The sequence below is a fragment of the Streptomyces sp. NPDC004065 genome, assembly GCF_044903565.1.
Classification (GTDB): Bacteria; Actinomycetota; Actinomycetes; order Streptomycetales; family Streptomycetaceae; genus Streptomyces.
Window position 1 is genome coordinate 1 of the sequence record NZ_JBJDQT010000025.1, and the last position, 57671, is coordinate 57671.

Genomic DNA, 57671 nt, shown 5'->3' on the forward strand with positions numbered 1-57671 from the left:
GCAAGACGCTCGGCTGGGATACCCCAGCCGAGCGTCTACGTGATCTACTCACCACCTGAAACCAAGTGGTGTTGCGACGACCCCTTGAACCCAAGCACCGCTTGCGGGGGCCCTTCCGGGCCGTGGCGGGATGAGGGTCGGCAACCGTTTCAACAGAGTATCTGTGGGCAATGCGGACAGGGCACGGCGCCGACCGGAGAGCTACGCCGCCGCTCGGGGCCCGTCGCGGATCGTCAAGCACGCCTGTGCATCGGTGCCGTCCCCGTCGTCGATGCCACAAAAAGGGCCAGGGACCGCTGACGCTCGTTTGACGATCCGGCTACCCAGAGATCACTCCGAGCGGCCTGAAATCTTGACAGGGCATCACCTGGCTGGTCGCGCGGCTTATGCCAGGTTGAGGGCCGCACCCCCGCAGGCTGTCACATTTCGGCGGGCCGGACGGTTGGCGGAGCGGGCGTTCAGTAGGTGGGGCCGTAGGGGCTCCAGTGACCGAGAAAGGGTTTCAGGTCGTCGGCCCGTGGGTTGGGAATGTCGGGCGGCCGGGGCGGTGTGTTCAGTGGGTCGAGGCGCTCCACGGTGGCTGCTGCCCAGCTGATCCATGTTTCGGCTTCGGTTCGGGTCTGCCCTGGTGGCATGGCCTCGACTCGTGCGCGTACCGCGCTCACGTACTCGGTCAGTCGAGTGGCGTGTCGCCATGCCGCTTCCTGGGCTTCGAGGTGCCTGACGCGGTACGCCTCGGCGTACCGGATGCGGGCTTGTTCCATGGCGGCCTCCCAGCGGATGCGCTTCTGGCGTGCCGCTTCGGCCTCGTCCTGGCGTCTGCGTTCGGCGGCTTCGCCGCGAAGCGTGACCTCCTGTGCGATCTCGGCGAGCTGCTCTTCAAGGGGGCGGCCGGGAGCGTCGGCCCATTCGCCCGCCCGGTGCGGCTGGCCGCCGCTGACGATGAAGCGGAGGCGTTCGGACGGGGTGTAGTCGAAGCGCGGGATCCTTACCCAGGAGTGCTTCTTGGCATCGGCTAGTTCCTTCTCGGTGGCGACGTGCTCGGTCCGGTCCTGCTCCTGGAGCATGAGAAACCCTACGGTCTGGCCCTGTGCGGTGATGGTGAAGTGAGGGTGCGCCCTGCGGCGGCGATGAGACGGGGGTGCGAAGCCGGTCTGCCCCGCCGAGCAGGTGTGTCCTTCGGCCTCGGCGGCGGTGATCAGTGCCTGGATGAGGCGGAGAGCGCGTCCTTGGACGGGCTTGGTCAGGCCGAGCGGCTGCCGTTCGTTCTGCATGGCTCGGACAACGGCGTGTGGCCGAGTGAGCCGCGAGGGCACGGCGACGGGGTCGAGGACAGCAAGACGCCAGGCGGGGATGTCGACGAGCTTGATCTCGTACCCGTCACGGCACCAGCTTCCGTACAGCTCCTTCGTCTCCGGAATCCTTCCGGATCTGCGTGCGGCGGCGACGCGGGACGGCCACTTCTCCAAGTCGCGACCGCTGCCGCTCTTGACGATCCTGCCGCCGGCCTCCGCGAGCTCCTGTAACAGCTGCTCCGTGAGCGTCACACGAGGATGTGAGGGAGGGCTTGGCTTCCGCTCGGTGGCCGGAGTTTCCCGCGCCCGGGTGGACTTAGGTCGTGGACCGGCGGCCTGGGTCTTCCGCGGGCGTGATCCGCGGGGAGGGTACGTGCCGTGTGCCAGGTAGTGCCGACCGGCGCTTGTCAGGGCGACGCTCCACTGCCCGCTCTTCCGGGAGACCGTCACCAGGCCACGGTTGTGGAGTGCCTGGCAGGTGGTCTTGTAGGAGCTGGTGTTCCATACGCCTGCGGGGCACCCGCCTCCCACCCACTGCAACACCGAGAGCTGCCGCTCATTGACCTGCCGTTCCAATGGTCCGCCTTCGCCATGAAGTTGACGTACAACGGCGGCATGTTGCCAGCTGAGTTGGTAGGCGACCGGTGCTTCGAGCTAATTCGTCCGAACGAGCGGGGTGACGTGGCTGCAAGCCGATTGGACGGAGAACAGTAGGTGGACACTGTCCTGCGGCGGGGTCTGACTCGTGAGATCTATGACCGAAGTGTCCAGTCACGGACCTGTCGACTGCCGTTGCGGGATGCTGCCTGCCACCGAGCCACAGGGCGTGTCCCTATAGGGGCCTTGCCGAGTTCAGGCGCCATCACGGTTCAGACCGCCCCAAGCAGGCCGGTGCCATCACCCAGTACGTCAGCATGTGGGAGGCACACCATCATGACGACCCGACAGCGCAGCACCTCATCGAGCGCGGATCCGCCCGTTCGGCGCGAGGTCGTCCTGGGCGTGGACACGCACGGCGAGGTGCATGTTGCCGCCGTGATCTCCCCGCTCGGGAAGATCCTGGGAACGGAGTCCTTTCCCGCGACGGCGGCCGGCTACCGACAGTTGCTCGTGTGGGCCCGCAAGCGGGGGGCGGTGCGCCGGGCCGGTGTGGAGGGCACCGGCACCTTCGGCGCGGGCCTGTCCCGCTACCTGCTGGCCCAGCACGTTGAGGTGTACGAGGTGAACCGGCCCGACCGCTCGGCCCGCCGGCTGCTGGGTAAGTCGGACCCGCTCGATGCGCAGGCCGCCGCGCGGGCCGTGCTCAGTGGCCGCGCCCGGGCCCGGGCCAAGTCCGGCGACGGTCCGGTGCACAGCGCCCGGATCTTCAAGCTCGCCAAGGACTCCGCGGTCAAGGCCCGTACCCAGGCGATCAACCAGCTCAAAGCCGTCCTGGTCATCGCCGACCCCGCCCTGCGGGAACGACTGTCCAGCCTGGGCAACCGCGAGCTGTTCCGCACCTGCGCACGCCTCGGGCCAGACGACGGCGAGGACGGCGAGAACGCGGTGGCCCAGGCCACCCATATGACTCTGAGAATGCTCGCCGAGCGCATCGAACAGCTCACCGGACAGATCAATGAGCTGAACCAACGCCTGACCCAGCTCGTCGAACACCACGCCCCGCAGCTGCTCGTGCCGGTGGGTATCGGTCCGGACAGCGCCGTCACTCTCCTGATCACCATGGGGGACAATCCCGAGCGGCTGAACACCGAGGGGTCCTTTGCTGCCCTTTGCGGAGTCAGTCCCGTCGAGTACTCCTCCGGCCGACGGCGCACGCGCCGGCTCAACCGTGGCGGCGACCGCCAGGCCAATGCCGCCCTGCACCGCATCGTCTTCACCCGGCTGCGTCGCGACCCGCGCACCCGGGCGTACTACGAACGCCGCACCCAGGAGGGCAAGACCCGCCGCGAGATCATCCGATGCCTCAAGCGATATGCGGCCCGCGAGGTCTTCAACCTGGTCAGGCCGGTTTTCCACACCCCTGCGTTATAGGGGCGTCCGTGAGAGCGGGCGAGCCGCGAAGCTCCACCGGGAGCCATCGCGACGGGGGCTCTTCCCGGAGTCGTGGGACGACGAAGCCTCACCGGAGCGATCCGGTGAGGCTTCGTCGTGTAGTCATCTGCGTCGGCGTGCACGATGCGGTTGGCGCGTCATGCAGTCCGTGTTTCTGCGACGCTTTCGCTGGCACGCTTGTTTGCAATCGCACACATTGGGTGGGGTCCGTAATCCAGAAGCCTGATCAGAACGTCCTGTATGGCCACTCCGCGGAGAGAAGCGCGGTGGGGCGCCCGAAAAAGCCTGACGGGCCTCTGTGCTCTGGAAGTCCGTGACAGATGAGGCCCCCGTCGGATGGTTCCGGCGGGGCCCCTGTCTTCTGTACTGGCCTGCAGGGCGGTGGATGGCGGGGCTTACTCCGTCCCTGTTTGCAGTTCTGTGCTGGCAAGCAATCGTGGCAATAGCTGAAGGTCAAGGGGCCTCTTCGGTGTGGATGCACCCTGGCTCGCTCCTTGTGAGCGGCGCGGCGTGGCCGCCTGAGCGTGAGGGCGTGGCGAGCTGAACGGCCGGTGGTTCGACGCGGCGGCCTGATGTCGGACGAACGGCGTGCAGGTGCTGAACGCTGACGCTTGTGACCGGACCGATGCCGGTAGGGCGCCGTACTCCTGGAAGGGCGAGGCGCAGTGCGGTGCTCGGGTATTTGTTCGAAAAGATTGCCAGTAAGGGCGCAGAGTTTGTGATGTATCTAGCTCTCACCTGCTGATTTCTTCCCCGAGGCCGTCGTGGCATGTGCTGCCGCTTACCGAGCCGGCCTCCGTTGTCAGTGGTGGCCTCTACGGTTCCTAATGGCCGACGCGAAATGCCCGTGTCGGCTTGCGCGAGCGTGGGCGCCGACAGAGCCTGCGGATTCGCTGAGGGCGGGGGATGCCGTCATCCGCCGGGGTCGTGAGAGAGCAGGACGCATGGAATTGGACTACGACCGGTTGGTTGCGTTGCGCAAGCAGAGCGCAGCGTGGCGGCTGCTGACGGCCAACAATGCGGCGTTGATGCTGAGCTTCCTCAACAAGGTGTTCGTCGAGCAGGGGGCGCGCTCGGTTGCTGGTGTGGAACTTGTCGAGCGGCTGGATGACGAGTTGTTCGCGCTCAATGAGCGGCTGGGGCACGGGACGTTTCCGCAGTCCGCCAAGGCGTATCTGGACGACTGGGCGGCGCCGGGGAACGGCTGGCTGCGCAAGTATTACCCGCCGGATTCGGACGAGCCGCACTATGACGCCACGGCCGCGGTCGAGAAGGCCATCTCGTGGATCAGGTCACTTGAGGAGCGTTCGTTCGTCGGTACGGAGTCGCGCCTGAATACGATCTTCGATCTCTTGCGGCAGATGACGTTCGGGACGGAAACCGATCCGGAGGCGCGGCTGGCTGAACTCGCGCGGCGCCGTCACGAAATCGACCTGGAGATCGAGCGAGTTGAGGCCGGAGAGGTGGACGTTCTGGACAGCGCGGCGCTGCGGGACCGATATCAGCAGGTGACCGATACGGCGCATGGGCTTCTGGCCGACTTCCGTGAGGTCGAGGCGAATTTCCGGGATCTGGACCGCGATCTGCGCAGCAAGATCGCGGCTTGGGACGGGGCCAAGGGCGAACTGCTGGATGAGGTGCTGGGCAGCCGCGAGAGCATCGCGGAGTCGGACCAGGGCCGGACCTTCCAGGCGTTCTACGACTTCCTGCTCGCGCCGAGCCGTCAGGACGAGCTCAAGACGCTGCTTGCCGAGGTCGAGGCGATGGAGGCCATCGACGAACCCGATCCGCGCATGCGACGCATGCCCCGGGACTGGCTGGAGGCCGCCGAGCGCACCCAGGCCACCGTGCGACAGCTGTCGGATCAGCTACGACGATTCCTCGATGACCAGGTGCGCTCGGAAGACCGCCGTGTCCTGGAGCTGGTACGCGCGATCGAGACCCACGCACTGGCGCTGCGAGACGTGCCGGGCGTGGATCTGGTCGCCGAGATCGACGCAGCGACCCCGGCCATCGCTCTGCCGATGGAACGGCCGCTGTATACGCCGCTGGTCAAGACACCGATCGACAGCACCAGCATCGAAGCGGGGGACGAGGAGTTCGCCGCCGACGCGCTGTTCGAGGCGGTCTACGTCGATCCCGCCCGGCTTACGGCAGCCGTCCACGACGCCCTCGGCGCGCGCACGCAGGTGTCCTTGGCCGAGACTCTGCGTGAGCACCCCCTGGAGCAGGGGCTCGCCGAACTGGTCGCCTACTTCGCGCTGCCCGACGACGGGTTCGCCACGGTCTTCGACGACCACCGCCAAGAAGAGATCACGTGGATCGGCGAGGACGACGTCCAGCAGGTCGCCACCGTGCCCGTCGTTACCTTCGCCCGCATCAACCCCGGCATCGCCTGGGCCACCGACCAGAAGAAGGAGGGGCGATGACGACGCCTTCCACTTCCGCCCCACAGCCGTACACCCTCTCCTTGCCGGTCAACCAGCTGCTGAAGGGTCCGGTCTTCCGTGACCAGCACGAGCGGGCCTGGGACGCGCTGGTGCACCTGAGTGCTCGGGTGAAGGACTACGTCGAGGTCATGGGGCTGCGCGTGGTGATCGACGAAATGGAGGGCTACGCCTTCCTGCAGTCGATGCCCGACGACGAGGACGCTGTCCGGGACCCTCGCATGGCGCCGCCGCGGTTGATTCCGCGCCGTTCACTGTCCTACCCCGTCAGCCTGCTGATCGTGCTGCTGCGCAAGCGGCTCGCGGAGTTCGACGCCGGCGCCGACGGCACCCGTCTCATGATCACCCGGGACGAGATCGTCGAGATGATCCGCACGTTCCTCCCGGCCGGCAGTAACGAGGCGCGCCTGGTCGACCAGATCGATGGCCACATCAACAAGATGGTGGAACTGCAGTTCCTGCGCCGCGCCCGAGGACAGGAGCAGTTGTTCGAGGTGCAGCGGATCATCAAAGCCTTCGTCGACGGACAGTGGCTCGCCGACTTCGAGACCAACCTGGCCCAGTACGCAGCCTCCCACATCGTTCAGGAGAAGACGCAGTGATCCCCGTTCAGTCTGGCCCTGCCGACCCGCCCATTCCCGCCACCTTCGCCGCGGCCGGGTTTCGGCTGGAGCGCATGGAGGTCTACAACTGGGGCACGTTCGACAAGCACGTGTGGTCGTTCGGCCTCGCCGGCGCCAACGCGCTGCTGACCGGGGACATCGGTTCCGGCAAGTCCACCTTGGTGGACGCGATCACCACCTTGTTCATGCCCGCCCGCAAGATCGCCTACAACCGGGCTGCCGGAGCGGAGAGCGGCGAGCGCAGCCTGCGTTCCTATGTGCTGGGCCACTACAAGTCCGAACGCAACGAAGAGACCGGAGCCACCAAGCCGGTGGCGCTGCGCAAGCCCGGCAGCTACTCGGTCATCCTGGGCGTGTTCCACAACGCCGCGCTGGAATTGACCGTCACGGTGGGCCAGGTGTTCTGGCTGCCCGACGCCAACGCCACCAGCCCCGAACGGCTGTTCCTGGTCGCGGATCGGGCCCTGTCCGTGGCCGGTGACTTCGCGGACTTCGGCACCGAAGTGCGAGCCCTGAAGAAGCGCCTCGAAGCTAGCGATGTCCGTGTCCACAAGTCGTTCCCGCCCTACAGCAAGGACCTACGGCGCCGGATGGGCATCGAGTCCGAGCAGGCCCTGGAGCTCTTCCACCAGACGGTGTCGATGAAGTCGGTGGGCAGCCTGGACGACTTCGTACGCAGCCACATGCTCGAGCCGTTCGATGCGGCCGCGATGACCGACAACATCGTCAGCCACTTCGACGCCCTGACCACCACCTACAACTCCGTGCAGCGGGCCCGAGCCCAGATCGAAGCCCTCACCCCGCTGCTCGCGGACTGCGACACCTACGAGGGCCTGGCCGCCCGGATCGAGGAAGCCGATGCCGAGCAGGCTGCGCTGCGGTACTTCATGGCCGCGCGTACGGCGGTTCTCCACGACGCAGAACGCGCCGAGCTGGAACGGTCGCTGATGCGTCTGGAGGGTGAGAAGAAGGCTGCCCATGAGGAGCTGGAGCGGCTGCGCGGCCAGGAACGCCGGTGGGAACTTGAGCGTGAGGGCCTGGGCGGCGGGCGCCTTGGCGAACTGGAACGCCAGATCGAGGAGGCGGAGCGGCTGCGCATCGCGCGCGAAAGGCTCGCCCGCCACCACGCCCACCTGCTGGAACAGGCCGGACTGGCTCCGGCCAGTGATCAGGCCCAGTTCACCGACCGCCTTGAGGAGATCTCCCGGGCCCAATACGACGTCGCCGCGGACAAGAAGGAGACGCGAGCGGCCCTGGAGAAGCTCGCCGTTCAGGCCGATCGCCTTCACCAGCAGGCCCAGGACATCAATGAGGACCTGGTCAGCCTGCGTTCCCGCCGCAGCAACATCCCCCGCAAACAGCTTCAGGTTCGCACCCTCCTGTGCCAGGAACTCGGCATCGAAGAGAGCACGCTGCCCTTCGTCGGCGAACTCATCCAGGTCCGCGACGAAGAACAGACCTGGGCGGGCGCCGCCGAGCGGCTGCTGCGCGGCTTCGCACTGTCCCTCGTCGTCCCCCAAGGCCAGTACGCCCGCGTCTCCGAGTGGATCAACGACCACCACCTGGGCACGAAGCTGGTGTACTTCCGCGTCCCCAACCACACCCCGGCCCGGCGCACCCAGCCGGCCCCTTCGACCGCGTTGTTCACCAAGCTCGAAATCCGCGGCGACTCGCCCTTCGCCGAGTGGCTGGCCGGCGAACTCGAACGCCGGGCCTCGCACACCTGCGTGGCCACCATGGACGACTTCCGGCAGGCCGAACTCGCCATGACTGCACAGGGATTGATCAAGGGGACGCGGGGCCGCCACGAGAAGAACGACACCACCCGCATAGACGACCGCAGCACCTACGTGCTCGGCTGGACGAACCAGGCAAAGATCGACGCCCTCCTGGACCAAGCCAGCAAAGTCCATGCAGCCCAGTGCGAGACGGCCGACACGAAACGCAGCCTGGAAGCCGCCCACGAGGATGCCATCAGCCGCGACAAGGTCCTCGACCGGCTGGCGGCCATGGGGGAGTTCAGCGAGATCGACTGGCCTTCCGTCGTGCGGCACATTGCCGAGCTGACCGAGGAGAAGCAGCGCCTGCAGGCCGACTCCAAGGACCTGAACGAACTCACCCGCCAACTGGACAAGATCGCCGCTGAGATCAAGCAGCAGGAAGCGGCATACGCGAGCGCGACCGAGAGCTGGGGCCGCATCGACGGGGAACGGGACGCCGCCGAACGCGCCTGCGACGAAGCGCGCGTCATCCTCGCCGAGCCGGCCGCCACCGACGCCCAGGCCCACTTCCCCGCCCTCGAACAACGCCTGAACGAAGCCCGACTCACCTGCGCCACCGCCAAGGAGTGCGCCCGCGTCGAGACCCGGCTGCGTGAGGAGGGGACGGCGCGAAAGAACCGGTGGAGCAAGGAGCAGACCCGCCTCGCCCAGGCGATCGCCTCCCAGATGCGCACCTTCCGCACCGACTACCCGGCCGAGACCAACGAGCTCGACGACTCCGTCGCCTCCGCCGCCGGCTACCGCGCCCTGCACCGCCAGCTCGTCGCCGACGACCTGCCGCGCTTCGAAGAGCAGTTCCGCACCTACCTGAAGACCAACGTCATCCGCGAAATCGCTGGATTCCACGCGCAGTTGAATAACTGGGCCGATGAGATCGGCGAACGGATCACCACCATCAACGAGTCGCTGGCCGACATCGACTACAACCCGGGCCGCTACATCATGCTCCAGCCCGAGAAGACCCCCAACACCGAGATCCGCGACTTCACCGCCGAACTGCGCGCCTGCACCGACGACGTCCTCTCGGATGACGACTCCGACCTGTACTCGGAAGAGAAGTTCCACCAGGTCCAGCGCCTGATCGAACGCTTCAAGGGCCGCGAAGGCCACACGGATGCCGACCGAGCCTGGACCAGGCGCGTCACCGACGTGCGCTACTGGTTCGTCTTCAGCGCCAGCGAACGCCGCCGCGAGGACGACAGTGAGTACGAGGTGTACTCCGACTCCGGCGGCAAGTCCGGCGGGCAGAAGGAGAAACTCGCCTACACCATCCTGGCAGCCTCCCTCGCCTACCAGTTCAAGCTCGACACCACCGCCAACAGGAGCCGCACCTTCCGTTTCGTGGTCATCGACGAAGCCTTCGGCCGCGGCTCCGAGGAATCCGCCCGCTTCGCCCTGGACCTCTTCAAGCGCCTGGGCCTGCAGCTCCTCATCGTCACCCCGCTGCAGAAGATCCACGTCATCGAGCCGTACGTGTCCGCCGTCGGCTTCGTCGACAACCCCACTGGACACCACTCCCGCCTGCGCACCCTGACCATCGCCCAGTACCGCCGAGAACGCCTCGCCCACGCCCTGGCCGCCGGACAGCCCGCCACCGGACAGGACCACTGACATGGCGGCCACCTCCACCCCCACCTGGACCACGCCCCGCGACGTCGCCGCCCGCCTGCGCAAACGCTGGGAGCGCGGCGAGTTCCTCAGCCAGCTCGCCGACGGTACGGACTTCGACCCACTCGCCATCCCCCTGCGCGGTCCGAAGGCCGGCGACATCACCCAGCACTACGACGACGTCCTCGCATGGGCCACCTCATGGGCCCCCGACAAACACCGGCACCTGCGCATCGAGTACCGGAAGCTCGGCGGACGCCTAGCCGGCGTGAACAACGCCCCCGCCCGGGCCTGGATCGACCACCGCGACGACCTGTTCCAACTCCTCGGCGTCACCAACACAGTCACCCGCTACACGTCCCTCCTGGCCGCCGCCCGCGAGAGCCTGCCCCCGCTGGCCGCGTGGATGGCCGAGCACCCGATGAAGGTCGTCCAGCGGGATGCCGACTGGCCCCGCCTCCAGGCCACGGTCCGGTGGATCACCGACTACCGCGGCCCGGCCGTCTACCTGCGCCAGCTCGACGTGCCCGGCGTTGACACCAAGTTCATCGAACACCACCGTGCCATCCTGACGACCCTGCTGGAGCACTGCCTGCCCGAGAACCGCATCAACTCCGAGGTCGTGCGCACCGACTTCGCCGCCCGCTTCCGCTTCCTGCGCAAGCCCGTCTACCTGCGGTTTCGGCTCCTCGACGGCGCGTCAGTGGCCGGCTTTCGCGAGCTCACGGTCCGCGCGGACGAGTTCACCGCGTCACCGCCCGGCATCACGACTGTGTACGTCGTCGAGAACGAGACCACCTACCTCGCTTTCCCTGACCAACCTCACAGCATGGTGATCCACGGCGGAGGCTACGCCGTCACCCAACTAGCTGCTCTGACTTGGCTGCACGGCACACGCCTCGTCTACTGGGGCGACCTGGACACCCACGGCTTCGCCATCCTCGACCGGCTGCGCCGGGCCTTCCCGCACACACGGTCCATCCTGATGAATCGGGATGTTCTCCTGGAGCACCGAGGTCAGTGGGTGAAGGAGGACACCCCCACCCACCAGCACCTCGGCACGCTCTCACCGGACGAAGCCGATGCCTACGACATCCTGGTGTCCGGAGAGTTCGGCTCCAAGGTGCGACTCGAACAAGAACGCGTGCGGTTTCACCTACTCGAAGAAGCCCTCAACGAGCTCCGCTGAGGACTGCGCACAACACAGTTGGCCAGCCGGTGCTGGCGAAGGGCACTTGCAACGAGCCTTGGTGAGCAACTCCTGGTGCCTGACGAGCGCCGTAGCGCGAAGGAGGTCACGGAACGAGTCGGCCACCTTGCCACGGGTCTTCAGCGCGTGACAGTTCGGGCACAGAGCGATCATGGCCCTGGGAAGGTCGTCGCCACCCTTGGCGTGATCGTCTATGTGATCCACTTCCAGCAGGTAGGAGCCGTTGCGACCGAGGGCCGAGGTGTAGCGGGGATCAGGACATCGCGGGTTCTCGCAAGCCCCCTGGCTCCGCTCGAGCACCGCATGGCGGGAGGCTGCGATGCGGCTTAGCCGCTGACCACCTTGGGACCTGGGACGGTGGCTCTTACCGTCCCGCACGGCGCGCTCCGCCCGGGCATTCAGCTCCGCGTAGCGGAGGGCCGGATCTGCCATACGGCGCAGTAGAGCAGCAGTCATTCGGCATCGGGAGAGCGCGTCGGCAGCCGATTCCTCGACCGGTAGCGCGAAGTGTCCCTCCGCCGCATCCCAGTCGTTGTCGAACTCACCGTGGCGCAGGCGTGCACACTCCCAGCGGCTGCGCTCCAACTGCGCAAGAGTGTCCGCCGTGCCCGGCCACAGCGCCCCGTGGGGGAGCCCATCCCCGAGCCAGGCGTACTCCAGCGCCGCGTAGATCGCGGCGTACTGGAGGCTGCGTCCGTAGATGACGACGCGCTTGCCTTGGATCCGCCGCAGCAGCGTGTCAGCCACCTCGCGGAAACGGGGCGCGGATTCGAGTACCGCGAGGCCGCCCTTGTCGAGTCGGAGCCGCTCCAGGTAAGTCGTATCCCAGCCAGGGTTGATGAATTGATGCCATCTCTTGCGGCCGCTCGTCGAGGTGAGTGCTATCTCGTAGGGCACTGCCCGCTCCAGAGGCGGGGTGGCCGGAGCAGGTGAACCGATGGCGCTGACTGCCAGAATGACCGTGCTGGGGTCGTCGAGGACATCTTGTGCCCAACGGATCGCCTCACGGCGCACTGCTTGGGCTTCGTCGGCGTTAGGGTGCGCCGAGAACGGCACGGCCGTGTCTGCGCGGTAGACAGGCGACGGCGGGTACACGGTCTCGTCCCATCCCGGCGTCGTACGCCCGGTGCCCGTAAGCACCCCCGGGACGGCAACCAGTTGTGGGGGCCCGAGCACGTAGGCGTCAGGACGGAACAGGTTCGACGGGCGCAGCCCTGCAGCCTTGAGCTCGTCGGCCGCCTTCAGCTCTTTCGGCAACCGCGGGTACCGTTCAAGCAGCCTCCGGGAGACGTCGCTCGGCTGTCTCTCGGGGCCGTCGACGTAGACGGGTGCGCCGAACCCCGCGGGAGTGGAACCGCATACCACGTGCTGATCACCCGCCGGACTGAACGGGACGGCATCGAACTCTACGAACATAGGTGACTGCTGACTCCATGCGACTGACGAGGGCTAACGACATCGTCACGATAAGATTGATGCTTCCCGGCAGATGCATTCATGCTGGTCACAACCTGGCTGCTTGACAGCAGGATCCGTCGGCGTGCACGAGGTTGTTAGGGCTGCTGCTGAGCTGCTTCGGGAGCGGCGTTCTGCTCAGCATCGAGCACAACCGCAGCTTGGAGCAGCTCGTATGCGTACCGTTCTGCCGCACTCTGTAGCCGCCCGGGCGACGGAAGAAGCCACCACATCACGAAACATCCCCCAGTGGCGACTAGGGCGAGGATGTTCACCGGAGTGAGTGCAGGTTGGTGGTCAATTCTGGCGAGCCACAGCATGTACGCGAGGACGCCGAGTCCCACTCCGAACGCGATGGCTCGTGCAACCCACCGGATGCCGTAGACGTTCCGCTGGAAGCCGTAGCTTCGGTTCTCGGCGTGTATGAGAGGGAATTTCTCGGCATTTCGCGTCAGGTTGCGCAGTTGACCGACGGCGACCTCGAACGCCTCGTCGGCCCTCACTGGGTTTCCGTTCTCGCTACGGAGCGACGGGAGGGCGACACCCGTCACAGATGACACGGCCTTCCGCCAGATCTCGCGTTGCAGCGTGTTCTGCCCTTCTTCCCGCAGGCGGAGTTTCTGGATGGTCGGCGAGCCGCCCCAAGCCGCCCAGAGCGTCTCCTGAGCCTTGCGTCCTTGGTGACGCACGACTTCCGCCAGGGCGACGGGACCGCCGGCCAGTGAGAGCGCCGTAACGACGGATACAACCACCGGCGCCTTGCTGAGCCCTAGTACTGCCAAAGCTACATTGATTGACAGCAGCGCAAGGAGGCCGGGCGCAAGACGCGCCCGGCGCTCGTAGTCATCGAGCCAGAGCACGTTACGCGTCCCCGCTGTCTTCCACGGATGTGTGAAGCGGCTCGGGAATGGATGTGCTGTACCCCGAACGTTCAGGCGCGTTCAAGAAGGAGCACTTCGACACCCCCTGTGTCAGATGGACAGGGTAACCCCTCCGGAGGAAGGCGTTCGTCGTCTTCTTGGATGGGTGCTTGTGCTCCGGGTTCTTCATGGGGACGGATGCGAAGGCTGTCCCCACCTTCGCGGACTGCCCCTTGGGCCCAAGAAGTCGGTTGAGGACCGACGGACTGACGTTGCGACGGCTGCCGTGGTGAGGCACCTGAACGAACCTCAGATCACCAGGCTGGAAGCCGTCGGCTTCTAGCACATCGAGAGCTTGGCCGAGGGCCGGAATCCCTGCGTCTCCCGTGAACAGCAGCTTCTTGCCGTCGACCTCCAGGAGGCAGATGGCGCTGGTGTTGTTCTTGGCGGTCGTCTCGGCGTTCTCCGCCAGCGTCTCGATGTCCAGGTCTTCATAGACCGTCCCAGCAAGCAGCTTCCGGAGCGTCTCTTCCCAGCTTGACTTGGCCGCCAGAGAGGCGCTCGCCTCGACGATCTCTGCCAGCAGCTCACGGTAGTAGTCCTCGGTGGGGCCGAGGATACGCAGTACGCCGTCGTCGCTTGTCCAGCCGAGGAACGGTTCCTCGATGGGCACGCCCTGCGCCTTGGCGATTTCTTCGAGGTCGGTCGCACCCTGAAGTGAATCCCTCAGCTCCGTACGCAGTGATCGTGCGTTGTAGGACAGGAGCATCTTGGCCCGCGCCATGTCACCTGAATGGCTCCAAGGTAGGTGCATCAGGAGCTTATTGACGGTCATCTGCTCCAAGACGACCCGCAGCCCATTGATGTGATCACGGTCCGGGTGCGTTGAAACGACAAGATCAACGACACCCGTCTTGTAGTAGTCGCGGATGTGCTGGACGAGCGCTTCACCGTCGTCGAGGTAGCCGCCGTCGATCACCATCACAGTCTGCTGCTCGCGCGGACCGTGGAGGTTGCCATAACGAAGAGCGATGGCGTCGCCACCGCTCGACTCATCCCCTACGGGGAGGAAATCTATCTCGTAGCCCATAGAGGACCTACCTGTCACACGTCGATGTGTTACTGACAGATTCTGCCACTCGGGTATGACAACGTGATGAGTGAGTAACTTATGTCCGATGCACGCACTTTGCCGCTTTTCGTTTGAATGGTCGATCGCGTACGCAAGAGCGCCCGATCTCCAGATGCAGGATCGAGCGCTCTGATCAGAGGTTACCTAAGTGTTCTCCGAGAAGATCAGCACCCGCGTACGCGTCCGCGCTTGCCCTCGCCCGCCAGATCAGGGCCCAGGCCCCGCACTGCCGGGTCATCTTCACCGTGTGCGAGATGAAGCGCCTGGGCCGCGACGCCGCCGAACTCACCGCACTCGCCGACCACCTCACTGCCCACGGCCTGGTCCTGGAGATGCTCGCCGGACCGCTGCCCGGGATGTACGACCCCAGCGGTCCAGGCCGGCTGCTCTTCGCGTTCTTCGCGGCGATGGCGGAGACCGAACGGGAGAACATCCGGGAGTCGACCCTCGAAGGACTCGACGCGGCGGCCCGCAAGGGGAGCACGGCGGCCGGCCACCGGTCATCACCGACGACATGCTCCACACCGTGCTGCGGCGCCGCGCGGGCGGTGAGTCCGTCGCGCAGATTCAGGCCGACCTGATCATCCCCACCGGCAAACGCAAGGGGCAGAATCCCTCCGTCGCCAGCATCTACGGCGACGACGGAAGGGGTTCGGTGACGGCGGCATTGTGTCAGCCGCTACCACCAATTCCCGTTCCGGTACTCCCTAAGGGCCTACTATGAACGCCGCAGCAAGGAAGGCAAAACCCGGCGCGACATAGTCCGCAGCCTCAAGCGCTACGCGGCCCGGGGTCTTCCGCCTCGTCAGACCTATGCAGTCACACCCCTCATAGGGACAGTGTGATAGCTGGTGATACAGCCAAGCCCCGTCGGCAACCATTGCGACGGGGCGCCTGCACGGAGCGGGCTACGACAGAGCGCGACATCCAGCGCAGGCACTGGCGTGGTCGGAATCCCCGATTCTGGGGCGCCGGGAGCAAGGAAACGGGGCGTGGTAACGCCGCCGACTCCACGGCACGACGTTCGCTCAGCTCCCGGCAGTGCTATGCCTCAGCGCATAGGGGAGTCTCTCGGCTAGTCAGTGCGCGAGCGGGGTAACGTGAGAGCACGCACGAGACGACGAAGCCCCGCCGAAGCCTGGCGGAACCTCGTCGAAGCTGGCTTAGGGCGTCGGGCGGCATCCGGCGCGGGCATCGTTATACTCCGGATCTCCGCTTTCGAGGACCCGGAGTAGGGACGCCGTGACAACACGCGTCTGACGGCCGATGCGTAGCACACGGCACGGGAACTGCCCGTTGCGGATCAGGTCGTATCCCTTGGCCCGTGAGAATCCAAGCGCCCTTGAGGCGTCCTCCACGCTCCCCGTTCCGTCCCAGGTGGCGCGGATGCAAGCGGGGCTGTAGCGAGGGCCCAGAGTCTTTTCGATCTGCGTGTGCATGCTGATTTCTTTCGTCTTGGCGTGTAGCCCGTGGCGGGCCTACGGACGTCGCATGCGCCCGTCATCGCGGTGACCTCAATACTCCGCTCTATCGCCGGTTTGGCTAACCGGCGATCTGGGGCTATGTTGCCTCGCTTGCCGTAGAGGGGCCCGCTCTGACGTCATGAGGCATTATGCGGAGAGGTGTCGTTAGCGCGGATGCAGCACACATGAGCTCGAGAAACCCCGTGATCACCTGAGAACTAGGAAGCGGTGTTTTCGCAATCCGGGAGGGACGCAGGCAGCGTTTCCTGAGGTCACAGACCGCTCAGCATCCGACGGCTGGGAGACGCGAGCGCTCACCGGGTGGACTATACGTAAGCACTACCTTCACGCCTCTGGTGACCTTTCACGGAAATATCCCCGCACCTCATCGGCGTTGGTGATCTCCGAGCCGAGGAGGGGAAGGTGTCGGGCCTGAAACTGTTCCGCACGGATACGACGGGTAGCGGCATGACCGAGGTCGCGCCGCGTCTTGCTGAGGTCGAGGCAGATGTACAGGGTCTCGTCGAGGCGCACATGGAGACGCTGCTAGGCGTCCGTTTCCTGGCGAGCGAGTACGGCACCGGGCCTGTCCACAAGGGCCGGATCGATTCGCTCGGGCTGGACGAGAACGGATCGCCGGTCATCGTCGAGTACAAGCGCGGCATCGACGTCGGCGTCATCAATCAGGGCCTGTTCTACCTGGCGTGGCTAATGGACCACCGTGCCGAGTTCGAGCACCTGGTCCTCGACCGGCTCGGGATAAGGGCCGCGTCCCAGGTCTTGTGGAGCAGCCCTCGCCTGATCTGTATCGCCGGCGACTTCACGCGTTACGACGTGCATGCCGTGCACGAGCACCGTCGGTCGATCGATCTGGTTCGCTACCGACTGTTCGGGAGCGACCTGCTCGGGCTTGAGACCGTGGCGTCCGGGAGCGGCGGCATGCAGGTGGCACGCCGAGCCCGCCGCCAGGCGGTTGGCCGGGCGACAGCCGGCACCCAGGACGCGTCGATGGTTGAGCTGGCGAGCGCGGTCGATGAGGCATTGCTCGGGCTCGGGGACGGTGTGAACCGCGTCGAGCGCAAAACGTACCGGGCGTACCAGCGGCTGCGGAACTTCGCCTGCCTCTGTCCGCCGCAGCGGAGCAAGCTGCTGGTCTACCTGAAGGTTGACCCGAAGGACGTCGACCTTGTCCCGGGATTCACCCGGGATGTCTCCGGTCTCGGTCACCATGGGACGGGTGATCTGGAGGTGCAGTTGCGTACGCCGAGGGATGTGGAGCGGGCGCAAAACCTATTTTTGGCGAGCTACGCGGCAGCGTGATCGCTGGCGGGTTCCTCGGTCGTGCCTGCTCGTGTGGGCGGTCCGGGCTCGTCGGGTGATGCCTTTCGACGTAGGGACAGGACGTGGCGGTGGACTATCAATGATGTGCGGGATTGTCGGTTTGGCTAACCGGCGACCCCGCGCTATGTTGCGCCGCCCAACGCTCACACGCTGCGCTGAACGTCTTGGCTCACCGCGCAAATGGCTCAGCGGCGGAGAGTCCTCGTGCCGTGCGTCGGTCCGGCGAGCGCTGCTGGCAGCCGAAGGCTCCTGTCTGCGCCGACCGCTGGGCTGGCGCGCTGCTTCGTCGCGATGACGTAGACGCTGCCCCACTGGCGCTTCGGGTTGGCCATGGTGGAGTCGAACGTCCAGGGTTCGACGGCGGTGAAGCCGGCCTCGGTGAAGAGCTGGACAAGCTTGTCGTGGTCGTAGGCCCACAGGTGCGGGGTGTACGTGGGGTCGTCGTCCTGGTCTCGGAAGACGAGATTGACGAGGTCGAGGCGGGTGTTGATGTCGCTGAGGCCGTCGCGCTTGGCATACCAGCGCCGGATCACTCGTCGGAGTCTTCCAAGGCGCCGGGGTACTGGCAGGGCGAAGGCGACGTCGGGGACGCCAGTGACGATACGGCCGCCCTGTAAAAGGACTCGGTGTGCCTCTCGGACATAGTGCTTCGTGGAGCGAGCGTCATCGAGCCAAGAAGGACCTCAGCCGCCCGAAAATTCGCCTGTCCGCCGGGTTGTTCAGGTGCCCCATTCCATCCGTACGGGCTCGCGGGCTGCGGCGAGGGCGCCGTCGAAGTCGGCGAGGCGTTCGGCGAGGGTGGTGGTGGCGATGCGGGGCGGGAGGGCCGCCGAGAACTTGAGGCCGCGGACTGCCCGCGGGTCAACGGTGGGCAGGGTGAGGGAGTCGGGGAGTTCGGCGCGGGCGGTTTTCCAGTCGGTGGGGGAGAGGTCCTGGCGGAGCCGGACATGGGTGTCGGTGGGGCGCTGGACGGGGTCGGCGAGGTTGCCGAGGGAGGCGGTGAGGGTGGCGTTGGCGCGGTATCCGGCCCAGGTCCACCAGCGGGTGGCGTCGGCGTCGCGGACCAGCAGGGTGCCCGCCGGGTGTACTTCGTGGGATGCGCGGTCCATGCGGAGTTCAGCAAGGGCCGCGACGGCGCGGCGGGTGAGGCGGACGTCGGGATCCGTGCCGAGCAGGACGTCGCGCATGGCGCGGGTGAGGATGTAGGACAGCCCGCGGGCTTCGCTGCCCTGCCATTTGGCGATGCCGCCGTCCTCGACGGGTTCCACAAAGGCACGGCGTCGGGCCCAGTCGATGAACGTGACCTGCCAGCTGCGGCCAGCCAGCAGCAGGCGGCGCGGGCCCGGTCGTTCTTCGGTGAGGACGGTGGGGTCGGTGGTGCCGATCTCGGTGCGTCCAGCGAGCACCGTGAACTCGGGGGGTGCGGTGAAGGAGGCGGTCAGCTCCATGAAGTGCCGGCGGCCGAAGTGCTTCTCGGCTTCGGGGCCGATGAACAGCATGCCGCCGTCGTTGTCGAGGAAGCCGTCTGTGACCAGGTGCGACAGGAGGGGCGCGGCGGACTGGTCGAAGGGAGCCAGGCCGTTCCACTGCTCGGGCCACAGCCGGTCGCCGACGCGGTGTTCCTGCAGGGTGACGGCGAGGAGCTGCTGGGCGACGAGATGGCGGGGCGAGGGCGGCGGGGTGACGGGTTCCACCCAGCCACGGGCCCACAGAGTGAGCAGGCCGGCGGCTTGGAGCAGGGTGTCGGGTCGGGTGGCGAGGAACAGGCAGTTGCGGGATGTGCCGGCGCGACGCCCGGTGCGGCCGATGCGCTGCAGGAACGAGGCCACTGTGCTGGGTGAGTCGATCTGGATGACACGGTCGAGGTCGCCGACGTCGATGCCGAGTTCCAGGGTGGAGGTGGAGACGATGACGCAGTCGCGGGCTTCGGCGAATGCCTGCTCGGAGCGTGCGCGTTCGTCGGTGGACAGCGAGGCGTGTGAGAGGAACACGGTGACGTCGCGGGCGCGCAGTGCCGCACCGAGTTCTTCCACCTGCTTGCGGGAGTCGCAGAAGACGAGCCGTTTTTCTCCCCGGTGCAGGGCGGAGATCACCTTGGCGGCGTTGGCGAGCGATCCGACGTAGTCGAGCTCCACCTCCCCTGCGGGGCGTGGGTGTTCGGTGGTGCTGGTTGTGGCGGGCAGAGTCACGCCGGGGGCGACGACCAGGCCGGGGCGATCGGCGGGGCGTGCGCCCTGGAGCCAGGTGAGCAGGGCGTCGGGGTTGCCGACTGTGGCGGACAGCCCGATGCGCTGGATGCGGTGGCCGGCGAGCCGTTCCAGGCGTTCGAGCACGGCGAGCAGGTGCCAGCCGCGGTCGTCCCCAGCGAAGGCGTGCACCTCATCAACGACGACGGCACGCACCCGGCCCAGCATGTGTGCGTGGTCGGTCTTGACACTGATGAGCATCGCTTCGAGCGACTCGGGTGTGGTGAGCAGGAAGTCGGGGGATTCGGTGCGGATGCGACGGCGTACGGACTCGGGGGTGTCGCCGTGCCAGAGGGCGGCTCGGCGCCCCAGCCACTGGGCGTAGCTGTCGACCCGGTGCACCAGGTTGTTCAGGAGCGCCTTGAGCGGGGCCAGGTAGAGGACTGAGGTGCCGGTCCAGCGCTGCTCTCGCATGGCGGACAGCAGGGGGAAGGTGGCGGCCTCCGTCTTCCCGCCCGCCGTCGGCGCGAGCAGGACCGCGTCCTCGCCGTTCATCAGCGGGTGCACGGACGCCTTCTGCAGCGGGCGCAGATCGGGCCACCCGAGCGTGTTGACGATGTGGTGCAGGACTACCGGGTCAAGGCGCTCCAGCGGGTCGGTGCCGCGCGGCTGCTCCTGCACGTCTGCAACTCCAGGGCTGTTCGTCAGAGTTCGGCACTTCGGGACTAGGTCGTCAGATGTCGAGGTCGAGGTCGTCAGCCGAGGCGGCCGGTGCGGGCGCGGCGAAGTTCCGTTCGGTGGCGGTGAGCTCACTGCTGCCCACGGTCAGCTTGTAGTGCCTGCGCGGGTCGAAGTCGGGGAACTGGTCGATCCGGTCGAGTACGTCGCCAACCAGCTTCTTCAGGTACAGCCGTGGTGCGACTCCGACCTTCCCGCCCAGTGCCCCGCCCACAGCCCGGGCCAGGTCGGTGAGGTAGGCGTCGTCGGCAAGCTGCTTGATCCGGTCGGGGGACTGTGAGCCTTCGGTATACAGGTCGCGGATGGTGGCGCCCAGGCCGGTCAGTGATGCCTCGGTGAATCCGGGCAGCCGGATCTGGACGGCCCGCGGGTTGTCGAAGCGGGGGTCGGTGGTGAAGTCGGTGGCGAGGCGCTGGGCGAGCGGTGCGAGTCGCTGGACGCCCTGCTGCCCGTCGTAGAAGGCGGGCGTGCCGGTGATGATGAGATACAGGCCGGGGAAGCGGCCGGAGTGGACCTCGTCGATGAGCTGCCGCAGCGCGTTGAGTGCCTTGTCGCGGGCGTCGGAGCGGACCCGTTGCAGGGTTTCTACTTCGTCCAGGACGAGGACGAGGCCGGCGTGCCCGGCGTCTCTCAGCACGGTGAGCAGGCCCTGAAGGAAGCCGAAGGCACCGAAGTGGTCGAGGTCGCCGCGGACGCCTGCACTGCGCCGGGCGGCTGCGGCGACGTGCGGCTGGCCGCCGAGCCAGGCCATCACCGCAGCGGCGGTGGCCTCGTCGCCGGCATCCAGGGACTGCTTGTATCCGCGCAGGGCGGTGGCGAACGCGGGGGCGTGTCGGGACACCTCGGCCAGACGGGCAGTGAGCAGCCGGTCCACGGCCTGTGGCAGCTCGCTCTCGCTTGCGCCGTCGGCGAGTGCATCCTCCTCGAGTGCGTAGAACCAGGCGTCTACGACCGGCCGCAGGGCGCTGGGCGGGAAGCTGGCGGTGGCCAGGCGCTCAGTGAGTCGCCGGTAGACCGTCTCCAGCTTGTGTAGTGGGGTCTCGGTCTCTGACACCTGCACCTCGGCCACGGCAAAGGTGCGCCGTTTGGCGCGCTCGCTGAGCCAGCGAGTGAAGAAGGTCTTGCCGGATCCGTACTCGCCGCGCACGGCCTTGAACACCGAACCGCCTGCGGCGGCAGTGTCCAGTTCCTCATCGACGGCCCGCTCGAAGCGGTCTAGTCCGGTGGCGAGCAGGTCGAGGCCGCTCTCGGGGACGGCGCCGCGCCGCAGCGCGTCCACGACAGCACGCCGCCGCACCGCGCTGACCGGGGTGGTAGCCCCGGATGCTGAAGATCCAAACGCGTTCACCCGAATAGTCTCCCATCCGGCTGGCCACCTGGCCGGACACCCGGCCGTGCACCGCGCCGCCGGTGCTCGGAGCGGCCGGGCGGGCCGACTGCACCGCCCGGCATGGCCGCAGCCCCCCGGTTCACAACCCGAACTGCTCGATCATCTGGCCCCGGTGCAGGCGCAGGGTGCGGTTGTCGGGGAGAATTTCCAGGATCTGGGCGCCGTCATAGTTGAGGAGCTGGGCCAGGGTCGCGGCGAGGCCAGGGGCTCGGGTGGCGGGCTGGCTGGCGCGTTCGGCCAGGGCGGTCATGGGCAGGGTGCCCGCTTCGACCAGCGCGGCCAGAGCCTTCGGCAGGACCGCCTTGTCGCGTGGCACACGGGCGAGCAGTGCCAGCTGTTCCTGGTACAGCTCGGTGGCCATGAGGCGATTCACCAGTGCGGTGGCAGGGTCCTCTGTTTGATCGGAGACGGGTACGGCCGTGGGCTTCACTACAGGGGCGACAGGTTCCTGTGGTGCGGAGGGTGCGACCTCGTCCTCGCCGAAGAGACTGATAGCGCCCTCTGTCACGGGCGGGGCTGACTTCTTGGCCTGCTTGCGGCTTGGGCGTGCAGCGGTGGCCTCGGGTGCTGCGATGGCATCGGCTCCGGCCTTCGTCTCGGCCTCGAGTGCGGTGGTGGCGTCGTTGTCCTGCTCCCACCATGCGGGCGTAAGGTCGCCCAGTTCCCGCCACCCCGTAGGTGGCTCCGCGCCGAACGGCAGTAGGGCGAGGAGGGGGATGGTGAACTCGGCGAGGGTTGCCCCGCCGTGGTAGCCCGCCTTCAGCGCGGTGTACCGCGCGTCGTGGTCCCGCAGCGCGACGATCCGCGATCCGGGCTCCGGCCAGACCACCCGCGGTCCGGACAGCTCAATTTCGGCCGGTGCGACGGGTCCGCCGGGGGCGCGGTGACGGGCCGACCCTATGGCGCCGGTGGCCGTGTCGATCTTGCTGCCGCGTCGCTCGACCACATGGCCGTGGTCGGAGGTGAGGAGCACGGTCATGTCGTTGGCGCGGGCGGCCCGCAGCAGCGGTTCCAGGCCGCCGATCTCCTTGATCTCCCAAGCGCCGTCGCCGAGCTTCTGCTCCTTGGCGAGCCGGTCGTCGACGGTGTTGAGGACGACCGCAACATGGGTGCGCTCGTCGGCGAGCGCTTCAGTCAGGGCGGTGGAGAAGGGCGAGCCGGTGTCGGGGCTGCGCAGATCGTCCTTGTGGAAGACAGCCGCAGGGGCCCCCTTCCAGCACGGGTGCTGGGGGAAGAGCCGCTTCTCGTCGTTCTGGTCGCCCTTCATCAGGGTGCCGGCGAACAGCGAGGTGCGGGAAACGGTGGTGAGGGTGGGCAGCGCAGCGGCCACGGCACGCCTCACCGGTGCTCCGATCGCGCCCTGCAGCGGGTCGAACTCGGACCAGTGTGCGTGCAGTTCCTCACCCAGTTCGACTGCGATCGCCGCACTCATTCCGTCGATGAGGAGGAGCAGGACCCGTCGGCCGGGACAGTCCACGACGGGCGCGACGACCCGGTCCAGGAAGCTTTCGACGGTGAGCATGGCGCCGGGGGCGGTGCCATCTGCGGTCCACACCGCGAGCCGCTCGGAGAACGCGCGGTCCAGCTCACGACGTTTGCTGCGCACCTGCTCGCCGATCCGGCTGTAGGCGTTGGCGAGTGCGTCATCTGCGTCGCCGCCCGCGTCCAGGTGTTCCAAGGCTCGGTCTACCCAGCCGAGTTCGCGGATCTGGCGGTCGGCGCCGTCTGCCACCGAGGCGATGTCGACTTCAGGCCGGGACGCCAGCCACCGCCGCAGCCGCCCTGCCATCCGTACCCGTTCGATACGGGCCTGGGTGGCGCCGTCGACGGCCAGGGCGTGTTCGGCCAGCGCGGTGATGGCAGCCGCGACCGTCTCGGGACCGCCGTCGGCGAGGGCGCGGCCCGCGGCGGTGAAGCGGGCATCGAGTCCGGCGGCGAGCAGCGGACTGGCAGCGGCGGCGGTCTGCGCCCCGAACTGTGTGACGAGCTGTGCGGCCCTGCTCAGGACCGGGTCGGCGAGCCGGTGTTCGCCCCGGTCGACGAGGCCGCGGACGTACGCCTCACCGCTTTGCCCGAAGGAGGTAAGGAGCCGGTCGAGGTCGTCGCCCTGGGCGGGGGGCTGGTCACCGAGCCATCGCTCGGCGCGCCCGCGCGCCCGGTACAGGTCGTGGTCGGCCTCCGCGTGCCCCCACAGAGCCGCGCAGACGACCGCGTAGGCGGCTGCGTCCGCCCCGTGGTCGGCGTCTACCAGGGCGGTAATGATCTTTCCGGTGGAGCCGGCCTGTTCGGGTTCGGCGAGGAAGCGGGCCAGGCCGGCCCGTTCCGGTCCGCGCAGGTCGCGCAGGAGGTTGGGGCCGCCGGGGATGTGGGTCCACCGGAACAGGGTGATGGGGTCGATGCGGTCCCCGTCGTCGTGTGCGGCCGGCCCGCCCAACGCGTCCGTGTCACGGCGGCCGAGCCGGAGCCGACGCCGGGCCAGCCGGGTGAGGGCCTCGTCTCGGGAAAGCAGTCCCTTGCCGAGCGAGGGCCAACCGCGGCTGGCCGCCGCGTCAAGGAGCGCTTCGGCCGCCCAGGTCTCCCTCCGCAGCCGCCCGTCGAGACCGCGCGCGTCGAACGCCTCCTGCACGACCTCCCAATTGTCGACGGACCGGATCCTTCCGCCGTAGACGCGGGCGAGCAGCCCGGGGTCCAGGTCGGTGTCCTCGCGGTCGGTGAGGACGACCAGGACTTTGGGGTCGGGAGGAGTCGGCGCGTCGAGGTGGCCCAGGATCTGCTCGTGCACGGCCAGCACCGAGGGCGCGACGACCACCCGCGCCTGCAGCCCGCTCGCCGTACGCTGCACGGCGGGCCCGTCCCAGACGGGAGCGGCCCGCAGCAGCAGTACGCGGACCGTGCCGTCACCGAGCCGACTGCGGGCGGCGAGGTACTGACGGACGGTTCCTGCCGACAGCCGGGCGGGGCCGGCGGTCGCGGGGGCTGTGGTGACCGTGTCGGACATCAGTCGACGACCTTCCAGGTGACCTCGACGGTGGCGTTCGGGTGCTCGGCCGCGAGCGCCGCGATCTCCGCCTGCAGTTCGGCGGCGGCCCGGGCGGCGGTAGTCCGCCCGCCGCCGGAGCGGGCCACGGACCGGGACGGTGTGCGCGGCCCCGGCTGCTGCGGCGGCTCCGGCAGCACCTGCGGGTGGGCGGAGCCGCCGTTCAGGTCCACGCTGTCGGAACTCGGCGGAGGAGTGGGCGACGGCTGGGGGCGCTCGGCCGTGCTCTGGCGAGACCTCAGCAGGGACAGCACTTCCCGGCCGCTGGCGTGCAGCACGCCCGGCAGATCGGGGTAATCCCCCGGGTCGCCAGCGGCGGCATCCCGCACCCGCTCCAGGACGGCCGCACCGTCCACGCCGAGGGTGTCGGCCAGGCCCAGCTGGTCCCAGCTGGTGTTCTGCAGCGCGCTGGCTACCTTCCCGGCACTCTTCAACGACATGCCGTACCGGTGTGCGGAAAAGTCGCCGAGAGGGAAGCGGGCGAGCCGGTCCACGACGGTCTTCGCCTCGATGCCCCCTTCCGTCACCTCCTTGACCAGCTCCTGCGCCCGCCGGGCAAGAACGAGGCGGGGGGAGTCGTCGTTCAACTGGAGGAAGGCACGGTGCTTCTCCAACTCCCCGACGAGCCGTCCGGCGTCCTGGCCGAGTGAGGCGGCGGCGTGCTTGATCTGTGCGGCGAACTGGTTGACGATCCGGCCGCGCCGCAGTTGCGGCGCCTGGTCGCCGAGCATGGTCTCGAACCGCTTGCGCGCCTCTGCCCAGTCGCTCTCCGTGGGCAGTTGCTGCTCACGCAGGGCGTAGTCCGGCTTCAGCTCGTGCGGTGCGGGCGCGGGTTCGATGGGGACGCCGCCGCGCACCCATACCCGGTCGGTCATCTCCGCGTACGCGGCGGCGAGCAGCCGACGCAGCGGCTCGGGCAATCCGCGCGGCTCGGGAAGGTCGGTCCAGTCGGAGAGCTTGACCAGGGTCGGCTCGGCGGTGCTGTTCCGGCGGGCTCGGTCGTTGAAGTGGTCGGGCCAGGCGGTGGACTGCCGGTAGTACGCCTCCCTCATGGCGCCGAGCCCAAGACCGCCCGCGATCCGCGCCAGGGTCTTGCGGTCCTTGCTGTCGACCTCGGTCTGCCCGTCACGGTTTTCGGCGGCCTTGCGCACATACTCGAAGACGGTCTTGATCTCGGCAGGCTTCACCGGCCTGCCAGTGCCGTCCGGGTCCAGGTCGGGGTGGGCGGGGTACTGATGGGCGAGTAGCTTGCCGGCCAGGTCACGGGCGGCGGTATCGAGAGTTGCCCCGAGCGGAAGCCGCAGCTCGGGTACGTCCTGCTGGGCGACCAGGTGGGTGTCGAAGCTGAGGTCGACGACCCCTTCCTGCTTCTGCGTGAGCCCGTACGCCTGCCGCAGCGCCTGGGTAACGCGCTCGGTGAGGATGAGCAGCTGCGACTGGAGCATGCCCTTGGCGCGCTCTTTGTCGTCGGCGTTGAGGCTGCGCGCGAAGTCGGAGTCGAAGCGAGTCTCGTCAGCGAGAGCCTTGTCGATGACGACGAGGCGCTCGAAGTCGCCGCGGGAAGCATCGGTCAGGTGAGTGGGCAGCCAGGCCAGCGTGCGCGAGTCACCACCCGGCTTCTCCCGCAGCGCACGCAGCCGCTGCAGGTCATCCATCGGCCCGAACTCCCCCTCGTCGTAGGGGAAGTCGACGATGAGCCGCCAGGCGTCTTCCTGGCTGGGACGCAGGGTTGCTTCGGGCAGTGAGTCGACATCGGCGACGTTTCCGAAGACGACCTCGACCTGCCGTTCGGTGCCCTTCCACACCAGGTTGAGCACGTCGTACGCGTCGAAGCCGCCGGGCCCGTCGCTGACGCCGAGCGCTTCCTTGAGCAGGCCGCGCATCTTGGCACGCCGGTTGTTCTGGTTGTTGTGCACTTGGGCGTTGGCGAGGACGGCGTCCAGGTCGACACCGGTGAGCTCCAGGCGCACCACCGCACCCGGCCCGGTGCCGGTGACCTTTATCTCGGGGAAGGTCGCCGCCCACTCCTTCGCCTTCTGCTCGAGCCGGCCGACCTCGGTGCCCGCGATGCGGGTGGTGATGGAGCCGTGGTTGAGGGCGTGCAGCCGCGCCAGGGTGAGGTCTGCGAGTGCGGGCACACTGGGCGCGAGCGCAGACAGCAGCAGGGTCTGCAGCAGTCGGCTGTCACCGGTGAAGTCGCGGCAGCGGGCTGCAAGTTGCGGGTCGCCGAGCGTTTCGGGGCGGCGTCGGTACGCCTCGACCTGGTCCTCGGTGACCTGGTTGGTCTTCAGTAGGTACGGGCGCAGCTTGTCCCGGTACAGCTTGTCGGCAGCCTCGAAGTGAACACTGGTCTCCCCACTGAACGCCTTGTCGCCGCCGCCCGCGATCGCCGGGTACAGGTCGCCCAACGGCACAAGCTGCCCGAGCCGCCAATCGTCGCGGTGATCGACGAGCAACTGGCTCATCAGCTTCAGGCCAGTGCGGGAGCGCTGCAGGGCCGCGGAGATGTGTACCAGGGTGTCCATGAACGCCGGCGGGAACGGGTACGTCCGCCTGAACGCGCCCTCGTCCGCGCCGGTGGTGGACTTGTCGTGGCCGAGCAGGGTGTCCCACACGTCCGGACCGAGCCTCTTGGCCTCGGTGAACGCCGCCTCCACCTTCGCCTCGGCCTCCGGGCTGGTGGGCTTGAGCAGGCGGGCCTGCGCGATCTGTGGAAGGTTGCGGTCCTCCAGGACGATCTTGTCGAAGCGCCCGCCGCTGAGCTTCAGACTGTCCTGGACGGCGGCCTCGGCGGCCCCTGACATTTCCTCGCCGACCAGCTCACGCAGGTCGCGCTGGCGGGCGATGAATGACACCACCGGGATGGCGCGCCGTTCGTCGCCGCCTTCCACAAAGTTCGTGATCTTGTCAGCTTCGCGGGAGACAAACTTCTGGTCGTGGATGCGGGAGGCCAGCCACAGGATCAGCTCGTCCATGAAGAGGACGAGACCGTCGTAGCCGAGGGACTTAGCGTGCGCGGCGATGATGCCGAGCCCCTTGTCCAGCGAGACGAACCCGTCGGCATCTTCGGAGGCGTTGCGCGAGAACGACGGGAACAGGGTCTGGGTGAGGTCCTGCACGAGCCGGGCCCGCAGTTCCCGCGGCGTGGAAGGGTTCTCCAGGTCGAGGTCCTTGGTGTTCTCGTGTTCCTCCGGTGCGTTCACCGCCTGGTCCAGTAGCTCAGTGGTCCAGGAGAAGGAGTCACCCCACTCGTCCTCCTGGCCGTCGCCGGCATCGGCGAGCTGCTCGATCACCCGCTCGTCGCCGTTCCGGCGGCGCTGCTCGGCGAAGTCCTCGAAGAGCCCGTCGGTCCGGTAGACCTGCGGCAGCGGGCAGTCGGGGTGGATTTTCCGTACGTGCTCCACGTACTTGCCGAGTACGCGCTGCTCCAGAGACTTGGAGCCCAGCATGTGGTAAGGCACCAGCAGGAACTTGCGGTCGTCTGCATCCAGCCAGGCGTGCCTGGCTCGCACCGGGTCGAGGTCGCCGCGCGCCCGGGCGGCCTGGTTACGTGACAGCAGCGCGTAGAGCACGGCCATGAAGTGCGACTTACCGGAGCCGAACGAGCCGTGTAGATAGGCAGCCTTCGACGAGCGGCTGTCCAGCGCGGACTTGATCAGGTCGAGGGCTTCGTCGAAGTTGCCGAGCAGCCGGTCGGTGACGACGTAGTCCTTCAGCGCCGCTTCGGCCCCCTCGGGCGTGACCGCTTCGTTCAGCTTCAACACGAAGTCGGAGGTGGACACCGACTCCGGGATGTCGATCAGCTCCCGAAGCAGCGGCCGGTCCTCGGGACGAGGATTGTTCCTGTTCATGAAAGCCATGGTGTGTCTGCTCCTCGCCCTGCTCAGGCGGACTCTGCGCCGCTTACGGCCTCGGTGACGGTGTCGTTGTCGGCATCGATGATGGACGTCTGGACGGCGGCCTTCGCGCCCGTGCGCGTATTCGATGTGGCGGCCTTCGACGCGCCGCGTCCACGGCTTGCGGCTGACGGACGCCAGGCCCGCAGTGCATCGTCGGTCAACCCGAGTTCGCCCTGCTTCTGCTGCCTGAACGCCAGGATCTCGGCTGCCGGCGACGCCCCGAACTCCGGGTCGTATTCGCCATACCACTGCTCCAACCACGGCTGCAGCTCAAGCAGCCCGGCCAGGTAAGGCACGAGGTCGTCGTCGCTGAGCCCAGCCTGCTGGATGTACGAGGCGAGCGCGAGGGCCTGCTCCAGGTGATCCCAGCCAGCCCACCCGTACAGCTCCGGCGACTGAACGTTGACCGTGCCGTACGACACGAATCGCTCCCTGGACACGTCGAGCGTGCCTCGGTTACGCCAATAGCTGGGCCTCAGGAAGTCGGGAGGCGAGGAGGTGTACTTCGGCGGCACAGGAGTTCGCTGGCGGATCTCCCGCTTTGCAGGCTCGTCCGGCGCAGCGTCTTCCTCACGCTGCAACTCCCACACATGCTCCCAGTCGGCGCGCTTCTTCAGTCCGGTCGGCTTGTACCGCAGCGCGGACACAAACGGCACGTGCTCTTCGGACAGCAGCTCCCGAACGGTCTTTACGAGGTCCTGCCGGGGCGCGTACAGCTCGGCGACGGACGCGAAGTCCTCATCGGCAGACAGATTTTCAGCGAGGCGGGCGAGGGTGGTGATAGTGGGGTTGCCGCTGGCGTCGAACCAGTGCACACGATCCTCGACCCGGTCGAGCAGCCAGGACTTCAATGCCTTCTGGCGCATCGCATCCCAGCCCTCGGTGGACCAACGCCGCTTGTACTCGGGACGCTCCACCATGCCAATGGCACGGTTCGACTCGATGACCTCCATCCGCCTCTGGACAAGGTCGCGATAGTCGGCCGGCCAATCCGCTCGGATCTCCGTGATCGGCGTCGACCCATGACGCTTGAACCACTCGCCACTGGCCTCGCCAGCAACGACCCTCCGTGCGAGCACGATCTCGAAAGCACGCTCGCCAAGGGCGAGTTCGGGCACGGAAGAGACATCAGGCAGGCGCAGATCCTCAGCGTGCAGGTCGTAGAGGGAGTAAACCTGCCAGTCCAGCTCCTCCTGGAGGGCAATCATGCGGGCACGAATCGAGTTATAGCGGGCTTCGGCTGCGCGGAGGGCACCAGCCGTAGGGACGGCCTCGGCTGCGAGGGCGGCGGGGGTCGTCTCCGAGAGCTGCCGGGCAAGCGTATCCAGCTCGGCGGAAAGAGAGGTCGGGTATTCGGCGGGGAGGGGAAACTCCTGGAGCTTAGTTCCGGTGAACTCGTAGAAGCGCTCCCAGTCATCGCTGGTGAACCCGCCACCCTCTCCACGGATTCCCCGGTCGTGACTCACCATCTTGAGCCAGAAGCCGGCCGTGGAGCTATTAAGTAGCCCGAGCAGCCGAACATATTCCTCCTCCGTCGCCCCTTCTCGCAACTTGATTACCGGCGCGGTCTGCTTGAACACCTTCCCACCGCGGTCCAGCACAAAGTGATTATGCGTCGCGACGAAAGCAAAAGCGATTCCCAGCGGGGTCGAGTATCGCTCTGGGTGCCAGCGACTCCACTCGTACCAAGTAAGCCCAATTTCCTCATGCGTTCCCCCTGGCTCTCGTCGCTCACGCAGCATTGCTCGGTGAACCCAGAGAGGCCGGGCGATGTCGGCGGCAAGATCGGGTTTGAGGTCGCTTCGGCGATATGGGAATAGCGATTCGGTAGTGACCGAGATCTCCCAGTCTCGAACAGTGTCACCTTCAATTAGTGGCACGACGCGTTCCGGGTGCACGCCGAAGCGCCGCCATGTCCCAACCGGCCGGAAATATGCAGAATCATTCCCCGTGTGCGTGTATCGCCCAATCGCTCGGTTCAATTCACTCAGGCGCTTCACGCTTGCTTTCTCTAGGCTTCCGAGCATCTCTTGACCACCGTCCGCGAGGACCCACGGTTGCCTGGCAAAATATTGGCTGCGATCGAGGTCCTCGACGGAAACCCATTGGCTGACGGATCCCGGTTCATCGATCTGCCGGACGATCGCCGTCCATACCAGCCCTTCCTCCGGATTAATCGGCGCGGAGGGTTCACCTTGAACACTTCGCACCGTTCGGATCGTCGCTTGGCGCTTCGATCCATCGCGAGGCTTACCCACGAGGATCACGGTTGGCGTCCCATGCCCGGGAATATAGGCGCCCGACGTGTCAATGACCTCCGTAAGTTCGACTCGGTGCGCGAAGTAGTCCTCGATGAGCCTTGTGCCGAACTCCCGCTTCATGAATGAGTTCGCCGTGATCTGACCGACCATGCCATAGCCGTTGCCGTCGGCCCCGCCCTGCTTGGCAAGTTCGAAGAAGCGCTGAGCAAACGGCACAGACAGGGCGTACTGCAGTCTGCAGGCGTCGTAGAGCTTCTTGTACAGCCCGTTAAGCTTCTTGTCCTTGACCGTGATGTATGGCGGATTGCCCACCACTACGTGGTACCGCCCCTGTTGCAGAATTCCAGGGTAGTCGTGGACGTCCTCCGTGGCGTACGAGAACTCGGCGAGCGGGTCACTGGTGCCGCCGTCCTCCTCAGCCCCGAAGCCAAGCTGCAGTTCCAACTGCCGGTCCTTGATGAGCGAGTCGCCGACCGCCAGTTGGATGGGCCACTCGTACCGCCGCGCCTGTTCGAAGGTCCGCATGCCGCTCGCGGCCATCGCGGCGACCAGGAGCCGGAAGCGGGCCACCGCGACCGCGAATGGATTGAGGTCCACCCCGTGCACCGAGTCGAGGGCCGCCCGTACCCGCTCGTACGCGCCCACCTCGGGCCGCTGCTCGGCCCACATCCGCACCAGGCGGCGGAACGCGCCGAGTACGAAGTGTCCGGACCCGCAGGTCGGGTCAATCATCTTCAGACCTTCGAAGCCGAACTCTCGTACGGCGAGCGTCATAGTGCGGTCGAGGATGAACTCCTCTACGAAATCCGGTGTCTGCAGCAGCGCGTACGTCTTGCGGGCGGCCTCGCTCAGGTCCTGGTACAGGTCGCCCAGGAACCGAGTGTCCCAGCCCTCGGTGCCGTCCTCGCTCAGCGGGTCGCTGAAGTCGTGCACGAGCACCGGGCTGCCAGCCCCGTCTTCGCCGTCTCCGTCGAGTCCACCCGCGCCAACGCGCTGCTCGCGCCAGAATGCGAGCAGCGCGCCCGCACCGTCGTGTGAAAGCGGGATCTGGTAGAGCGGGTTATGTTCTCGGTCGAAGAGCAGCCGTCCGGCCTGCCCGGCGCCCAGTTCAGCGAAGGCCGTCTCCAGCCATCCTCGGTACGTCGGGTCGGCGTCTTTCTCCAGGTACTCCTCGTACCGGGCCTGGGCGGTCTCCCGTCCGGCCACGTCGGGGGACGTGATGTACGGCTCATCGATCAGCCGGTTGTCCTCACTGAACCGCACGAAGACCGTGCCGAGCACCCAGGCCACCGCGACCTGGGTGATCCGCTCGCCAAGCCAGGCGTTCCAGGTCGCCGCCGTGCGGCCCAGCTTCCGGGCCTGTTCGTACTCGCCGCGCAGCCGTGTCCGGACCTCGGGGACTGCCTTGACCTGCTGCTCAAGGTCCGTCTCTGCCGCCTTGACCTGCGCTTGCAGGTCGGAGAGGAGGCTCTTGCGGTCGATCACGAACGGCTCCTGTGGAGAAGGGAGATGACGGAAGGAGATCGGTCAGGGGGGAGAAGTGGGTCAGGCGTCCAGCGCGAGATGTTTGCGCGCGACCCAGGCGTCAGGAACAACGATCCACTCGTCGAACCCTGCCTGGTAGGGAACACTCTGCCCGGCCAACCGCGGCGCCCGTGCCGGATCGGACTGGGCCACGAGCAGCCACAGCGGGCTGCCGCCCTGTCGAGCCTCCTCCGAGAGGCGCCCGAGCAGGTCGAGCGCGTCGTAGCGGGCCAGCACCGCAGTGTCGGTGAGCAACAGCGGACCATCGGCCTCCGCTAGCTGCTCCCGCAGCTGCGGCTCGATCCGCCCCCACGCCTTGTCGGTGCGTATGCGCAGCTGTTGGTGAGCCCGACTACCCGGCTCGGCGGCGTCTGCCTTGAGGACGGTCTCCCAGGTCGGCCGGGCGGCCTCGCCGACCACGCCGCGCAGTTCGGCCACGAACAGTGCGGTCACCGACACCGGCCGAGCCCTGTATGGTTCGCCGGCCAGCCGCCGCACCGCGTCCTCGGCCCGCCGCTGGGGCACGGTCAGGACCCGGAAGCCGTCCTGCCGCGCCGAGTGCATAAGTCGCTGCTCAGCCTTGACGGCAGCGGCGACGGCCGCGTCCGCGTCGTATTGGGTGGGGGCGGAGCGGCGAGCCGCCGAGGCGCCCCAGCTCGCTGAGGTCAGCCCGGCAGTGGTGTCCCCGGAGGGGCGATCGGGGATGAGTCGCAGCACCTTGTCGTAGCGGGTGGCCAGTTTCAGCTCGAAGCCGGCCTGCTTCAGGGCGCGGACCAGGGCGCTGCCCGTGGGCAGCTCGCGCGGCGCCAGCGGATCGGTGCCCAGGTCGGGGAAGCGAGTGGCGACCCGCTTGTGCAGCGCGTCCACCGTCAGGCCCGGCTGCCGCTCCTCCTCGACGCCCGGCTGCACGGCGACCACGCCGGCCTGGGTGATCCGCAGCGCACGCACCAGGTCCAGGTCGCGCGGGTAGATCTCCAGGCGCGGGGTGAGCGCGGCCCGGGTGGAGGCGGCAACCGCGATCTCGGCCGTGCGCCGCTCGTCCCAGCCCAGGCTGCCCGGCGGCCGTCGCACCGCGTCCAGCTCGGTGAGGACCGTGCTCGCCGTCGGCAGCGACTCAAGCGCCGCGAGCCGGTCGGCCCGCACGCCCAGGTTCAGCGCGTACTCCTGCAGGGCGGGCAGCGCCGGTGTGTCCGGACCGTCCACGTCTTCCCGGACATCCAGGGCGAGCAGGCCGAGTACCGGATCGGCGCCCTTGGGCATGCGGGCGTGGAAATAGCGAAAGAGCGGCGGGGACTCATTGTCGTAACTCTCTCGTTCGACCACCGCACGCAGCAGCGACAGGGCGAGTGCACGCCGGTTGCGCCGCTCCACGTGCTGGGTGCCGCGCCGGGCGATAAGCGCGTCGGCGAGCTCGATCACCGGGGCAACCCGGCCGCGCTCAGCCAGAAGCTCCACCACCTGCTCACGCAGCAGCCCCAGGGCCGCGTCCTTGTACCAGCGCTCGCGCGCCTTCTTCACGATCTGCGGGATCCGGCCCGCGGTCAGGCCCACCGCATCGGCGACGTCCCGCTGCCGGACCCAGGCCAGGCCCCCGGGCAGCGTGCCTGTCTCATCGGGCAGCCGCAGCAGCAGCCGGATTGCTTCGCGCTCCTTGGCGTTGGAGCGGGCACTACCGCTGGACGGCTTCGGCACCAGGCGGGCGGCGAGCGCGTCCAGGCTCAGGCCGCCCAGCACCTGCGGGTCGGTGACGTCCCCGGCGACCGACTCCGCGACCGCCCGCTCCAGGTCGGAGAGCTCCTGGCCCGCCGCCTTGCGGGCCTCCGCGCTGAGCGGCGTGGGAGCCGCCTTGCCCAGGCGCGCGTTCCATTCTTTCTGCCGGCGCTGGATCTCCTCCCGGGTGCGCGAGCCCATGCCCGGCGCGGTGAGGAACTTCTTCGCCGAGTAGTCCAAGACGTCACCGACGGTGTTCAGCCCCATCGCGAACAGCTGCGACTGCGCTGCGACCGTCAGACCCGCCACCGACAGCGGCGTCTTTCGGTCGGCGCGCTCGGCCTGCTGGTCGCGGACCTGCTCAGCGGAGACGTCGTCATCCTCCCGCCCGATCCGCGGCTGCGCAGCCGACTCGGCAACCGCGTCGGTGCCGCCCTTCGCTCCGCGCCCCGACTTCTCACCGTGACCAGTGCTCGGCGCCGTCGTCTGCTGTGCGTCTAGGAAGATCCGCTGCCAAGCACGCTCCATCGGCTTGAGATCCGGAAAGCGGTCCTTCACATCCCGGGCCAGCGCCTTACGGAAGAACGCCACCAGGCCGTCCCGGACAGCCGGCTCAAAGGCGTCTGCCGCCAGCTGCGGGTACGGCCATTCCTTCGCATCCGTCTGCCGGGCCGTGACCGAGCCGTCACCCCAGCGGGGCAGCTCGTTCGACGCCATCTCATGCAGCGTCACGGCCAGCGCATACCGCTCGGCGTGCCCGTCGTACGAGCCGCGCGTGATGACGCCCACGAACGGGTCGAGATAGCCCTCGGTGCCCGCCTCGATTTCCTTCGCCGGGTACCCGGCGAGCGAGAAGTCGATCAGCACCAGCTGACGGGTGCCGTTGGGGCGGACCCGGATCGCGATGTTGTCCGGCTTCAGATCCCGGTGCCAGATCCCCTCCGCCTCCAAGTGCTCCACAGCACCGAAGAGGTACTTCCCGTACGCCTCCAGCTGGTCCATGCCCAAGCGGCCGTTGTCCCGCAGCTGGCGCGCAACGGTGTCCTCCCTGCGGCGCGGCCCCTTACTCGCACTGCCGTCCTGGTCCTTCAGCTCCCGGCTGTCGCCCACGTACTCCAGGACCAGGACCCGGCGCCCAGCCAATGTCAGGGGCTGCGGCTCGTACAGCGAAATGATGCTGGAGTCCCTGTGGATCCGGCCCAGGACCTCCGCCTCACGATCCAGGACAGCATGCTTGGCCTCGCTCAGCGCGACCTTCAGCACTGCCACCGGCAGGCCGCCGCTGCGCCGAGGCTCGCCCTCCAGATCCCGCACCAGGAAGGCCCGCGCGGTCGAGCCTGTACCGAGGCGGCGCACGACCTCCCAGCGTCCGGCCAGTACGTCCCCGGCCACGGCCTCCAGCGGGTCCTTCTCCGGCTCGGATCTTTCCTCGCCCACGCCTGCGGCTGAACCGCCGTCCCCGCCCGCGACTGCAGCCGCATCCCCGCCGCCCGGGACCTCCTCGACGAATGCCTGCTCGACGTACTCCAGCATCTCCAGGAAGTCGTCGACCGTGGACAGACGCCGACCCGGTTCGTACGCGGTGGAAGCCTCCACCAGATCGTCGATGTCCGGATTGAGACCGTCGACGAGCGCGCTGGGACGCAGACTCTCGCCGGCCTCCAGACGTGCCATGACCTCGCTCTGGCTCGCGCCAGGCGCTTGCCCGGTCACCAGCAGATACGTGAGCACGCCGAGCCCGTACACATCGAGGCGTACTGGATCGGCCTTCGGAATCCTCAGCTCCGGAGCCAGATAAGGATCTGCCTGCTCGGCGACATGGAACCCCGTCACGTTAGTCGGAGCCAGGGTCAGCGGCCGGCCGCGGCTGGAGCTTTGCCCAGTGGCGATCTGCCAATCCGCGATCTGCGTCCACGGACGCAGCCAGCGCTGCTCCTCGCCGAGCTCCCGCCCGCGTGGACCGCGGTCGCGCGGAATCACATGCACCGCGTGCGCCGACAGCGTGCGGTGGTGGACCCGCCGGGAGTGCGCGGAGCGCACCGTCTCGGCAAGCTGCCGCACCAGCGCGAGGCGCCCCTGCAGGTCGAGACCCTCACCGTGCTGGACCAGGTAATCGTCCAGGCGCAGCGTCTCCGGGTGGTAGTCGAAGAGGATCGCGGGCCCGGCGGGATGCCCCGACGGCAGATAATTCTTCAGCTGTACCGCACCGGGATGACGAAAACGGCTGAGTACCGATGCCTCGCGGGCGGCGGCACGCTCCACCGAGCGCCGCTCGTCGTCGGAGGCACCACGTTCACTGAGGAAGACCCGTACCCGTGCCAGATCGTGCAGCTGGGAATGGCGTCCCAGATAGTCGGCCCAGGACGGCCCGGAGTCGAACGCCTTCGCCTCCAGGAGGTAGGAGCCCACCTCGTGCTGGCGGCGGATCGGTGCGATACGGAGCTTCTTCAGGGCTGCATCGACAAAGCGGGATGCCTCGGCTGTGATCTGGTAGCGGGCGTCTCCCGGCGGCACGGCCAGCATCTCCACCAGCTGCTTGACCGTGAACACGCCGTTCATGTCGGCAGCCGGAAGGTTCACCTGAAGCTTGTCGTCCGTGAAGCAGACAGCCTCACCCACCCAGATCTTCGTTCGGTGCGCGGGCCGACCGGAGACGCCGTTGATCAGGCCCGACAGCTCCTTGGCCTTCCGGTTCGCCAGGTGCAGCGGATTGCCGTGCCGACGGCTGGTCCCGCTGGGCGTGGTCTGCACCCAGTCGTTGCCGCCGCCGTGGACCGAGCCGTGCCAGTCCTTCAACTCGACCAGGAAGACCCCGGCCGGCGCTACCACCAGAAGATCGACCTCACGGACGTGCCCGCTGTTCGCGGTGAACATGAAGTTCGTCCAGGCACGCCACGGCTCCTCATCTGGCAGACGTCGGCGGATCGCCTCAAGACCACGGCGCTCGTGCTCATACTCGGACTCGGTGACCGTCGTCCACCGGTCTTCCAGCATGCGGCTCCCCGTCCGTGTCTGTAAGCCTGCCGTAGTTCCTGCCGCTGCGTTCAGGAAGCACAGCTCAACCCTCGGACCGAATCCTAAAGGGTGTCACTGACATCAAGAGCGGCCTGAGCGTGCTACGACCGAGGCCGCGGAATCCCAGACCCGGCGTTGATGGAACGGGGCAGAGTGCGCCGCGAACGAATGTGCGCGGGATCGCCGGTTTTACCAACCGGCGATCCCGCGCTACGTTGCCGCGCTCGTGTGCGCCAATGATCAGCGTGAACGGCTGACGGCTGGGTCGGCCGTAAACATGGGCGTGGCCGGGGGACTGGTAGCGAGGCTGGTCCTGTGTTCGCGGCCCGCAGGCTGTGCCTGGTGCGTGCCGGTCTCGTGGGCGAGGGTTTCGGCGAGGCCGGCCAGCAGTGAAGGCGGGGTGTGCGGGGACGCGGTGATGGCCCAGGTGGGCCGGTCCGGTCCGGGGCCGGCCCAGACGGTCCAGGTGGCCAGGTTCTGATTCGGGTGTTGTGCTGTGAAGGCGTCGAACTGGACGCCCACGTTCCCGTCGGGGGATGTCCAGCGGATCCATCGCCCGTCCACGGTGTGCTTCCATCCGGCGTCGGAGAGCGGCTGGGTGGCCGCGGTGACCATCTTCTCGTCCACCGGGACGCCGGTGGTCGTGTCCCAGCCGTCGCCGTCAGCGAGGTGGGTGAGCAGATCCTGCAGCACCGGGGCGGGGGTGGCGCCGGTCGCGGTGAGGACCCACATGCGGTCGGAGACGGGCGTCTCATAGGCCGCTACGGTCCAGGCGGTCTCGTGGGCCGGGGTCTCGTGGACGCGCTCGATGCGCAGGGTCTGCGACTCGTGGATGGCGTGGGTCGTGTCATCTGACCAGGTCCGCCACTTCTCGAACTCGCCGTGCCTGTCGAGGAAGGAGTCGAGGAGGGCGTCGTGGTCGCCGGCATCGGCCAGGTAGACGGGGACAGTCTCCGGCTCCGGGCGGTGAGGCCCGGGTTTCGCTGCACCGAGGTCCAAGGTGGCGCGGGCCTCGACGGCGGCGCGCTCGGCGTCGGTCAGAGGTGCCGGACCGGGGCGCATGTCGGTGCCGTGGACCTTCTCGAAGGCGAGCAGGGCCTGAGTGGGTGAGTCGAAGGTGTCGGCGACCTGGCGCAGGTGGTCCTCGCCGTGGAGGTAGACGGACTTACCGCCCCGGTGGAGGTACGTGCCTACCGCGACGGTGGTGTGGCCGTCGTGGGCGTGTGCGTGGATGAGGAGATGGCCGTGGCGGATGTCGTCGTGGATCTTCTGCGCCTGGTTGGAGACCTCGCGGATCTCGCTGCGGGTGCACCACGGCATCGGATAGTTCGCCCAGGTCCATTCCTCGTCCATGGCCTCCCGGAGTCGAGGGGTGATTTCGACGGTGATGCCGTCGGCGGACAGGTGCTTGGCTGCGCCCCTGGCCCAGTAGGGCTCCTCGTGGTCGATGCGGGCCAGGACCAGGACGTTGTCAGCTGCGACGGTCCAGTCGGCTGCCTCCAGAGCCATGAGAGCAATGCGGGCCTGACTGCCGGTCAGGACGGCGGTCACGGCGCTGGGATGGGTGGGGTGGGTGTCGAGGCGGACGTGGGCGTCGATAGGGGGAGTCACGTGGGGGTGTCGTCTCTTCTGCCGGTGGCCGGGCCTTCGGGTCCGGCCACCGGCGTGTGCGGGGTGCTATCGGGTTGCTCGCGCGGCGCGGGCGGCGTGAGCGGCCGTCGTGGTCGGCGGACCGGCGCGAGTGGCAGGTGCCGGCCGCGGCCGTGGTGGCGGGACAGTTCCGGTGGCGTGCTGCCAGCGGGTGCGCACGGCCCTGATGTCGGCGAGGGAGCGGCGGGCGCCGACCACAAGCTGGAACGGGGTGTTCGCCGGGTCTCCTGCGTACGCCGAGATGCGCCGGCCGGCGTGGTCGGCGGTGGCTAGGAGGGAGCGCTGCAGGGCGCGTTCGGCCCAGTGCTCCACGGATCCGGCCGGTTCAGCCAGTAGGCGGAGCACCTTGCTGGGTTCACTCGCGTTGTCGAGCAGGCCGCGCTGTTGGGCTTCCCATAGGACGGTGACGGGGTCGACGGGCTCGCGGCGGCGGGCCAGGGCGGTCAGGCATTGCCACAGGCCGGCGTGCAGGGGCCGGGTGAGGTCGTCGGGGAGCAGCCACCGGACGGACTCGATGTCGGCGGGGTGGGCGGTGGCGGTCGCGAGGAGCAGCTGCTCCTCCTCGGCTGCCTCGGTGTGGTCGGTGGTGATGGCCGGCGGCGGTGCCGCGGTGCGGGGGAGCACTCCGGCGCGCGGCGGGAAGCGGCTCGTGATGTCGTCCACGACCGCGGCGAGCGCGTCGGCCTCGGCGAGCACTGTCTCGACTGGGTGCGGGAGGGACGCGTCGTTGACAATCTGGGTGAGGCGTTCGGCGGCCGTCTGCAGGCGCCGGCGGGCGTGTTCGGCCTCGACCATCCTGGCGTAGGCCGGTGCATGGCGGGGCCAGGGGCAGACCTGGACGAGGGTGTGCAGGTAGGAGGCGGTCAGTTCGCGCGCCTGCTCGCGCCCCGTGGCGAGCACTTGGTCGAGCCACTTGGTGTTCTTCGCGTGCTCGGCGGGGTCGGGCGGAGGCAAGGTGCTGATGGCGGCGAACAGGGCGGCGTGCGCGGGGGTGGAGAAGGAGTCGGCGGCGATGCCGGTCACGTCGCTGAGACGGTGTGGATCCAGGAGAAGGGCGCCGAGGAGGGCCTGTTCGACGTGGAATACCGGCTGCGGCGGTGCGATGGCGTCGAGGTCGTCTTCTTCGGGTTCGGGGACGTGGGGCATCAGGCTGCGAGGGTGAAGTCGTCGGGGTCGAGGGTGACGCCGAGGTGCGGGGCGAGGAGGTGGCCGGCGAGCAACGGGGGCACGGCGTTGCCGATCTGGGAGAACTGCTGGCCCTTGTTGCCGGCCCAGGGGTAATCGGCGGGGAAGGTCTGCAGGAGACCGGCCTCGCGGGCGGTGATCCGGATCGGCTCCGGCACCGCCGACGTGTCCGTGTCGTCGGTCGGAGGCGAGGCTGGTTCGGCGACCCAGGTGCACTCGTTCGCGCGGTGCCCGAAGAACAGCGTGCCCGCCGGCTCGGACAGCGGGCGGACGGTGGCGTTGGCCTGGTTGTTGCTGCGCAGGGACCAGGACCAGCGGTGGGCATCGGCGGTGAACGTCGGCGCCGGAGCGTCGGCGGCACGGTTCTGCCGTGCGCCGTGCCGTGCCTTCCAGCCAGTTCCTTCGCGGCGGGACTGCAGGAGAACACCGTCCGGCCTGGGCATCCAGGTGCCGCGCTCCCGGGCGTCGGAGAGCGACTTGCGGGAGCCCGAAGGGAACGGTTCGGGTCCGCCGCCGGGCCCGCCGCCAGCGCAGACGGTGGGAACGGGCCGGTCAGTCGCGCCCCATCCCAGGGCCTCTGCCATGCTGACCCAGCGGGCGCGGCCCGGACCGAACAGCGAGTCAGGCTCGGCGACCTGGGCGTGCGTGGGGGCGGGAGGCTGTGCCGTACGGACCCGGGAGGCGAGCAGGATCGCTCGCCTGCGCGTCTGTGGAACGCCGAAGTCGGCGGCGTTGAGGATCCCGTACCAGACCGAGAACCCCCAGGACCGCAGAACGGCCGCGTACTGCTTCCACAGCGGCAGGACGTCCGGCACTTCCTCCATCGCGACCCACTCGGGCTCGCCGACCGTGTTCAGGGCATGCAGGTAGCGCATCGGCTCGGCCGCGAGTAGGGAGCGCTCGTCGCGGCAGGCGGCGAGGAGGCGCTCGCGGGTGTCGCGTCCGGCGGCGAGGTCCTCCACTGCCGTGTGCACCAGCGGCTGGTCGAGCAGGCCGAGGCGTTTGCCGGCCATGCTCCATGCCTGGCACGGCGGGGAGGCGATCAGCCCGCGCGTGCGGCCGAGGAAGGGCCACGTCGGATACATGGCCACGTCGGTCCGGATCGTCAACTGCCGGGCGGCCACGCGCGTCTTGCAGGCCCATTCGTCCCATTCCAGGCCGACGTCGCGCACACCGAAGACGCCCAGTGCCCTGCTCCAGCCGCCCGGCCCCGCGAAGAGGTCGAGTATCACGTGGCCAGCCCGAAGTCGTCGCGGGTGAGAACGTCCGTGTCCCCGCGGCACGCCCAGGGGGAGCAGCCGTCCACGACGCCGTTCTCCAGCGCGTCGGCTTCGTCCGCGTCTATGCGCAGTGCTGCCCGTTCGGCGGCGGTGACGTGGTCGATTCCCGCCTGGCTCAGCGGGACGCGGGAGCGGTGCAGGAACGCCTCGCCGAGCAGTCGGCTGCCCGAGGCGTTGGCGCGGGCATTGCCTTGCCGGATGGCCGCATCGAATTCGACGACGTCCGCCCACTCGGAAGGGGATGTGTCCCTGATGTGCCTCCACTGCGCATTTCCGTGGAACGGGCATCCCAGGCAGCTCGATTTCGGTGTCTTCGCCAGCCCGAGCGAGGTCAGGTAACGAACGCAGTCCGCTCTGCTCCAGCCAAGGTCCAGGAGTGGATGCCGGTTGCGCATGTATTTCACGTCGGCGTCTTTGGCGCGGTGGAACTCGTCGGTGGAGATCCCCACCCACTGCTCAACGAACACGCCCTTGGGGATGCGCGAGGGGTAGGGGTGTCCGAGGAGTTCGCGTACCTTCTGCTTTATTGGTTTCACCTTGTATTCGCCGGTGCACTGCCTGCGGGTCATGCCGGGCCGCCCGTCCTTGTTCAGGATGTGCAGGGGCATGGAGGCGAAGCGGTGGTCCGGATTCAGGGCGTCGCTGCGAATGTTTCCGGCTGAGACGCGGAGGACCGGTATGCCGGCGGGCTTGGCTATCTCCTGTTCCAGTCGGTCCAGGTGAGCGTAAACGGCTTTGGGTTCCCATCCGGTGTCGGCGAATATCGCGTGGTCGACCTTCGGGAGGATCCCTTCGGCGGAAAGGGCGAGCAGGGTGCTGGACTGAACTCCCGCGCCCAGGGAAAGGGCACGGAATTGAGGCTGATCTGAAATGGTCTGTCCTGGAGATGGGGAAATGGGGGGCGCGCCCTCAATGAGGCTGGTGCGTCAGCCGGCTGGGCGGGATTAGCCGGTCGCGGTGTATGGCGTGGTGGAGGGTGGGGATGCGGTCGAGGAGGTCGGTGGCCGACTCGATGAACTGCTGTGGTGAGGGGCGGATGAGGATGGCCGGCCCCTTCGTGGCGTTGGCTCGGCGGCGTTGGTTCTCCACGGCGCGGGCGAGGGCTGCGGTCAGTTCGGCGCTTGCGTCCTGGGCGGCCTTGGCGATCTGCGCGATGTGGTCGAGGAGCAGCAGCTTCCCGGCCGTGGTGTGCGGCGTGTGCTGGGCGAGGTCGAGGAACAGCCGCAGGGCGGCGCTGGCGAGGTCTTGGGCGTCGTTGATCCGCGCGGCCAGTGCGTGCGCGTGGCCGATGGCGTTGGTGCGCAGGGCTCGGTGCAGGACAAGGGCGTCGGCCACGATCCGGTCGAGGGCCTCGGTCAGGGTGGAGCGATCAGAGCGATCAGGCACGGGTCTCCGTGAGGGTGGTCGGGTGCAGGGCTCGGGCGAACGCGGCCGTCAGGTCCGGGGCTTGGGCAGGGTCGGTGGCCAGGGCGCGGACGACGGGGGTGCCGATGACGACGGCGTCCACCAGCGGGGCGACGCGTGCGGCGAGGGCTGGGGTGGAGATCCCGACTCCCGAGACCACGGGCAGTGGGCTCGCGGCGCGTAGGCGCTGGGTGAAGCCGGCGAGTCCGGGGATGTCGAGCGGGCCTCGGTAGCCGGTGGGGGCCGTGGTGGCGGGTGCGTAGAGCCATCCGGAGGCGCCGGCGACCGCGGCCGGGAGGAGGGGGTCAGGGGTGGTGTGCGGGATGAGGTGTGGGGTGCGAAGGCCCGTCGCTCGTGCGATTTTGTGCCAGCGGGCCGTTTGGTGGGCGGGCAGGTCGACGATCATCACGCCGGCGGCGCCGGCGTCGGCGAACAGGCGGGCCACGTACGCGGGGCCGTGGCGGCTCACGGGCTCCCAGTAGGTCATGACAACGGTCGGCCGGAGGCTGGCGGCGTGTTCGACGGCGCGCACGGCGTGGTCGAGGGCGTTTCCGCTGCGCAGGGCGCGGTGGTAGGCGGTCTGAATGACGGGGCCGTCGAGGGCGGCGTCCTCGGTGGGCAGGCCGACCTCGAACAGGTCGGCACCTGCCTGCGCGAGCTGGTCGAGGTGCTGGCGCTGTGCGGTTGCCGGGTACAGGCCGGCGGGGACGAACACGCCCAGCGCACGGGGTCCTTGGGTGAGGCGGGTGTGGAGGGGATCGGCGGTGGCCAGGTTGGAGCCTGCCTTTCCCGGCGGGTGGGCTGTCGCCGGAGGTCAGCGGCGGCGCCCGGCCGGTGGAGTCGTGGGCGCGGGTGGGCTGGCGGTGTGGCGCGGTTGCGCGGCAGGCGGCACGGGCGCGGCGGGCTGGCTGCTGAAGGCGGGGGCGACGGCGTCGAGGGTCTTGGTGACCTGCTCGGCCTGGTCGTGGGCGTCCCGGAGCTGCTCGGCGACGCTGTCGGGGAGCCGGTCCCATTGGGCCTGGTACTGGTAGCGCTGGATGATCTCGGTGGCGTTGCGTAGCTGCTCGGCGAGCTGTTGCAGGATCGCGGTCTGCTGCTCGGGGGCGGTCGCGGTGTGAGTGGCCTGCAGGAGCGCGTCCAGGGCAGTGGGCAGCGGATCGTCGTCCGTGGGAAGGCCGTAGAGGCGGGCGTGCAGTGCTTGGGCGAAGACCGTCACGGGGCCGCCGCAGGAGCCGTGATCGTACTTGGCTGCCGCCTGTCGGCGGACGCTGAAACTGACGACCACGTCACGGGGAGCAGCGCCGGGGCGGATCTGGTCGGCAAGCGCGCAGGCGAGGTCATGCGCGCTCGGGGTGTCGGATGACGTGGCAAGACTCCAAGAGGGAAAGCGGTCAACGGCTGGAGTGCGAAGGTGTGTACCGCCGCGCGCCCTTGGCCGCGGCTCGACGATCGTTCACACCCCGACCCCCCGCGTGGGGTCAGCGGGTGCGACGGCGGGCCGCAGGCGTGGTCGGTGAGCCGGGGGCGGCAGCTGACGGGCGGCGGGGAGCGGGAGGGATGTCGGACGGCGTGGGGATGCCGAGGTCGACGCGGACACTGAGACCGTGGGTGTAGGCGTGGGTTTCGGCAGCTGTCACAGCGCCGAGCAGGCGGCGCTCGTCTAGTCCGTCCGGCGGCCGATAGGAAGAGCCGTTCGGGGTGAAGCCGTGCCGTTCCAAGAGGGAACGGGCGGCGGCGGTCCTGGCCGTCACCGCCACGGTGCCGTCACAGAAGTGGAAACGAATCTCCGGATCGGCGACGGGACTGCCGGGGCTCCAGCGGGTCGTCCAGCAGAGATCGATCAGGTCGTGGGTGTGGGCCAGGAGCCCGTACATGGCGACCCCGGCGCGATCGTGCGCGTCCTGGGCAGTGCCCGGGGGGAGCAGGTAGAGCGTGCGGCCGAGGTGCTCGCGGGCGAGGAACCCGGCCTCGGTCAGCAGCCGGTCGGCATCGTGGATGCGGCGGTTGATGATGACGAAGGTGTGCCCGTCGTCGGTGGACCCGATGAACACATCGGGGATGTCCAAAAGAGACACGGTGGTCCAGGGGATCGGGGAACGGGATCTGGTGGCTGTTTCAGCGGGCCCGGCGAGCCTGCACGTGGTGGTACCGCGCCTGCCGAGCGGGACGGCCGCGGCGATGACCGCGTCCAGCGCTGCTGACGGACGTCATGTCGTCGCGTTCGTGGGATGCATAGGTGCCGATGAGCGTGTCTTGTCAGGGCGCTTGCCACAGTGTGCGAGCGATCTGCGAGGTTCCGCGGTCCGTCCGCGGCCGGGACGGCGTGTGCCAGCCCGGCCTTGGAGGACGGTGGGCCAGGACGCGCCACCCCGCGCCGCGCAGCGAGGCTCCGCTCTCCCCTGCCTGCGTATAGGTGATCAGCCGCCGGTATCCGAGCGCTTTGGCCGCTCTCCAAGCAGCTCCGTAGAGCGAGGAGTTGGCGTTGCGTGTGCCGTCACTGGCGGTGCGGGTGACTTCGAGGGTGGTGCCGTCGTCCAAGTGGCGGGCGACAGGGCGGCCGACCACGGCCACGGCGCGCAGGATGTTGGGCTCGTCGGCGGCACCGAGGGAGAAGATCTGTCCGGCGGGCGGCGGGTGGTGCCGGTGCCAGAGGCGGACGAACTCCTTGGCGTCCCGAGAGCGGACGGGCACCAGGTGCAGGCGCGATTCGCTCACGCGGCGGGCCCGAAGTCGGACTGGACCGGTGCGTGCTTGGCGATGGCCCGGGCGGTGATCGCCTTGGATGCGCGGTCGGACGCCGCGGACAGTTCTGCCGCGCCGGGCTCTTGGTACCACGGGCGCAGGTCGAGCATGGCGGCGCGCAGACCGGTGGCGAAGCAGAGGGCCGTGCCCTTGGGCAGGGCGCGGATCTCGTCGGCGGGAAGGATCCGCTGCTGTCGCATCGACACCGAGGTCGACTTGCCGGACTCGGAGTGCGAGGTCGAGGTGGTCTCGACGTCGTGGTCGCCGATCAGGCGGGACAGCTTGTCCGCGAAGTCGGGGTCGTCGATACCGGAGCCGATGACCTTGACGGTAGAGGCGGACCACATGGCGTCCATGCCGGCGTCCCCCCAGACCTTCTGGCCCTGGCGGTAGGACTGCAGGATCGTGATCGGGATGATGCCGCGCGACCCGAGGTGCGAGTACAGGTCCGGAAGGTCCGAGATCTTGCACACGTTGGCGGCCTCGTCGAGGATCGCGAGCATGGGCGGGTCGAGGCGTCCTCCGGCGCGTTCGGCCTGGGCGGTCGCGGCCCGCATCACCGAGTCGGCGCACGCCGCGATCAGCGCCGAGGCTCCGCCTCCGCCGTCCTTGCTGAGCAGGAAGAGGGTGTCGGTGGAGGTGACGAACTCGGACGGCCTGAACTCGGGGACGTTCTTCTGCGGGGTGACCCAGGCGGCGATCTCGCTGTTGAGCAGCGCGGCGGCGTACTGGCGGGCGGTCTCGTAGATGCCGTCCCGGGTTTCCGGCGGTCCTTCCACGGTGCCCTTGAGCTGGGCGGCGACGGCGGTGAAGTCGTGGTCGCGGAGGATGTCGAGCGGGGTGCGGTCGGCGGGGAAGGCCAGCCACTGCATGACGTCGGTGATCGGCCGCTCGTCCAGGGCCGCGGCGAGGAAGAGCTGGGCGAGGATGTTGGATCCGGCCTTGGACCAGAAGTCGCCTTGCTGGGAGGCGTCCACGGAGGCGGCGAGGAAGTGGCCGGCCAGCCGCCCGGCGCCATCCAACGTTTTGGCGTCCGCCAAGGGGTTCCACCACATCTCGCGTGCGGCGTGCGCGATCTGCTGCGGGTCCATCGACCACACCCGTCCCACCGCGGCGCGGGCGTCGTAGGTGGCGGTGAACGCATCGCCGGCGGCCTTGTTCGAGGTCAGCAGGACCGGGCCGGGCGCGGCGAGGATGGAGGGGATCGCGAGCGAGGTGGTCTTGCCCGAGCGGGGCGCCATGATGGCGACGGCCACGTCCTCGTAGCCCATACGCACCTCGTGCTTGGTGTTCTGCAGGTTGCCGAGGAGGATGCCGGTGTCCCGGGCCTCGATGTGCTTGGCGTCCTTCAGGCTCGGGCGCAGGGAACGGGCCTTGTCGGTGATCGCCTTGGCCATCAGCGGTTCGATGTCCCGGGCCTTGGCCATGCCGGTGATCTTCTTCTTCCGGCCGCCGCTGCGGTTCTTGTGCCGGGCCCACAGGATGCCCGCTGTTGTCCCGAGGGCCAGGAGGAGGAGAACGGGAACGATGCGTGCCCCGATCAGCAGGGATGTTTCTCCCGCGTGGGGCCAGAGGCGCTGGGGGTGGAGCAGGGCGGTGGTCGGCTGGTACGGCGCCCAGCCGCCTCCGGTGAGGTAGGCGGTGATGTTGCCGGACAGCCAGGCGAGGTGGGACAGGGGGACGACGACGGCTGCGACTCCGATCAGGAGGCGCAGGACGATGTCGTACCCGTCGGTGGAACTGTTGGAGGAGGTGGGGGGCAAAGAGTTACGTGCCTTCCGGGCGGGGGCGGGGCATTCAGCGGCTGCGGCTGTTCCTGGCCGGCGGCGGGCCCGGCGGGCCTGGAGTTGCCGGCGGGACGTCGCTGAAGGCGGCGATGAGTTCGACCGGGGTGCGGGCGCCGAAGCTCGCGTACCAGGCGGGCCGGTCCGCCTCCGCCGCATGGTTGAGGGTCCACCACTGTCCGTCGGGGTCGGGTTCCAGGCGCAGGAGGGCCTTCTGGTTCGCGCTGGAGAGCAGGACGCGGGGCATCAGGGGGTCGTTGCCGTGGCTCCAGCCGCAGGCACGGTGCAGGGGGACGGTGATCCAGGCGGGGGCACCGCCGCCGACCAGGTGGCGCGGCGTGATGAAGTCGACCTCGACGGTCTCGGGAGTCGGGGGCGTGCTCACTTCCGTGCCGTAGCTCGCCGGTCGGGCGCGGTGGCCGGGGCCGGTGTCGGTGTGGGAGCCAGGGGTGAAGGGGCTTTACGGGCGGCCGTGTTGATCTCGCGGAGCGCCTTGCCGTGGGTGGCCCAGTCGTCGAGGTAGCTCCACGATTCGGCGTGATGTGCGGCGAGTGCGTCGTCGAAGTCCGGGGTGCCGGGCTTGGCGGTGGCGGGGAGGGCGTCGCGGGTGACCAGCCATTGCTCGTGCAGTTCGTCGAGTCGGTCGAATGCGTCGCGCAGGACGCCCAGCTGGTAGACCCAGCGGCTCTGCACGTTGGTCTCCGGCAGGTGGGCCAGTTGCGTTTCGGCCGTGGCCAGCAGGTGACGGACGCCGTACCGGAGCGGCTCGAATGCCTCGGCGGTGTCGGCGTCGCGCTGGCTCGCGCGCCTTCCGTAGGCGTGGTCGTCGTAGGGCCAGCCGTCGAGGTCGGTGTGCTCGTCGGAGTAGGCGTCCCAGGCGTCGAGGATCTTCTTGCTGTCGCTCACGTAATGGTCGAGGTGACGGAGGAGGGCGCGGTGGGCACGGGGATCGGCGGAAATGAGAAAGGGGTCCTGTCGGTTCAGCGGCGGGCGGCCGGCTGGGCGGTGTGGGCCTGCGCCGGGGGCGTCGCGGGTTTCGTCTGCTGGCGCCGCGTGGAGCGTGCCCGGGCACGGAGCGACGCGATACGGGCGCTGTGGGCGTCGACCACCTGCTGCGGGCGCAGCGGGCTGGGCTCCTGCACGGCGCTGTAGTGGCCGGTGCGGTCCCACATGCCGCGTTGGAGCGGGCTGCGGTCGGCCAACGCGGTGAGGAACGATCCGACGTGGTGGGCGGGGACGTCCTCGTCGAAGTAGGCGTGCCAGATGCGCGGGCCGGGGAACTGCCCGTCGCCGAGCTCGCAGGTCTCAACGTGCCAGGACGACCGGCCACTGAATTCGCTCAACGGGCGCAGTTCGATGTGGCACATGGAGTCCGGCGAGCGCGCCGTACCGTCCGAGTCGCGGTGCCAGCCCGCCGAGGTCACCGGCTGCCACGGGTCTGGCTGTTGTGGCGGCGGGGCGATGAGGGCGTCGGTGAAGCCGGCGAGGACCTCGGCGGGCACGAGTTCACCGAACTCGGCGTACCAGCCGGGCTCGGTGTCGGTGGGCTCGGCTCGCAGCCGCCACCACGCAGAGGTGGCGGACTGCGGGTCGAACTGGAGGCTGTGGCGGAGGTCGGGACTGCGCAGGACGATCTCGGCACTCAACGGGTCGGAGACGGCGCTCCATCCGGCGGCGGCCAGGCCGTGGGTGACGTGGCGGGCATCCCCGGGGCCGGCGAGGTGGCGGGGGCTGGTGTCGAAGGGGATCCGCCAGGCGTGCTTGTCGGCGAACTCGGCGAGCTGCCGTTCGCTCAGCGGCACCGGCCGCACCCCGGCTCGCTCGAGGCGGCGCTGACGATCACCTTGCGCAGCTCGTCCAGGACGTAGTGGAGCATGTACTGGTCGGTCTGCACCCACGCTGCGGCACGCAGCTCGGTGACCAGATCGCTGATCTTCTCGCTGCGCGGTGTGTTCGGGTGGCTCTGTACGGCGCGGGCGAGGGCGCGCAGGGTGTCGCCGAGCTGGATGGGCAGGCCGGTGTATTCGTCGAGGAGGGGCTCGACGAGAGCGAGCGCCTCCTTGGGGTCGGGGTTCTCGCGCAGGTATTCGGTGAGGCGGCACAGGGTGTCGGTCGCGGCGCGGATGGTGTCCGGGGTGAGTGCGGGCATCGGGCTCCTCGGGGTGGTGGGTGTCGTGGTCAGCGGCGGGTTCGTGTGCCGTCGGCGGCGGCGTGGGCGCGGGCGGTGGTGCGCGGTCTGGTGCTTCGGGCGCTGTTGCGGGCCCAGGTGGCGGCTCGGGCGGCCGTGATGCGGGCCTGTTGCCAGGCGCTGAGTTGGGAGGGCTTGACGGATACCGACCAGGTGCGGATCTGCGCGCTGTGGGGTACGCGTCCGCGCGGGCGCATCACGGGGTCGGGGCTGGCGAGTTCGGTGGAGAAGGCTTGCACGAGGTGCATCGGGGTGTTCGGCGTGAAGTGGGCCGTCCAGCCGTTGCCTTGCTTGTCCTGCGCTCCGCTCCACCACATCGCCGCCCCGTCGGGGTTCTGGCGGTACTGCATCCAGGCGGTGCCATCGGGGCTGGTCGCGACGTAGTGTTCGCCCTCGAAACGCGTGTGCCAGTTCTGCTCCTGCAGTGGAGCCCAGACGTTGGGGGCGTGTGCGGAGCGGGGACGGGTGAGGGCGTCGGTCAGGCCGGCGACGATCTCTACCGGGGCCTGACGGCCCAGGTGCGCCGACCACTCGCCGCTGGCCCCGTCTGCCCGGCCGTGGATGGTCCAGCCGCCGGGAAGGACGTAAGGGTCGTAGGCGACGCGGACGGTCCGGTCCGGGCTCTCCATGAACAAGGGGCCGCCGGTCTTGGACTTGTCCCGCCAGCCCGAGGCGCGCAGGAACTCCGAGACGTGCCGGACGTCGCCGCCGCCTGCCAGGGCACGGGGCTGGACGAGGTAGTGCTGCTCGGCCTGCTCGCCGGGCCCCCAGCCCTGCCACTGCTTCTTCTTCACCGGCGCCGCCGGACCACGAGCGGTGCGGGCACTGGGCGCTTCGCCGCGGTGGTGGCGGGCTGGGTGCTGACGTGCGCCAGGGCGTCCTTGTGTTCGTCCAGGTCGAGGGTGATGTCGTGTAGTTCGTTCGAGGCACGGCCCAGAGCGAGCCACACCTCCGCGGGGAGCGCGCCGCGCTCTGCCTGGTCCTTGGCGAACACGCTTCCGGTGGCGACGAGGTGAGTGACGCCGCCGAGGACTCCGGCGTCCGGGTCGAGAACGCGGGCGATGATCTGCGCGGCCTGGGGTGGGGGAAGCTGCGAGAGGTGGTCGGCGAGCTGGCCGAGCTGGCGGGTGATCTCGTCGGCCAGTCTCACCGGATAGGGGGCGGGGTGGGACATGCTCCTCCGGGGCGGTGAACGGTCAGTGGTGGTGGCGCTGCCCGACGCGCTGTGACTCGGTGAGGACGCCCTCCGGGCGGGCGCCGGTCAGCGGGGAGGTGTGGTCGGGACCGGTCGGTATGCAAGCGCGCAGATAGCGGCGGAACAGGGCTGTGGCGAGCCGGGGCTTGAGCCGGTTGCTGATCGGTGGGGGTGTGCGGGGTGCTACGGGTTTCTCCGGGAGTCGGGCGGTGTGCTGGGCGGCCCCGGCGTGGTGCCGGGGCCGTTCGGGCGTCTTACGGGGTACGGCGGGCCGGTGCGGAGTGCGACGGGGAGCCGTCCGGTGCCGGTTGCTGCGCTGCGGGACGGGCCGCTCTGGTGCGGAGGCCGTGCATGGCCAGCCGGCAGGCGGCTTCGTCGAAGACGCCGGGCGTGCACTTGACGTCATGACCGGTCAGGAGCAGGGCGGGGATGCCCAGGTCGGCCTCCGCCTGGTTCATCGAGTCCTGGCGGTTGGCGTACGGGTGCCGGACGGGGTCGGCGGCATGGATGCCGGGGCTGAGGTAGGCGCGGTCCGTCCGGCGGGGTGCTGGAGGGCGGTACCGATGCCGAGCGCGTCGAGGCGCGGGCCGATCTCGCGCAGGGCGCGGGCCTGGACCTGGGTGTCGTCACCCCCCAGGCGGTAGATGCCGCTCTGCGGGTCCTGGATGAAGCCGTGGGCGACGAGGATCGTGCCGGCCCGGTCGTCGGCGGGGGCGGTGGCGACGCTGCCGTCCGGCTGCCAGGTCAGGACGATCCGGTCCGGCTGGGAGGGCTGGATGCCACCCAGGGCGTTGTGCCGGACCTGTGTGAGCGCACGGTCGTAGCGGGCGAGCAGATCGCCAGCGACCTGCTCGGCACTCAGGAACGGGTCGTCTGCCAGGGCGACGCCGTTGGGCTCAGGGACAGCCCGGTACGCCTCGTCGGGCAGGGCGCGCGGGGCGACCGCGGCGAGAAGGAAGCCGTCGCGTCCGTCGTGCCGGTCCAGGAGGACGAGCTGGGCGCCGTCGGGGCGGCTGAGGACGGCTGCCTGCGTCAGCGGGTGCTCGCCGAGGGAGGCGGCGACCAGGTCCAGGTCCCAGATCCGGTCGGCGAGTTCGGCGAGGTCGTCTTTGGCATCGGCTGTCAGGTGCGTGCTGGTCCAGGTATCGGGGAGTTCACCGGCGAGGACGTCGGCGTACGAGGCGAGGTGCTCGGAGGTGTCGTGGTCGTGCATGGTGTCCTTGGGCAGTTGCAGGGGCTCAGCGGCGCAGGCGGGTGGCACCGACGGGCGGCGGTGCCGGGGCCGGCAGTGCACGCGGCGGGGGTGGGCAGGCGCACACGGCGGAGCGTTCGGGCTCGTGGTCGGGCACCTGCTCGGCGCAGGGGCGGCGGCCGGGGTGAGGGGCGTGCCGGTCGGCCAGCCGTTCGCGGGTGTACGCGAGGTCGGAGTGGATGACGCGGACGTATTCGTCGGCGAGGTAGCGCAGGCGCCGGGCGGTGTGCGGATCGGTCGCGTTGCCGAGTCCGTCGAAGAACTCCGCCAGAGCGCCGAGGGTTTCCTCCAACCCGGCGAGGATGCCGTCGTGGGGCGCGGTGAGTGCGGTGAGGATGTCGGCTGCCTCGGCGGTGTCGGTGGCTTCGCGCAGGCGTTCGGCGAGGTGGGAGACCGAGGTACCGAGCGTGGGATAGCGCGCGGGGCGGGCGTCGGTGTCGAAAGGTTCGTCGCAGTCGACGTGGTACCCGGCAGCCCGCAGGCGCGCTACGGCATCGGTGGCGAGACGGGACTCGTCGTCCTCGGTGAGGCCGGCGGGGGCGCGGTGGTAGGTCTCGTGGAGGCGGACGACCGCGATGAATCCCGCGCGCTGGAGAATGCTGCGTGCCTCCAAGTCGTCGCCGCGCGCGAGGAGTTCGCTGGAGCTCGAGTCGCGGCGGATGTCCATGAAGCGGCCGGTATGGGGCAAGAAGGCGTTGCTCCTACGGAGATCTGTGGGCGGTGTGCCGGGCTACGGGCGGTGCGGCGGCGATCCGGGACCGGCGGACCAGGTGGGCCGCGGTGGTGTCCAGGTCCTGCTGGATCGCGTGGAGCCGGCGGGCGATCAGCTCCAGACCGTGTGCTGCTTCGGTGCTGGCGGCTCCGGGCTGGCGGGCGATGCGGTGAGCGGTGTGCTCGATCAGTCCGCGGACCGTGGCCAGCGGGCCGGCCTGCTCGTCGGCGAGCTGCGTAAGGACGCTCGCGAACTGCGCGGATGCGGTGGGCGCCGTACGGACAGCGGGGCGTGTCGCGGGTCCGGTGCGGGCGGGGATCAAGTTGAGGTCCTGTTCGATGCGGCGTGCCTCGTCCGCAAGGCGCCGCAGTATGTCTGAGGGCGGGGTGCGCCAGGTGCCGTCGAGGTGGATCAGGTTGGCGATCAGGTCCAGGCGCCCGGGCTGTGCCTGGACGGCGATCCACCGCCAGCCGTGCTCTGCGGCGCCGGGTATCTCGATACCGGCGGCTCGCGCGAACCGGTGAGCGGTTTCGGCCCACTCGGGACCGGTCAGCTCCCGGTCGTCCGGGTGGAGGCGGATGTCGAGATGGAGGATCGCCCGTCGGTCGTCGTCCGCACTGGCAGTGAACGGATGCTCCAGGTAGGGATCTTCGAGGTGCTCGGCCCACTGAGCGGATGTCCAGGTTCTCTGCTCGTCGTTGGGGGTGTAGTAGTCCAGGTCCGGCCAGTGGGCGACGATGGTGTACTCCGTCAGACCCTCGTTCGGGGAAAGGGGCCGCCCGAGTGCCTCGGCGAGCGGGTCGCGCGGCGAGTGGGTCCGCGCGTGCAGGCGGGGGATCATGACGGCACCCCGCTCGACGTGCGGGTGGGCGGCCGGTGCTGATGAAGGTCGCGGGCTGTGCAGAGCAGGGAGCGCTCGCGGACCAGGTCGGCGTGCACCGAGGTGTCCCCCGGCGGGAGACAGTCGATCGCCCTGTCGATGGCGCCCAGCCCTTCGTCGTACCGGCCCAGCCGGCGCAGGGCACCCGCCACGCGGAAGAGGACGATCGGGTCGCTGCCGGTGGCGAGGGCCGGTCGGGAGCTGAGGGCCAGGAGACGCTCCGCGCCCTGGTCCAGGTCCTGGCCGAGCCACAGCCCGTGCAGCAGGACGTGCAGGGTCTTGGTGTGCTGCCCGGCCTCCGCGAGGACCTCGTCCATGACCGCCAGGCCCTCCGGGCGGGACTGGCCCAGCAGCGCGAAGGCGTACAAGGCCCGGGTGTAGCAGTCCAGCGGCTGACGCGCGGTTTCCGCGAGTTGTTCGACGAGGCGTTGGAGGGTGGGGCAGCGGAAGTCGAACCGCAGGGCGCTCAGGTACAGATGAGCCAAGGTGCGGGCGGTGATCGGGTCAAGGCCCATTGCGGTGACGTCCTGCGGGGACAGCAGGGCCAGGACGCTGTGGCCGGCCGACCGTGCCGCCCAGGCAGCATCCGCGCACACCTCGGCCGAAGTTCTCCAGTCGGCCTCGATGTCGCGGAGGTCTTCGGCCAGGCGAAGCGGCCAGGAAGAATCGACCGGAGATGCGGTGGCTCGGGCCCTGGCTCTGTCGAGCGCGGCGGAACGGCCGGGACGGTGCGTGGGGGAAGTCATCGGCCACTCCGGATGTCCGCGATGTGCACGAGCTGGCCCAGGGCGGTGGTGGTGTACCAGCCGCAGTCGATCAGCTCGTCGCGGTCGGCGAACCGCGTAAAGAGGGCATCCTCCATGGCGCGCAGGTAGATCAGGCAGTCCGGGCAGCGGCGCGAGAGGTGCACGAGGTAGCGGGGGTGGGCGGTGACGTAGGACTGGGCGCCGCCGGTCGCATCACGCAGCCGCCAGCCGTGCTCGTCGGTCGGGGTGTGCCAGGACGGGGCCACGACGCGCATCGCATCGCCCCACAGTTCTCCGCCGGCCATCCCCTTCAGGACGACGACAGTGTCACCGGCCTGGAAGTGGGCGTGGGTGATGTCTCGATCGGGGGTGAGCGGGTCGGGCGTCGGTGCGAACGCCGAGGTGGGCGGAAGCTGGGACATGAGTTCCTTCCACGCAAGTGCTGGCGGGGTGGGAGCATCAATAGTCCGGAGGAACGCCGGTTTGGCTAACCGGCGTTATCCGGCTATGTTGCCCAGCCGTCAGTGGAACGGGTTCTCCGTCCCGCGGTCCGCCTCACTGGCTGCGTCGAGGAGTTCGAGCAGGTCAGTGCCTTCGGCGTCGCGCTGGTCGATCCACCATCCGGCACGGGTGATGGCGCGGGCCTTCTCCTCCAGCTCCGCCCAGTCCGCCTCGTCCCACGTGCCCTCGATGACGAGCGCGGTGTGCGCGGATGTCATCAGCTGGTGGCGGGAGCGTTCGCCCCAGTCCAGGGCCTTGGCCGGGCCCTCCAACTGCGGCATGTCGAACTGCTTCGCCCACGCGAGGGCTGCCTCCTGCTCCTCGGCCCGCTTGGCCGCGAGCCACTCCTCCTTGGACCCGGTGTCGGCGTCGCGCGCCGCCTTCCAGCAGTCGGTGCAGTCCTTCGACGCGAGCCAGCGGGCGAAGCCTGCCCGCTTGTCGGCAGGGCGATTGGACAGGTCATGATCCACGCGGTGGGAGCAGGCGTGCTCCACGGTCCAGTGCGTACGAACAGCCATAATTCGATCTCCTCAAAGGGGTTGCAAGGTGGGGGTTGCGCCCTGATCAGGGCGTCTTATGCCGGCCTCGGAGCAGGCACCGGCGCCAGCCGCACCGCGACTGCCCGCAGGGCCCAGACGTCGGCGCGCGGCGAGAAGGACGGTGAGAGCGAAGGCCGCGCCGGTGCCAGGGAGCGCCGGGTCGGCGAGCGGCTGCTTGGCGAGATGTCCGGCGAGGGCGGTGCGGCGGGCGGGACGCTTGGCCAGGAGCACGGCCACCAGTGCCTGCAACGAGGCTTCGCGCGTGAAGACCAGGTAAGTGGGAGTCGCTGCAGATCGGCGCTTGGGCTCCCCCGAGGTCACCAACTTGTCTGTGTGTCAGTGGGGTTGGCTACTATGGACGTGGTCGACGAGATCCTTGAAAGGCATGGTGCATCGGTGATGATGGCCAACCGCTACGGCGCTCCATCCGAGGAGCGATAGGCGCGCCTGGCCGGCGCTTCCCTATCGCGACGCCCGCTGGGCGGCGACGCTGTGACGTGAATCCAGCGCAGGATGCACCCTGCCCTGATTCAGGTGACGGCGCTCCGACGGAGTATGGGAGGGCCCTACTTGTCTGCCACCACTTCTACCTGTGACCACCGCGTGTATCACGTTGTCGTCGTTGCGCTGGTATCCGTCATCGCTGGGCTGGTTGCGGGGATCGGCTCCGCTGTTCTGGGGCAGCCTGCCCTCACCGCCGTCGCTTCTGGCGGGGCCGTCCTTGCCTTCACCTACGGCGCCGGCATGACCGCCGTGTCACATGTGAGTAAGCGTCAGTAGTAGCCGCTGCTCCGGGGCGGCTGGCATGGCCGCCCCTAGGCCGTGGGCGCTCAAGACAGCTCACGATCGTGCTCGTATTTTGCGAGGGCAAGGTTGATCGCGTACTGCTCCATGGGCTCGTGTTCGTCAAGACCAGGTGGGACATGGGCTTAGCGGTGTCGGGCGGTGGTGCTGGCGCGGGGTGGCGGCGTGGGCGGTGTGGTGTCCACGGCGGGGCGCGGACGGGTGCGCAGCACGGGGGTGCGGTGCGGGGGCAGGACGGCGACGGTCGCGCCGAGGTCCTCGGCCGCCTCTTCGACTTCGCGGGTGAGGAACTCGATCTGCCGGCTCAGCGCTGCCAGGCGGGCGGCGATCTGGCGGCACTGCACGGTCTCCAGGGCGCTGGCGAACTGGCCGCTGGTCTCCAGGAGTTCCTGCAGGCGGACCATCGGGCCGGCGTCATAGCCGCGCTGGACAGCGCTGAGAAGCGCATTGGAGGCGTCACCGGCACTGTGGCCTTCGACGACATCACGGATGAGGTCCTGCAGAGACACCTCCGGAACCGGTGCCGGGCGGTTGAACCGGGAGACGTCCGCGCGCAGCACGCCGGGCGGAACCGGAGCGGGCAGCACCTTGCCCGCCTCGTACTCGTGGGCGTAGTGCCCGACAACCTGCCAGCCCGGTGCGTCCGGGTCGCCGCGCAGCGCGACCACCGTCGAGTCGTCATCCTCGACCAAATAGGCGAGGGTGATCGGCTGCCCGTCGGCGGCGTACCACGACTCGGTCAGCTCCAGCTCGCCGCGCCTTTGCGCGGCCTGGGCCTTCTTGGTCCACATTTGCTGTTCCTCGTCGGTCAGCGGAGCTTTGTGGTGCTGGCCGCCCTGCTGGTCGGCGAGGTTGCTGGCGATGGAGCCGTGGTCCGCCCAGGCGGCCAGGTGCGGCCACAGGGCCGCGTGCTGAGCGCGCGCGGCCGGGGAACCGGGGGCGGCTGGCCGGTCGAGCGCCCGGCGGATCTCGGCGGCCGAAACGGCCAGGCCGTCCAGGACGGCCCGCCACCCGGCCAGGTGCCGAGTGGGTGGCAGCTCATCGAGCACCAGGCGGGCGGCATCGAGGAGAGCCTCGGCGTGCGGGGCGAGGTGGGCGGCGTACGCCTCCACCGCGGCCTTGTCGCGGTGGGCTCGCGCGGCTGCCGCGGCGCCCGCGTGGACGGTACGGCCGTAACGGTCGCGTGTCATGTCGAGCGCGGCCTCGGTCTCGCGGTCGATGACCGCCATCCGCAAACGGAAGTCACGTGGCCCGTTGGCCGGTTCGGGAGCGGTCGGCAAGGGGCCGTCGGGGGCCGGACGGCTCGCGGGTGTCATCGGGACCGCCCGCCGGTCGCGGCCGTCAGGTGGACGGTCGGAGCGTAGGTGGGCTTCGGCGGGATCGGCCGGGCCGCTGGCGGGGAGGTGGTGGGCGGTGTAGAGCGCTGCGTCGTCCGGCCGGCGGCGGCCTGGGCGAGACGGCTGCGGCGCTCCCGCAGGCCGTTCGGCCGGGCGGGGTGTGCCGGGCCGGCCGAGAGGGACGAGTCAAGGCGGATGTCGGCCTGCACGGTGTAGCCGTGGCGGCGCAGGTCGTGGACGGCTTGGCGGGTGCGGCGGACTCCGTCGCGCTCGGGCTCGCTGAGCCGGTACAGGCCGGGTTCTCCGGGAACGGGCTCGAACTGCTCGCGCTCCAGGTACCAGTGGGCGAGGTGCGCGGGCATAGACGCGGTGAAGGAGGCGACGAAGCCGTGTTCCTCGTGGTCGCCGAAGGCGAAGTGGGTGCCGGGTTGCAAGGGGGCGGTGT

At 68.9% G+C, this 57671-nt stretch carries 43 protein-coding genes and 1 pseudogene; 7 read left to right on the forward strand and 37 right to left on the reverse strand.

Features of this window, described 5'->3' with window-relative positions; all coding sequences use genetic code 11:
- Nucleotides 1-458: 458 nt before the first annotated feature.
- Entirely contained in the window at nucleotides 459-1547 is a 1089-nt protein-coding gene (locus tag ACI2LW_RS24170; RefSeq protein ID WP_404733317.1) for a hypothetical protein, read from the reverse strand.
- Between the two features lie 681 nt (nucleotides 1548-2228).
- Here ACI2LW_RS24170 and ACI2LW_RS24175 point away from each other — a divergent pair.
- From ACI2LW_RS24175 to ACI2LW_RS24195, 5 genes are all read left to right on the forward strand, one after another.
- Nucleotides 2229-3326: an IS110 family transposase gene (locus ACI2LW_RS24175; RefSeq protein ID WP_404733318.1), complete on the forward strand. Its 1098-nt coding sequence runs from the start codon at nucleotides 2229-2231 to the stop codon at nucleotides 3324-3326.
- 965 nt (nucleotides 3327-4291) lie between these two features.
- Nucleotides 4292-5776: a DUF3375 domain-containing protein gene (locus tag ACI2LW_RS24180; RefSeq protein WP_208611263.1), complete on the forward strand. Its 1485-nt coding sequence runs from the start codon at nucleotides 4292-4294 to the stop codon at nucleotides 5774-5776.
- Nucleotides 5773-6396: a DUF4194 domain-containing protein gene (locus ACI2LW_RS24185; RefSeq protein ID WP_061915718.1), complete on the forward strand. Its 624-nt coding sequence runs from the start codon at nucleotides 5773-5775 to the stop codon at nucleotides 6394-6396. The genes ACI2LW_RS24180 and ACI2LW_RS24185 overlap by 4 nt, the downstream gene beginning before the upstream one ends.
- Nucleotides 6393-9809, forward strand: coding sequence for an ATP-binding protein (locus ACI2LW_RS24190; RefSeq protein WP_404733319.1), 3417 nt, complete (start codon nucleotides 6393-6395; stop codon nucleotides 9807-9809). The genes ACI2LW_RS24185 and ACI2LW_RS24190 overlap by 4 nt, the downstream gene beginning before the upstream one ends.
- Before the next feature lies 1 nt (nucleotide 9810).
- Nucleotides 9811-10995 (forward strand): Wadjet anti-phage system protein JetD domain-containing protein, encoded by a 1185-nt coding sequence (locus ACI2LW_RS24195; RefSeq protein WP_061915721.1) that lies wholly within the window; start codon nucleotides 9811-9813, stop codon nucleotides 10993-10995.
- Here the strand turns inward: ACI2LW_RS24195 and ACI2LW_RS24200 are convergent.
- The 3 genes from ACI2LW_RS24200 to ACI2LW_RS24210 all read right to left on the reverse strand — a co-directional run bounded on the left by ACI2LW_RS24200 (nucleotide 10963) and on the right by ACI2LW_RS24210 (nucleotide 14421).
- The gene (locus ACI2LW_RS24200; RefSeq protein ID WP_061915724.1) at nucleotides 10963-12432 is read right to left on the reverse strand and encodes an HNH endonuclease; all 1470 of its coding nucleotides are present in this window, start codon (nucleotides 12430-12432) and stop codon (nucleotides 10963-10965) included. The genes ACI2LW_RS24195 and ACI2LW_RS24200 overlap by 33 nt on opposite strands.
- A 137-nt stretch (nucleotides 12433-12569) precedes the next feature.
- Complete coding sequence (locus tag ACI2LW_RS24205) at nucleotides 12570-13331, reverse strand: hypothetical protein (RefSeq protein WP_061915732.1); 762 nt, start codon at nucleotides 13329-13331, stop codon at nucleotides 12570-12572.
- A gap of 1 nt (nucleotide 13332) precedes the next feature.
- Nucleotides 13333-14421, reverse strand: a complete 1089-nt coding sequence (locus tag ACI2LW_RS24210) for a ComEC/Rec2 family competence protein (protein ID WP_404733320.1) — start codon at nucleotides 14419-14421, stop codon at nucleotides 13333-13335.
- Between the two features lie 296 nt (nucleotides 14422-14717).
- Here ACI2LW_RS24210 and ACI2LW_RS24215 point away from each other — a divergent pair, with 296 nt between their 5' ends.
- Nucleotides 14718-15044, forward strand: a complete 327-nt coding sequence (locus tag ACI2LW_RS24215) for a recombinase family protein (RefSeq protein ID WP_404733321.1) — start codon at nucleotides 14718-14720, stop codon at nucleotides 15042-15044.
- A gap of 582 nt (nucleotides 15045-15626) precedes the next feature.
- On the opposite strand, the gene ACI2LW_RS24220 is transcribed toward ACI2LW_RS24215, so the two are convergent.
- Nucleotides 15627-15902, reverse strand: coding sequence for a helix-turn-helix domain-containing protein (locus ACI2LW_RS24220; protein WP_079060029.1), 276 nt, complete (start codon nucleotides 15900-15902; stop codon nucleotides 15627-15629).
- 447 nt (nucleotides 15903-16349) lie between these two features.
- On the opposite strand from ACI2LW_RS24220, the gene ACI2LW_RS24225 reads away from it, so the two are divergent.
- The gene (locus tag ACI2LW_RS24225; protein WP_404733322.1) at nucleotides 16350-17246 is read left to right on the forward strand and encodes a DUF5655 domain-containing protein; all 897 of its coding nucleotides are present in this window, start codon (nucleotides 16350-16352) and stop codon (nucleotides 17244-17246) included.
- A 206-nt stretch (nucleotides 17247-17452) separates the two neighbouring features.
- On the opposite strand, the gene ACI2LW_RS24230 is transcribed toward ACI2LW_RS24225, so the two are convergent.
- From ACI2LW_RS24230 to ACI2LW_RS24385, 32 genes and pseudogenes are all read right to left on the reverse strand, one after another.
- Entirely contained in the window at nucleotides 17453-17800 is a 348-nt protein-coding gene (locus ACI2LW_RS24230) for a hypothetical protein (RefSeq protein ID WP_404733323.1), read from the reverse strand.
- A 186-nt stretch (nucleotides 17801-17986) separates the two neighbouring features.
- Nucleotides 17987-20134: a DEAD/DEAH box helicase gene (locus ACI2LW_RS24235; RefSeq protein WP_404733324.1), complete on the reverse strand. Its 2148-nt coding sequence runs from the start codon at nucleotides 20132-20134 to the stop codon at nucleotides 17987-17989.
- Between the two features lie 52 nt (nucleotides 20135-20186).
- Nucleotides 20187-21539, reverse strand: coding sequence for a BREX system ATP-binding protein BrxD (brxD, locus tag ACI2LW_RS24240; protein ID WP_404733325.1), 1353 nt, complete (start codon nucleotides 21537-21539; stop codon nucleotides 20187-20189).
- A gap of 121 nt (nucleotides 21540-21660) precedes the next feature.
- The gene (pglZ, locus tag ACI2LW_RS24245) at nucleotides 21661-24579 is read right to left on the reverse strand and encodes a BREX-2 system phosphatase PglZ (protein WP_404733326.1); all 2919 of its coding nucleotides are present in this window, start codon (nucleotides 24577-24579) and stop codon (nucleotides 21661-21663) included.
- Nucleotides 24579-28478: a phage resistance protein gene (locus tag ACI2LW_RS24250; RefSeq protein ID WP_404733327.1), complete on the reverse strand. Its 3900-nt coding sequence runs from the start codon at nucleotides 28476-28478 to the stop codon at nucleotides 24579-24581. Before ACI2LW_RS24250 ends, pglZ begins: the two co-directional genes overlap by 1 nt.
- A gap of 23 nt (nucleotides 28479-28501) precedes the next feature.
- Nucleotides 28502-32263, reverse strand: coding sequence for a BREX-2 system adenine-specific DNA-methyltransferase PglX (pglX, locus tag ACI2LW_RS24255; RefSeq protein WP_404733328.1), 3762 nt, complete (start codon nucleotides 32261-32263; stop codon nucleotides 28502-28504).
- Nucleotides 32264-32323: 60 nt separating this feature from the next.
- On the reverse strand, nucleotides 32324-37006 hold the full coding sequence (gene pglW, locus ACI2LW_RS24260; RefSeq protein WP_404733329.1) for a BREX system serine/threonine kinase PglW: 4683 nt from the start codon (nucleotides 37004-37006) through the stop codon (nucleotides 32324-32326).
- Nucleotides 37007-37267: 261 nt separating this feature from the next.
- On the reverse strand, nucleotides 37268-38638 hold the full coding sequence (locus ACI2LW_RS24265) for a DUF317 domain-containing protein (RefSeq protein WP_404733330.1): 1371 nt from the start codon (nucleotides 38636-38638) through the stop codon (nucleotides 37268-37270).
- 66 nt (nucleotides 38639-38704) lie between these two features.
- Nucleotides 38705-39823, reverse strand: coding sequence for a DnaB-like helicase N-terminal domain-containing protein (locus tag ACI2LW_RS24270; protein ID WP_404733331.1), 1119 nt, complete (start codon nucleotides 39821-39823; stop codon nucleotides 38705-38707).
- Entirely contained in the window at nucleotides 39823-41094 is a 1272-nt protein-coding gene (locus ACI2LW_RS24275) for a DNA cytosine methyltransferase (RefSeq protein WP_404733332.1), read from the reverse strand. Before ACI2LW_RS24275 ends, ACI2LW_RS24270 begins: the two co-directional genes overlap by 1 nt.
- On the reverse strand, nucleotides 41091-41954 hold the full coding sequence (locus ACI2LW_RS24280) for a hypothetical protein (RefSeq protein ID WP_404733393.1): 864 nt from the start codon (nucleotides 41952-41954) through the stop codon (nucleotides 41091-41093). Before ACI2LW_RS24280 ends, ACI2LW_RS24275 begins: the two co-directional genes overlap by 4 nt.
- A 97-nt stretch (nucleotides 41955-42051) precedes the next feature.
- Nucleotides 42052-42528: a hypothetical protein gene (locus ACI2LW_RS24285; RefSeq protein WP_058082611.1), complete on the reverse strand. Its 477-nt coding sequence runs from the start codon at nucleotides 42526-42528 to the stop codon at nucleotides 42052-42054.
- Nucleotides 42521-43261, reverse strand: coding sequence for a tryptophan synthase subunit alpha (gene trpA, locus ACI2LW_RS24290; protein WP_244162719.1), 741 nt, complete (start codon nucleotides 43259-43261; stop codon nucleotides 42521-42523). The genes ACI2LW_RS24285 and trpA overlap by 8 nt, the downstream gene beginning before the upstream one ends.
- Nucleotides 43262-43360: 99 nt before the next feature.
- On the reverse strand, nucleotides 43361-43762 hold the full coding sequence (locus ACI2LW_RS24295; RefSeq protein WP_365602308.1) for a hypothetical protein: 402 nt from the start codon (nucleotides 43760-43762) through the stop codon (nucleotides 43361-43363).
- Nucleotides 43763-44024: 262 nt separating this feature from the next.
- Entirely contained in the window at nucleotides 44025-44621 is a 597-nt protein-coding gene (locus ACI2LW_RS24300) for a hypothetical protein (RefSeq protein ID WP_061915769.1), read from the reverse strand.
- Between the two features lie 181 nt (nucleotides 44622-44802).
- Nucleotides 44803-45261, reverse strand: coding sequence for an XF1762 family protein (locus tag ACI2LW_RS24305; protein ID WP_404733333.1), 459 nt, complete (start codon nucleotides 45259-45261; stop codon nucleotides 44803-44805).
- Complete coding sequence (locus ACI2LW_RS24310) at nucleotides 45258-47051, reverse strand: type IV secretory system conjugative DNA transfer family protein (RefSeq protein WP_383318671.1); 1794 nt, start codon at nucleotides 47049-47051, stop codon at nucleotides 45258-45260. Before ACI2LW_RS24310 ends, ACI2LW_RS24305 begins: the two co-directional genes overlap by 4 nt.
- Before the next feature lie 58 nt (nucleotides 47052-47109).
- Nucleotides 47110-47457: pseudogene (locus ACI2LW_RS24315) on the reverse strand (DUF317 domain-containing protein); the annotation flags it as partial.
- Nucleotides 47454-47978 (reverse strand): hypothetical protein, encoded by a 525-nt coding sequence (locus ACI2LW_RS24320; RefSeq protein WP_404733334.1) that lies wholly within the window; start codon nucleotides 47976-47978, stop codon nucleotides 47454-47456. The gene ACI2LW_RS24320 and the pseudogene ACI2LW_RS24315, both read right to left, overlap by 4 nt.
- Nucleotides 47979-48052: 74 nt before the next feature.
- Nucleotides 48053-48874 (reverse strand): DUF317 domain-containing protein, encoded by an 822-nt coding sequence (locus ACI2LW_RS24325; RefSeq protein ID WP_404733335.1) that lies wholly within the window; start codon nucleotides 48872-48874, stop codon nucleotides 48053-48055.
- Entirely contained in the window at nucleotides 48865-49221 is a 357-nt protein-coding gene (locus ACI2LW_RS24330; protein ID WP_389579177.1) for a hypothetical protein, read from the reverse strand. The genes ACI2LW_RS24325 and ACI2LW_RS24330 overlap by 10 nt, the downstream gene beginning before the upstream one ends.
- 29 nt (nucleotides 49222-49250) lie before the next feature.
- Nucleotides 49251-50054, reverse strand: a complete 804-nt coding sequence (locus ACI2LW_RS24335) for a DUF317 domain-containing protein (protein WP_390655100.1) — start codon at nucleotides 50052-50054, stop codon at nucleotides 49251-49253.
- Nucleotides 50051-50434 (reverse strand): hypothetical protein, encoded by a 384-nt coding sequence (locus ACI2LW_RS24340; RefSeq protein ID WP_382103170.1) that lies wholly within the window; start codon nucleotides 50432-50434, stop codon nucleotides 50051-50053. Before ACI2LW_RS24340 ends, ACI2LW_RS24335 begins: the two co-directional genes overlap by 4 nt.
- Before the next feature lie 275 nt (nucleotides 50435-50709).
- A complete protein-coding gene (locus ACI2LW_RS24345; RefSeq protein WP_365154886.1) occupies nucleotides 50710-50913 on the reverse strand; it encodes a hypothetical protein in 204 nt (67 codons plus the stop codon).
- The gene (locus ACI2LW_RS24350) at nucleotides 50910-51668 is read right to left on the reverse strand and encodes a hypothetical protein (RefSeq protein WP_061916690.1); all 759 of its coding nucleotides are present in this window, start codon (nucleotides 51666-51668) and stop codon (nucleotides 50910-50912) included. Before ACI2LW_RS24350 ends, ACI2LW_RS24345 begins: the two co-directional genes overlap by 4 nt.
- A 25-nt stretch (nucleotides 51669-51693) precedes the next feature.
- Nucleotides 51694-52374 (reverse strand): hypothetical protein, encoded by a 681-nt coding sequence (locus ACI2LW_RS24355; RefSeq protein WP_404733394.1) that lies wholly within the window; start codon nucleotides 52372-52374, stop codon nucleotides 51694-51696.
- 34 nt (nucleotides 52375-52408) lie between these two features.
- Nucleotides 52409-53260, reverse strand: a complete 852-nt coding sequence (locus ACI2LW_RS24360; protein ID WP_404733336.1) for a relaxase/mobilization nuclease — start codon at nucleotides 53258-53260, stop codon at nucleotides 52409-52411.
- Nucleotides 53257-54045: a hypothetical protein gene (locus ACI2LW_RS24365; protein ID WP_404733337.1), complete on the reverse strand. Its 789-nt coding sequence runs from the start codon at nucleotides 54043-54045 to the stop codon at nucleotides 53257-53259. The genes ACI2LW_RS24360 and ACI2LW_RS24365 overlap by 4 nt, the downstream gene beginning before the upstream one ends.
- Entirely contained in the window at nucleotides 54042-54467 is a 426-nt protein-coding gene (locus ACI2LW_RS24370) for a hypothetical protein (RefSeq protein ID WP_404733338.1), read from the reverse strand. The genes ACI2LW_RS24365 and ACI2LW_RS24370 overlap by 4 nt, the downstream gene beginning before the upstream one ends.
- Before the next feature lie 99 nt (nucleotides 54468-54566).
- Nucleotides 54567-55064, reverse strand: coding sequence for a hypothetical protein (locus tag ACI2LW_RS24375; RefSeq protein ID WP_208611265.1), 498 nt, complete (start codon nucleotides 55062-55064; stop codon nucleotides 54567-54569).
- 950 nt (nucleotides 55065-56014) lie between these two features.
- Nucleotides 56015-57205 carry a hypothetical protein gene (locus ACI2LW_RS24380; protein ID WP_404733339.1) on the reverse strand — a complete coding sequence of 397 codons (1191 nt, stop codon included), beginning with the start codon at nucleotides 57203-57205 and terminating at the stop codon, nucleotides 56015-56017.
- A complete protein-coding gene (locus ACI2LW_RS24385; RefSeq protein WP_404733340.1) occupies nucleotides 57202-57660 on the reverse strand; it encodes a hypothetical protein in 459 nt (152 codons plus the stop codon). The genes ACI2LW_RS24380 and ACI2LW_RS24385 overlap by 4 nt, the downstream gene beginning before the upstream one ends.
- Between the last annotated feature and the right edge of the window lie 11 nt (nucleotides 57661-57671).

Excerpts from the sequence above, each read along its gene's own strand:
- ACI2LW_RS24375 (WP_208611265.1), bottom strand. The coding sequence starts at position 55,064 with ATGGCTGTTCGTACGCACTGGACCGTGGAGCACGCCTGCTCCCACCGC.
- ACI2LW_RS24185 (WP_061915718.1), top strand. The coding sequence starts at position 5,773 with ATGACGACGCCTTCCACTTCCGCCCCACAGCCGTACACCCTCTCCTTG.
- ACI2LW_RS24380 (WP_404733339.1), bottom strand. The coding sequence starts at position 57,205 with ATGACACCCGCGAGCCGTCCGGCCCCCGACGGCCCCTTGCCGACCGCT.
- ACI2LW_RS24220 (WP_079060029.1), bottom strand. The coding sequence starts at position 15,902 with ATGCACACGCAGATCGAAAAGACTCTGGGCCCTCGCTACAGCCCCGCT.
- ACI2LW_RS24340 (WP_382103170.1), bottom strand. The coding sequence starts at position 50,434 with ATGTCCCACCCCGCCCCCTATCCGGTGAGACTGGCCGACGAGATCACC.
- ACI2LW_RS24345 (WP_365154886.1), bottom strand. The coding sequence starts at position 50,913 with ATGAACCAGGCGGAGGCCGACCTGGGCATCCCCGCCCTGCTCCTGACC.
- ACI2LW_RS24195 (WP_061915721.1), top strand. The coding sequence starts at position 9,811 with ATGGCGGCCACCTCCACCCCCACCTGGACCACGCCCCGCGACGTCGCC.
- ACI2LW_RS24215 (WP_404733321.1), top strand. The coding sequence starts at position 14,718 with ATGAAGCGCCTGGGCCGCGACGCCGCCGAACTCACCGCACTCGCCGAC.
- ACI2LW_RS24270 (WP_404733331.1), bottom strand. The coding sequence starts at position 39,823 with ATGCCCCACGTCCCCGAACCCGAAGAAGACGACCTCGACGCCATCGCA.
- pglW (WP_404733329.1), bottom strand. The coding sequence starts at position 37,006 with ATGCTGGAAGACCGGTGGACGACGGTCACCGAGTCCGAGTATGAGCAC.
- pglZ (WP_404733326.1), bottom strand. The coding sequence starts at position 24,579 with ATGTCCGACACGGTCACCACAGCCCCCGCGACCGCCGGCCCCGCCCGG.
- ACI2LW_RS24210 (WP_404733320.1), bottom strand. The coding sequence starts at position 14,421 with ATGGGCTACGAGATAGATTTCCTCCCCGTAGGGGATGAGTCGAGCGGT.
- ACI2LW_RS24365 (WP_404733337.1), bottom strand. The coding sequence starts at position 54,045 with ATGACTTCCCCCACGCACCGTCCCGGCCGTTCCGCCGCGCTCGACAGA.
- ACI2LW_RS24200 (WP_061915724.1), bottom strand. The coding sequence starts at position 12,432 with ATGTTCGTAGAGTTCGATGCCGTCCCGTTCAGTCCGGCGGGTGATCAG.
- ACI2LW_RS24330 (WP_389579177.1), bottom strand. The coding sequence starts at position 49,221 with ATGCCCGCACTCACCCCGGACACCATCCGCGCCGCGACCGACACCCTG.
- ACI2LW_RS24360 (WP_404733336.1), bottom strand. The coding sequence starts at position 53,260 with ATGATCCCCCGCCTGCACGCGCGGACCCACTCGCCGCGCGACCCGCTC.
- ACI2LW_RS24250 (WP_404733327.1), bottom strand. The coding sequence starts at position 28,478 with ATGGCTTTCATGAACAGGAACAATCCTCGTCCCGAGGACCGGCCGCTG.
- ACI2LW_RS24350 (WP_061916690.1), bottom strand. The coding sequence starts at position 51,668 with ATGCACGACCACGACACCTCCGAGCACCTCGCCTCGTACGCCGACGTC.
- ACI2LW_RS24370 (WP_404733338.1), bottom strand. The coding sequence starts at position 54,467 with ATGTCCCAGCTTCCGCCCACCTCGGCGTTCGCACCGACGCCCGACCCG.
- ACI2LW_RS24175 (WP_404733318.1), top strand. The coding sequence starts at position 2,229 with ATGACGACCCGACAGCGCAGCACCTCATCGAGCGCGGATCCGCCCGTT.
- ACI2LW_RS24355 (WP_404733394.1), bottom strand. The coding sequence starts at position 52,374 with ATGGACATCCGCCGCGACTCGAGCTCCAGCGAACTCCTCGCGCGCGGC.
- ACI2LW_RS24180 (WP_208611263.1), top strand. The coding sequence starts at position 4,292 with ATGGAATTGGACTACGACCGGTTGGTTGCGTTGCGCAAGCAGAGCGCA.